Source organism: Brucella rhizosphaerae (assembly GCF_002252475.1).
Lineage (GTDB): Bacteria > Pseudomonadota > Alphaproteobacteria > Rhizobiales > Rhizobiaceae > Brucella > Brucella rhizosphaerae.
The window spans coordinates 1-56,588 of sequence record NZ_NNRK01000023.1 but is presented as its reverse complement, the minus strand read 5'-3'; the positions used below and the strand labels follow the sequence as shown (position 1 = coordinate 56,588).

Below are 56,588 nucleotides of genomic sequence, written 5' to 3'. Positions count from 1 at the left end.
AAGGGTTCGGTAATAGCGGTGGCATCTATGCTCAGCTATCTTGCGGATGCCGGGGTTCCTGCTTACACGGCCAGCAAGACTGGCATTCTCGGCCTGACGCGTGTTCTGGCGCATAAGTTTGGCCCGGATGGCGTGCGTGTCAACGCAATCGGGCCGGGCTATCACCGCACCGACATGACGCGCGCTTTGTGGGAAAATCCGGCGACAGAACAACCCATTGCGCAGCGTTCAGCGCTGAAGCGCTGGGGCGAGGCTGAAGATCTTGTAGGTGCTGCATTGTTCCTTGCTTCGCCTGCAGCCAGCTTCATCACCGGTGTTACCCTGCCAGTCGATGGTGGTTTCCACAGCGGTTGATCGTTGCTGACTGAGTAGAAAAATACGCGGTTGGATTTTCGCTGTGCGGGAACCCAATCGCGTATTCTTATAATGCGGTCGCCTCAGTTTATGAACCGCGGCAATATGCGGTCTGACGTTCAATGAGCTTGAAGCCCACATCCACCAGCGATGGAGCAAGAGATTGGGTGTCTGCATCGCCTTTATCAAAAACATTGAGCAGTAATTCGCCTGTTTTGACACCGATTCCGACGGCATCGACGCGTATGGTCGTGATTGCCGGAACCGACTGGCGTGCAATATCGAAGTCACCGAAGCCCATCAGAGACAATTGTTCAGGCACCTTGATGCCACGGCGATGACATTCCATCAGTGCGCCGAAAGCAGAAATATCTGATACGGCGAATACGGCCTCTACATCTGGTGCGCGCTCCAGCAGGGTCGATATGGTTCGTGCGCCGTGATCATGCGACACAGGTGCCGTTCCTTCCCGCACAATCAGCTGGTCACTCACGCCTGCTTCGCGCAACACAGAGGCAAAACCCATCAATCGGCTTTCGCCACGCAAGTCGATAGCGTCGGCATCTGTTCGTGAGCCGAGCGCACCAATGCGCCTGTGGCCGAGCGATAGCAGATATCGCGCGGCGGAGCGTCCCACTTCATAGTTGGAAAACCCAACCGAGTGGTCAATCGGCTTGTCAGGCTTGCCCCATATTTCAACGATAGGAATATCGGCGCGCAGCAGCATTTCCGTGGCCGCCTTTGTGTGAACCGTGCCTGCCACGACAATCGCGTCGGGGCGTCGCTCAAGCATGGCGCGAATAATGCGTTCTTCTTCCTCCAGCTTGTACATCGTGAAACCGATCAGCAGCTGATAGCCTTTGGGCCGCAGGGATTCTGCAAGTCCCTGAGCGGTATCGGCGAAGTTGGAATTCGTCAGCGTTGGCAAGATTGCGGTGATGAAGTTGGTGCGTCGTGAAGAGAGGCTGCCAGCAACCCGATCCGGAACGTAACTCAGCTGTTCGATGGCTTCCATCACCCGCTTGCGGGTGGCTTCAGACACCAGTTCCGGGTCTGCGAGAACACGCGATACAGTCATTTGCGATACGCCCGCGAGGCGGGAAACGTCTCGCATGGTTGCTTTTCTTGCGGGCGAGGTGATCATGCAAAGTCCTGTCTGATCGGTTGGTTTATCACACGGTCAGCGTCGCTTCGGCCGTTGGGATTTGCTCATAGACAACATGGTAGAAACGGCCGTCAAACATTTCCATCATTTTGTCTGTGATGACACGTCCTTCCAGCCGCACGGGCGAAGCCAAAGCTTCTTCGACCGCCGCCAACGACGGATAATCTATTTCCTGCACCATAGCGATAGACGGTGAGCCGGGGTCCACATTCAACATGCGCATGACCCGCACGGCTTGCGCATTTGGCATGCGCTTCCAGACCGGAAGCAGCTGTTCCTTCACGATGTGAAAGAACTCTTCCTCGCGTCCGGGATGAATTGTGCCTTCAAAAATTGCTGAACGTGTATGCATGGAGAGTTCCCCGTGTGCCAGTTTTTGGTATTGCAATGATATCGATAACATGCACTATTGCAAGCAGCAAGAATGGGAATGAATAACTTACGATAGGTCTTTGCGTTTCGACGATACGGTCGTGCTGATATTCAGCGCAGTCTCAATGTCACAAGCGATTTTCCCGGGGCTTGCGCGGGAGGGGAGCGTAAAATCGAATACTGTTTAAGAGCTGGAAATTCATGAACTTGCGATGTTATCGAAAACATCGAGCGACAACATAAAAGCGAATGTCAACGTATAACGATGATGTCTTGCTGTCATTCAAGGAGGGTTGAGTGAAGGCGGGAACTGGAGGAGAAATCATGCGTATTCTGAAAACAATTCGTAACTTGGCCATGGGTTTAACGATGGCTGGCATGTTTGGCATGGCTGATGCCCATGCCGTGACTATGAGTGAGATTACTGCTCGCGGCACCGTTAAAATTGGCGTGCTGACAGGCGCCCCACCGATGGGGATGGTTGATGAAAAGGGCAATCCAGCGGGCTATGACGTCGATGTCGCCAATCTACTTGGCACCTATCTCAATCTGCCTGTTGAACTTGTTCCGCTGACGCCGCCTGCACGTATTCCAGCGCTTCAAACAGGCAAGGTTGATTTCCTCGTTGCCACGCTTTCACCAACGGGTGAGCGCGCTAAAACGGTGATGTTTACTCAGCCATACAGCGCCTTCAATATGGATATTATTTCTGGTCCGGATCAGAACTTTGCCAAGCTTGAAGACCTGGCTGGCAAGCGCGTGTCGGTGAACCGCGGTTCTACTCAGGAAACAGCACTCCGGAAAGCTGCGATTCAGGGGCTCGAAATCGTTGTCTACGAAGATGACTCCACAAGCGCGCAGGCATTGATTGCCGGGCAGGTAGATGCTGTGGCGCTGCCTTCCACTGTGGGCGAAGCAATCATCAAACAGCGCCCGGAATCGGGACTCAAGGTTGGGTTCACTTTCTTCCAGCAAGGCAATTCGATGGCCACAAAGCTTGAAGATTTTGAGGTCCGTCAATGGCTGAACACGGCCATCTATCTGATGAAGATCTCAGGCGATCTGGACAAGATTGCAGTGAAGTGGACAGGCCGTCCGATGCCTGACCTGCCATCGTTCTGATTGGTTTTCCGTCGGTGCCTCGCTGCACCGACGGATTTCTTCACATCTTTACATAGAAGAATCCGCACAAGCGCTGTTATTCAGCGGGAGGCCGGACCATGTCCTACACTTTTCAGTTCGGAGTCATCGCCCAATATCAGGATGCTCTGCTGGCAGGCATATGGCTGACAATCAAACTGTCAGTCATGTCCATCGTTTTGGGTTGCGCGGGCGGCGTTTTGTTCGCTTCGCTGCGGTCGATGAATAGCGGCATAATTCGCTTTCTTATTGATGCCTATGTCGAGATCATACGCAATACGCCATTTCTGGTGCAGTTGTTCATCATCTATTTCGGTCTGCCTGCGGCAGGCTTCCGTGTGGGTGCCGAAGTCGCGGCCCTGATTGGTATGACGATCAACCTCACAGCCTATTCCACGGAAATCATCCGCTCAGGCATTGAGGCCGTTCATAAATCACAGATTGAGGCGGGTGAGGCGCTCGGTTTCACGCGGCTACAAATTTATCGGCATGTGATCATTCTGCCTGCTTTGGCAAAGGTCTATCCAGCCTTGTGTAGCCAGTTCGTATTGATGATGCTCGCATCCAGCGTTTGTTCAGTGATTTCAACTCAGGAACTCGCTGCATCTGCTGCCTTCGTTGAATCACAAACCTACCGCTCATTCGAGGTCTACATCGTCGTGACCCTGATTTATCTGGGGCTGGCATTGTGCTTGCGTGCAGTCCTTGCGCTGATCGGGCTCTGGCTGTTTGGTCGTCGTGTTGCCCGCCGCACAGTTGCAGCAATTCCGGAGGCGTCAGCATGACTTTTCGAACCTTTGGCCCCGACGAATTTCTGTTTCTGCTTACGGGTTTGCAGTGGACGATATTGCTGACTGCTATCGCATTGATTGGCGGTGGCATTGCCGGTTTCCTGATCGCGCTGGCCCGTGTTTCGACAATGAAATGGCTGCGCGTGGCCGCTGGCACCTATATCCAGATCATTCAGGGCATTCCGGTGCTGATGATCCTGTTTCTTTCTTACTACGGTTTGAGCCTCGCAGGGTTTGATCTGCACCCTCTGCTGGCTGCCGGGGCATCAATGTCCGTATATGCGTCGGGCTATCTGGCAGAGATTTGGCGCGGCTGCATTCAGTCGGTTCCAAAACAGCAATGGGAAGCATCGGAGTCTCTCGCTCTGACGCGCGTTCAGCAATATCGCTATGTGATCCTGCCACAGGCCGTTCGCATATCCTTGCCGTCAACTGTCGGCTTTGCCGTGCAGGTGGTCAAGAATACCTCGATCGCGTCGATTATCGGCTTTGTCGAACTGGCCCGCGCAGGCACGCTTATCAACAATGCAACGTTCCAGCCATTCCGCGTTTTTGTGGTGGTAGCAGCGCTTTATTTCGCAGTTTGCTACCCACTGTCATTGCTATCACGCTGGCTGGAAAGGAGGCTCAATGTCTGAAGTCATCATCAAGAATGTGCACAAGAGCTTCGGCAATGTCGAAGTGCTCAAGGGCGTTTCCCTGACGGTAGAACGTGGCGAAGTTTTTGCCCTGATCGGTCGCTCAGGATCGGGAAAAAGCACGCTGCTGCGCTGCATCAACGGGCTTGAGAAGATCAACTCCGGAGAGATCGAAATCGCCGGCCATAAAGTGACCAGTGACGCGTCCCAGCTACGCAAACTGCGCAAAGATGTTGGTATTGTTTTCCAGAGCTACAATCTGTTTCCGCATCTGACGGTTGGCGAAAACATCATGCTCGCTCCGAAGATCGTAAAGGCTGTTTCAAAAGCCGATGCCCGTAAAAAGGCTGAAGAGGTTTTGAAGCTCGTCGGGCTTTCGGAAAAATTCGATGCCTATCCCGATCAGTTGTCGGGTGGCCAGCAGCAACGCGTTGCAATTGCGCGTTCCTTGGCAATGCAGCCAAAAGTGATGCTGTTCGATGAAGTGACGTCGGCACTCGATCCGGAACTGACGGAAGAAGTGCTCAATGTGATGGAGGAGCTGGCGCGGGGCGGTATGACGATGATCCTAGTGACCCATGAAATGGCGTTTGCCAGGCGCGTGGCGACAAAGACGATTTTCATGCATCAGGGTAAAATCTGGGAGGAGGGGGCTTCAGCCGAACTCTTTGCCAATCCCCAAACTGCTGAGCTACGCCAGTTCGTCAAATCGGACGTCAAATAACCCCCGAAATAGCCAATAAAGAGAAACAGTATGTCCGTTGAAATACTCCAGCTCTGCCCATTGACCCCCGCAATGGAGCAAAGCCTGAACGAGCAGTATAAAGTCCATCGCTGGTTCGAGATCAAAGATCAGGATGCCTTCCTGAATACGCATGGCGACAAGATCAAGGGCGTTGTCACTGGCGGTCATATCGGCATTCCAAATGAACTGGCAGACCGCTTGCCCGCGCTTGAAATCGTTGCCATCAATGGCGTTGGATTTGACAAGGTGGATCTGCCGAAGGCGCGCCAGAGAGGATATCGCGTTTCAAACACGCCGGATGTTTTGACAACCGATGTGGCCGATACGGCGATTGGTCTCATCATTGCGCAGGCGCGCCACATTGCGACTGCGGATGCACATGTGCGTAAGGGAAATTGGCCAAAGGCCGAAATCGGGCTTGGTACGCGCGTCAGTGGGCAACGTTATGGGATATTTGGGCTCGGTCGTATCGGCAAGGCAATTGCCCGGCGGCTGGAAGGCTTTGATGGCCAGATCAGCTACACCGGCAGGGCAAAGCAGGATGTGCCTTACGACTATTACCCAAGTCTTCTGGAACTTGCGCAGAATTGCGACGTTCTGGTGATCGCAGCCGCTGCAAGTGCCGAAACACGTCATGCGATCAATGCTGACGTGCTTGCGGCGCTCGGATCAAATGGCGTGCTGATCAATATAGCACGCGGATCTCTGGTGGATGAAGTGGCGCTGGTTAAGGCGTTGCAGTCCGGGCAACTTGGCGGTGCTGGACTGGATGTATTTGAGAACGAGCCAACGGTTCCGGCGGAACTCTATGACATGCCGAATGTGGTGCTGACGCCGCATATCGGCAGTGGAACACATCAGACCCGAAAGGCGATGGCCGATCTTGTTCTGGCAAATCTGAGTGCGCATTTTGGCGGCAGGGAACTTGTGACCGCGGTTGTGTAGTCAGTGACGTCTGACAGAACCTGAAACGATAAAGGCGGCCAATGGCCGCCTTTCTTATGATAACCTGCCGTCAAGTAGGCGCATCATCTCGGCAGAATCTTTATCGCCTAATCCAGCTGCGCAGAGCAGACGATGAATTTCAACCACCTGACCTGTCATTGGCAGCGGGGTTTTGGTTTTCATGGCAAAGGCCTGAAGCGCGTCCAAATCTTTCAGCATATTGTCGATGCGGCCGGTGGGGCTGTAGTCGCGGGCCGCGAACTTTCCCATGAACTCCTGCATGATACGATTGTCGGCTCTGCCGCCTGCCAGTGCTTGCGGAATGATTGCCGGGTCAACGCCGCCTGCTTCTGCGAGTTTGACTGCTTCCGCCACGGCCTGAAACGCTACGGCACAGAAAAGCTGGTTGATGAGTTTGGTCGTCTGGCCAGCTCCACTGGGACCCATCAATGTGTAGTTGGCGCTAAGATGTTGCATCACGGTATAAGCGTGATCGAAGTCTTCTTTTTCGCCGCCCGCAACGATGGTCAACTCGCCAGTGAGAGCGCGGGGTGCCCCACCGGAGAGTGGACAGTCAACCCACTTCATTCCGGTTTCAGCGGCGAGTTGCTCGGCCATCTTCGCGGTTTCTGAAGGGTCGATGGACGACATGTCGATGAGGGTTTTTCCCGCCGATGCTGCTTGTGCAACGCCACCCTCTCCAAACACAACGCTGCGCACGATATTGGCATGGTTGAGGCTCAGAATGACAAAGTCGCTCTGTGCGGTCGCTTCAGCCGGAGATGCTGCGGCTGTTGCACCTTTCTCGACAAGCTTGGCTACCTTATCCGCATCAAGGTCAAAAACGTGCACCCGATTGCCTGTCTCCAGCAATCGGGTAGCGATCGCCGTGCCCATGATGCCGGCGCCAATGACTGCAATGTTTGAAGTCTTGCTCATCAATCTTCTCCCATGATTGACGTGATTCAGTAATCAAACGCTGGCGGTCATGCCGCCATCAACATGGAGCACCTGGCCATTGACGAAGGATGATGCATTGCTGCTGAGATAGACCGCAGCCCCTACCAGTTCTTCGACATTGCCCCAACGGCCCGCCGGTGTGCGCTTTTCAAGCCAGCCGGTGAACTCGGGATTATCGACCAGTGCCTGATTGAGCGGTGTTTTAAAGTAGCCCGGAGCGATAGCATTGATCTGGATTCCATACTTGGCCCAGTCCGTTGCCATGCCGCGTGTAAGGTTGCGCACTGCGCCCTTGGTTGCCGTATAAGGCGCGATAGATGGGCGCGCCAATTCACTTTGAACCGAGGCAATATTGATAATCTTGCCATGCTTACGGTTGATCATATGACGCGCTACGGCCTGCCCGACATAGAAAACGCTGGAAACATTGGTTGCAAGCAACTGCTGCCATTTGTCGTCTGGGAAGTCTTCAAGTGGCGCACGAAACTGCATGCCAGCATTGTTGATGAGAATTTCAATAGGTCCGATTTCGCGCTCAATCGCGGCTACACCTGTCTTCACCGCTTCAATGTCAGTGACATCAAAATTGGAAGCATATGCCTTATGGCCTGCAGCTCTCAGGTCTTTCACTGCTGTGTCGACTTTGGTCTGATCACGGCCGTTGATGACAACCTCGGCACCATGCTGGGCAAGCCCTTGGGCGAGTGCCAGACCAATCCCCTGGCTGGAGCCGGTTATCAGGGCCAGTTTGCCCGTCAGATCGAAGAGCGGAAATGTCATTGGTTCCTCCCGGATACTCAAATGCTTTAACAGCCATTGACAGTATTGTTCTTGCATAAATGTTATCGATAACATATGCAAGTTAGATCAGGGAGGACCGGATGAAAACTGTCGTCATTCACGCCGCTAAAGACCTCAGAATTGAGGAGCGCGAACCCGAAGCCGTAAGCGCAGGTCAGGTCGAAGTTGCCATTCAGGCAGGTGGGATTTGTGGTTCCGACCTTCATTATTATAATCACGGTGGTATCGGTGCCATTCGTCTGCGCGAGCCGATGATACTTGGTCATGAAGTGGCGGGAACCATCACGGCTCTGGGAACTGGCGTGAGTGGACTGGCTCCTGGCGATCAGGTAGCCGTCTCGCCAAGCAGGCCTTGCGAAGCCTGTCAATATTGCCTCAGGGGCATGCAAAATCACTGCCTTAATATGCGATTTTATGGCAGCGCGATGCCTATGCCGCACATTCAGGGTGCCTTTCGTCAAAGGCTGGTTGCACAAAGCTGGCAATGCCACAAAGTCGCCGATGGCATCTCTGTTCATGAGGCGGCCTTCGCCGAACCTTTGGCTGTGACACTCCATGCTGTCGCGCGTGCTGGTTCCTTACTGAATAAGCGAGTGCTCGTAACCGGCTGCGGACCAATTGGGGCTTTGATTATCATTGCTGCACGTGCCCATGGTGCGCGCGAGATCGTCGCGACCGACGTGATGGAGCCAGTGCTCAAAAAGGTTAGGGAAGTTGGCGCAGATCGGACCATTAATGTGGCCAAGCATCCCGAGCAGTTGGCGAGTTATGCGGCAAACAAAGGCTACTTCGACATTATGTTTGAAGCCTCTGGTAACGAGCGTGCGATGCGGGCGGGATTGGAAGTGCTGAAGCCACTTGGCATTCTGGTGCAGGTCGGTCTCGGTGGCGATGTCTCCATCCCACAGAATATCGTGGTTTCGAAAGAGATCGATATGCGCGGCTCTTTCCGTTTTCACGAAGAGTTCGGCCTTGCGGTCGATATGATCAACCGCAAAGCCGTCGATGTGAAGCCGCTTCTGAGTTCCGTCTATCCGCTTGAAGACGTTCTTTCAGCTTTTGAGATTGCTGGCGACCGCAACCAGTCTATGAAGGTTCAGCTGACGTTCTAGAGTATGTCTCCCAAAAGCGTAAACCGGTCTTGGGAGAAAGACATACGTAAAAACAAACAGATAGAGCATTCATAACGTTTCATCTTAAACGGGAGATGCTCTGCCGCTTCACTGGGCAGGGCCTCTCACATAGCGGTTCATGCCAATGTCTTTTGACGTTGCGCGACGATGAATTTCGGCCATGGTCGAATGAAACGCTGCGTTGCGTTGCTCCAGTTTTGCGTGTTCGGCGAGGTGTGCCGGCACAAGTTCACGGATTTCAGCAAGGATAGCCGCTTCATCAATTGAGCGCATCCGACCCTGATGAACGACGATTTCACCGGCGACCATAACAGTCTCAATTGATGAACCATTCTCTGCATAGACCAGATGCCGCGCAACATCATTGAGCGGGGTAAAGCTGAGTGTGGTGAGATCGAGGATCAATAGGTCTGCGGCCTTGCCGACTTCCAGGGAGCCGGTGACGTTTTCAAGCATGGCAGTATGCGCGCCGCCGATCGTGGCCATTTTCAGGATATCGTCGGCAAAAATCCATTCCTTGTAATCAGGGCCGGATACACTGTGAATGAGCCCCGCCACACGCATGACGTCAAAGATACGCACGGTATCGTTTGAAGAAACACCATCCGTTCCAAGCCCGACAGTTGCGCCTGCATTCATCAGCTGGCGAATGGGCGCTATACCCGCACCGAGCTTCTGATTGGAAATCGCATTATGGGCGACCGAGCATCTGGCCGCTCCCATGAGTTCAATGTCCTGCTCGCTGACCCAGACAGAATGGGCAACAGTGGTGTTACGCGTAAGAACACCCAGATCGTGCATATAGGCGATCAGGCTTTTGCCATAGAGTTCGTGACCAGTGACGGCCTGGGTTTTTGTCTCCAGAATATGGGTATGCAAAGGAACACCCATTTTTAACGCGAGTTCGTGACATGCCTGAAGTAACTCCGCTGTACAGCGCTGCGGTGCCGATGGTGCCAGCATGAAATTGATACGGCCAGCCGTGCCATGCAGTGTCGAGAAAGCCGACCGGCAATAGTCCATATAGGCGTTGGCTGACATCGGCGGTCCGAAATCGAGCTGTTTCTGTAATTCAGGCGGCATGACTTCGCGGGCATAAGGCAGTGCGTCCAGCGTATGGATATTCATCGCAGCGCTTGACACATTGGCTCGGATTCCAGCGTCTTCATAGGCTTTGAAAACCGCTGACAGCCGCGTGAGATCATGCGCAGGCGGATCGAAAAAATCGTCACAAATGGTTGTGACACCATTGCGCAATGACTCCATCGCAAGGAGGAGGCTGCGAAGATAGAGCAGCCTTTCATCGATCACCGGCCCCATCAGCAACGGGTAGGCATACAGCAGCCATATTTCGAGTGGCATGCCTTCATAGCGCCCACGAAAGAAGGTCTCGCTGGAATGCGTGTGTGCGTTGATAAGGCCCGGCATGACGAGCCGGTTTTTTCCATCAATCACAGTTGCATCGGGAGAGGCTGCGAGATTTTGCCCGATAGCCGAAATCCGACCGTTCTCAATCAGGAGGTCGCCCTCAAACGGGCGACTTCCATGCTGTGCGCACATTGTCAGGACAGTCGCGTTTTTGATTATAGTTTGCTTCTGCTTCAAGGTCATCGATCCGTCCTGAAATGTTACGTCGTACTGCTTTTACTGGTCCCGCAATTCACTGAAGCCGCTGGCAGCCTTTGTGCCTCCGCGTAACTGTGTGCTGACCCAGATGCCGACAACAGTGGCGATATAAGGAAGCGCAAGCAGGAGATCATGCGGAACACGATCGCCGAAAGCGAGCTGTGCCCTGATGCCGAGCGCACCCACGACTGCGAAGAACGTGGCAGCCAGACTTGCACCAATCGGATGGCCCGCACCGAATATTACGGCTGCAAAGCCCATGAAGCCGCGACCGGCAGTCATGTTCTGTGTAAAAATCTGAAGGCTACCGGCTGCAAGCTCTGCGCCTGCGAGTGCGCATAATATGCCGCCAATCATCAGTGCAACGAGGCGCATCACAGCTGGATTGACGCCAACGCTGCGTGCCGCAAAAGGATGCTCGCCAGCGGCTGCCAGACGCAGGCCGAAGCGCGTTCTCCGCAAGACGACCCACATGGCGAGGACGACAAATGGCATCATCAGGACGAGGATCGAAAGTGAGCCATATGCGCCAAAGGCCGGACCTAAGCGTGGCAGACCGAACGGGGCACTGACGGCTGCCTGTGTCCCGAAAATAGACTGGACAGCGAGAGCTGTTCCACCAAGCCCCAAACCTGTGAGCCCGAGACCTGCAATGATCTGGTTTGCCTTCAGTTTCTCGACGACAAACCAGAACAGGATCGATCCGATGACACAAACGACAATTGCAATCAAAAGCGCAAACCAGATCGATTGCGTGAGCACAATGCCGATGATTGTTGCGCAGGCACCGGCAATCATCAGGCCTTCAAGCCCCAGATGCCAGATACCGGTTCGCTGAGCGATGACGCCGGCAAGGGTGACATAAATCAGTGGCGTACCTGAACGCAGGATCGCGATTACGAAGTCTTCCATATCCGTCCTCCGAGTTTTGCTATCCGGTCGACGACACTGGATTTTGCTGTGATGAAAAGAGCAATGGCTGCATTGATGATGTCGATTGCCGAGGAAGGCAGGCCAGCCATGATCGGAATGTAGAGAGCTGCTGAAGCGAGGCCACCGAAAAACAGGGCGACGAAAGCGGTTCCAACAACCGAAAAGTTGGCCACAAGTGCGATAAGGATCGCCGTAAACCCATGTCCCGGCAGGAAGCCGCCGGTCAGACGACCGTTGGGGCCCATGAATTCAATTGTACCTGCAAGACCTGCAAGGGCACCACTCAAAAGGAAACTGGCAAGTCCGATACGCCATGTCCGCGCACCCTGCCATTGCACCATTGTCGGGTTGCGCCCCGCAAGTCCCGAAAGCACGCCGAAAGCCGTTCGATTGACCAGAAACCACATTGCCAGACCAACGATAACGGCGATGGCAATGATGGTGGGCGATAGTCCGAGAGAGTCGCTGATGCGGTAGACGCTCGCAAGTGGGCGGCTCGATGCCTGCTGTCCTGTCCCGGAGGGGTCTTTGAGAGGCCCCGCCGTGACATAAAGGAGAAACAGTCCCGCAATGAAATTTCCCATGAGGGTGGTGATGACTTCATCAGCGCCGGATTTCAGTCGCAGCAGTCCGGGCCAGAGAGCCCATAACGCGCCACCGGTCATGCCAGCAAGGAAACAACCGGTTATGAGGACTGGCGCAGGCGCACCATTCAGCCATTCGGCCATGAATGCGGCTGCAATGGCACCCATATAGAATTGCCCTTGCGCACCGATATTGAAGTAGCCAGCGCGAAAGGACACGGCGACACCAACCGCTGTGATGAACAGTGGCAGGCCCCATCGCAGAGCCTGTTGCAGCGCGCCGGGCCGCAGGAAGGCGCCTTCCGCAATAGACTGGAACATCAGCCCGGTTGAATAGCCCGCGGCCTGAAAGATGATGCCGCATAGTGCGAGGCCGATCAGGATGAAGATCAGCGCGCGAAAAACGGAAACGAGCCGGTCAATCATTGATGGACTCCTGTCATAGCGGCACCAACCGCTGCAAGGTCATAAGGTGGTCGGAATTCGGCGACGATGCGTCCTGAAAGCATGACGATCACGCGGTCAGAAATATCGAAGATTTCATCGAGATCAGATGAGATGAACATCAAACCGCAACCGCGCGCCCGTGCTTTGCGCATGGAATCCCAAACGAAGGAGGTCGCACCAATGTCCAGGCCACGCGTTGGCTGCGCTGCGAGAATGAGCCGCGCATCCTGATCCATTTCACGAGACAGGATAACCTTTTGGGCATTGCCGCCAGAGAGCGAACCTGCACGTTGGCCCACTTCAGAATAGCGCACATCCCATTCCTTGAGTGCTGCGTCGCATTGTTTACGGATGGCTGACGGGCTGATTGTTGACAGCAGCGACTTCTGAAGAAGGCTGCGAGCAGCCCAGTTTTCCCAAAGCGAGCTGGTCAGGCTCAGGCCTTCCACATTACGTTCGAAAGGAATGATGCGCAGGCCGGCAGCTCTCCTGGTAGCAAGAGGTGCGCTGGTCAGATCGGTGTTGTCGATAGCAATGTGGCCGTCTGTCACATCAGCCATCGCTGCAATTGCGCGGACCAGCGTTCGCTGTCCATTGCCTTCAACGCCAGCCACACCGATGATCTCACCGGGGTGAATGTTCAGGTTGATCTGATCAAGTGCCGGACCTTCCGGATCGGGCCGCGTTGAAACTCTGGTCATACGCAGAATTGGAGTGAGCATTGCCGCGCTGCCCTGAGCGTCCATATCCTCATGAGGGTGCGTGACGATTGTTGTGCCTGTCAGTGCGGCTTTATCGTCTGCATTGAGGTTTTTTGCAGCAGCAGCTCCAATGATCAGCTCGGCCAATTTATCGGCATTGATATCTTCACAGGGTAGCGGCCCGTCAACGAGTTTTCCACCGCGCAGAACCGTAACGGTGTCGGCAATCGCCAGAACTTCCCTGATCTTGTGCAGGATAAGGATCACGGTCACGCCGCGTTCTTTAAGCCGACGCACACGTTCAAACAACTTGTCTGCCCCTTCAGGGGACAGAACAGCGGTTGGTTCATCAAGGATGAGAAGCTTGGCGTCCGAAACAAGGGCGCGTGCGATTTCAACGCCTTGCTGGGTTTCCACCGGCAGATCACGGATACGCTGTTTGGCTTTCACCTTCACATCAAGCGCGTGGAGATGCGGTTGCCAGCGCTTTTCCAGACCAGTTCTTGAAAAGAGACCTCCACCTTCTGCACCGAATTGCATCGCCTCTGCAACGGTGAAGGATGGTGGAAGCGCAAAACTCTGATGCACAAGCTCGACACCCGCACGGCGGGCGTCCTTCACATTGCCGCCCAAAAGTGGGCGGCCATCGATTTTCAGTTCGCCCGATGCTGGACGAACGAGGCCAGCCAGAACTCTGGCGAAGGTCGTTTTTCCGGCACCGTTCTGGCCAACGACGGCGTGGATCTTGCCACGTTCGAAGACGGCTCCGACATCGGAGAGCGCAACAACGGAACCATATCGTACGGTCACATCATGGCATTCAAATATGGGGGGGCTGGCCTTGTTCATAGCAGCATGATCCAGTCGGAAATCAGAGCGTTGTATTGAACGGAACTTTCAGTGATCCGTTTAGGATCGCTGTGCGCGCCGCTGCTATTTCCGGTTCAACTTCTTTTGCCTTGGCGACAAGATCTGCCGGTCCCTGTTCCGCGAAAAGCGGTGATGGGATGAAGTCGATCACACCCGTTCCAAGGCCGGTATGCTCATGTATGCCGCCAGCAAAATCATTACCGAGAGCCTTTGTGACTTCATTATAAAGTGAGTTGCCGAAATCGAGGCCGACGATCGAAATCACGTTCTTCGGGCCTTGTGGGAACTGTGCAGGGTCGAGCACGCTGACGAGGCGTCCTTCGCCTTCTTTCGCTGCAGCAATAATGCCGAAATCGGTTGCCGCCGCGTCCGTCTGAATGAAGTCGATGCCGCTTGAATACATCTGCGTCGCAATTTCCTGACCCTTTGCCGGGTCTTGGAATGAGCCTGCAAAAGCAACCGTCACGGATGCATCCGGGCGCACAGACAAGGCACCAGCCTTGAATGCATTATAATCGGCATTGATTGGTGGAATGGATACGCCGCCGATGAAGCCAAGCTTGCCGGATTTGCTTAAGCGCGCTGCAAAAATTCCCGACAGATAGCAGCCGAGATAATAGTCGTAGGAGACTGTTACGACATTCGGAATTGCTGGCTCAAAAGGATCGGCGAAGAGCTGGACCCATTTCGTATTTGGATAGGATGGGGCCAAAGCCTTGTAGGGTTCCGCAACTTCGTTGAACGTTGAAACGATCACGGAAGCGCCTGCATCGCCCAGGGTGCGGAAGATCGTTTCGTAGGTTGCCGGGTCCTGCGCATAGACGGCGCGTGATTGAAAGCCATGTTCATCAGCAAGCTGCTTGAGCTTGGCGATCATGGAATCCACAGCACTCGCGTCACCTGCCGCCTGCGTATGCACAAGGGCAACGAGACCGCCCGCGGCATAGGATGCTGCTGTCAGCAGGCCATTGGTCATGCTGAAAGCCGCCAGACCTGCCGTCGTTTTCAGAAAGCTTCTGCGGTCGATGGAATGGCGCAGCAGATTGATTTGATTTGAATCTTTGTTCGTCATGTTCCCATTTCCTTGCTCTGGAAGTTCGGTACCCGAATTTTTATTGGGGCGGCTCATGCGCCGCCCTTGGTTTTACGGATGCACTGTTGCATCCGGCTGCTTTATGCGCCGGGCGAAAATGATGCCGGGTTCATAATCATCACGTCCTGCGTCTGGATTGCATCGAGTGCCCACACACCGGAGATAAAAGTCTGCCATTCCGGATCGGCATACATGGCAGTACGCCGTGTTTCACGATCTGCGAGACTGTCATAGCGCCACATCAGAACGGTCCGGTGCAGATGCCCGATTTCGCTGACATAGAGGCCGAGAAACGTGTTGAGGTGCCGCTTCTGGATCGGCAAGCCCTCGGTTTCATATTTTTTGAGCCAGCCGTCGACCGTGCCGGGCTTGAAAGTATAAGTGCGATGCTCGACGATCATTATGAGGCCTCCTTGAGAATGAATTCAGCAGCGCGCTCCCCGATCATGATCGCCGGAGCATTTGTGTTGCCGCTGGAAATGATTGGCATGATTGAAGCGTCTGCAACGCGCAGGCCTTCAATGCCATGAACTTTAAGCTGCGCATCGACGACTGCCATCGGGTCGTTGCCCATCTTGCAGGTGCCAACCGGATGGAACGTTGTCATGGCATTGGCGCGCAGCCATTTGGTCAGTTCCGCATCGGTCTCGACCGCCGGGCCGGGAGCGAGCTCCTTGCCACGATATTTGTCGAAAGCTTTCTGCTTGATGACATCCCGCGTCATACGGATTGCGTTGATCATCGTGCGAATATCGAACTCAGTTTGCAGATAATTGGCATTGATGCGCGGGCGGTCCATCGGATCGGCTGAACGCAGACTGATCTGGCCACGACTTTCCGGGTTGACCGGGCCAACACGCAACGAGAAACCATGATTGGCTTCTACGCGTTCTTTCTTGAACGGATTCGGGAAATGCAGGTTTGCGGTCTTTTCAAGCGCAGGCATGAAATGCAGCTGGATATCGGGTGCTGCAAGATCAGCGCGTGACTTGACAAAAGCCCCTGCCTCATAAGGGAAGGTCGTGGTGATACCTTCCCCAAACAACATTCCCTGAATGACTGATAATGTCAGTTTGTCGGCGCGCAGATCGGAATAGAGAGTGACCGGTTCGCGGCATTCATAAGCCATGACACAATCGACATGGTCCTGAAGGTTCTTGCCAACGCCGGGCAGGTCCTGCACGACCTTGATGTTGTGTTCGGCCAGTTCGTTGGCTGCGCCAATGCCCGAAAGCATGAGGATTTGCGGGGAGTTGACCACGCCTGCTGACAGGATGACCTCACGATTTGCGTGGACTTTGGTGACATTGCCTTTTCGGCTGTACTCGACGCCGATGGCGCGGCCATTCTTGATCAGCACACGTCTCGTGTGGGCGCGGGTGATGATCGTCAGGTTAGGGCGTTTTTTTGCCGGGCGCAGGAACGCATAGGCTGCTGAACAGCGCTTGCCCTTAGTGATGGTAAAGTCGTACCGACCGAAGCCTTCCTGTTCTCCACCGTTGAAATCGTCGTTTAATGGATAACCGGCCTGTTCGCCTGCTTTGTTGAAAACGTCGAGCAAACCATTCCAGCCCCGGGCACGGCAGACGGTCAGCTCGCCTTCGGTGTTGTGGAAATCATCCTTGCGCTGCACATGGGTTTCAGAGCGCAGGAAGGCAGGAAGCACCTCATCATATGACCATCCGGTTGCACCCATTTGCGCCCAGCGATCATAGTCGTGACGGTTTCCGCGCACATAAATCATGCCGTTGATGGTGGAGGTGCCGCCAAGCACTTTTCCACGTGGCCAATAAAGTGAGCGATCATTAAGATGAGGTTCCGGCTCTGTGTGATAGTGCCAGTTGTAAATGCCCGAATGAAACAGCTTTCCCATCAGCATGGGGAGCCGGAACAACGGGTTGAGGTCCTGTCCTCCGGCCTCCAGCAACAGCACTTTGTTGGCTGGATCGGCGGAAAGGCGGTTGGCGAGAACACAGCCAGCTGAACCTGCACCGATGATGATGTAATCGAATGTCTTCGTTGCGGCCATGTTACCAAGCGATGGGTTGAGCGCCCATCTCCTCCAGAAAATCGTTACAAAGTATGAATGGATTGGGACGGGCGAGTACTTCGTCAGCGCGTGCAGGATGATCGCGCAGAACGCAGCGCAGATGTCCGCCAACCGTTTCGTCAATACCTGCCAGTGCGAGTGCCTGTGCGGCTGCATCGCCAAACCCCAGAAACACCAGCGGCTTTCCGCGTGATGCAAGGGTTCGCAATGTTTCCACGATCAAAGGCCTCCAAAGAACGAGGTGACCTTGCGATTGATGAGGGTCGATGTCGACTTTGAAGCGCGTGAGTGTGAGTGAAGCATTGAGGAGCAGGGCTCCTTCGGACACCCAGCGATCGGCTATATCGGATGGATGTTCGAGCGCTACCGCGCCATTTTCTATCGCAGCCAGTGTTTTTGGCCAGTCGCTGAAATCACGCGCATAAGACAGATCACCCGTGCGTGCGGCGACGATCTGCTGCGTGTAGGCGCGAATGCTTTTGGAAAACATCTTGTTGAGTTCGTTCCAACCCGCAAGGTTTCCCGCTTCAAAAGCGCGTCCGGTAGCAAAGCCCGGCTCAGGATAGGGGTCCTGACCAAGAACCACGCAAGTCACGTCGTCTGGAGAAATCCCGTCGAAAGCGCGCAAGCAATGGGTTCCGACAGGCATGCCGGGGAAATGTTTTCCACGACGAACGGGAAAGATCGGTTCCCAGACTTCGAGTTCCAGTTCCGACGCGATTCCTTCGAAATCGAGCGCAACATGTCCGAGCAGATCGCGCCATGGCTCCTTCAGATCGGCTGACCAATCTGACAGAAACTCCTCCATTGCAGCCCGTAACAGCATAGCCATTTGCACCCTCCCCAAGGTGGCGGTCATCAGGTGGTTTTCAGGAACCTGACCGTTTTGTCAGCTTTTTATGAAAAGAAGTTGACCATATTGTCAACTTCTTTTTTATTGGTGTTTCGATTCTCAAGGCCTCATACAGTTGTTTTGGCAGGCCTGTAGATGAATGCGCATTGATGTCCGGAACAAATGATCCGGGAAAAGATGTTTAAAAATAATGGGATAACCAATGGCAGAGCAAAGCAGATCGGTTGAAATGGAGCCTGCAAACCAGGCCGCCTCGGATGAGCCGATCAGAGCACGCAACATACTCAAGATCCTAACCGCTGCTGTTGAGATTTTTTCTCGCAAGGGTCTTGATGGAGCACGCATCGTTGAAATTGCGAAAGCTTCGGGTCTACCGAAAGGCAATGTCTATTATTATTTTTCGTCTAAGGAAGAGATTTACAACGCTGCAATCGACAGGCTGATTCACAGTTGGGACGATGCGTTTCGGCATATCTCGGTTGATCGTGAGCCTGCTGATGCAATAGCGGCCTATGTTCGTGCAAAGCTTAGTCATGCATGGCAGAATGCGGCTGAGACGCGCCTCTTTGCCAACGAGATTTTACAGGGTGCCGAGCATCTCTCGGTTGAAGCCCGGGAACACATGCGACGAGTTACTTCCGAAAAGGCGGGCGTCATTGAAATATGGGCTGCTGCAGGCAAAATCGAGCCTGTGGATGCGCGTCATTTGTTCATTCTTCTTTGGTCTGCAACGCAGTTTTATGTCGAATTTGAAGCGCTGGCGTGTGACGCGCTGGATATCAGTCAGCTCAAAGAATCCGATTATGATCTGGCTGCAAAGACGATTACTGATACGATCCTGCGTGGATTATTGGTGCGATGAAAGCACATGACACTGGCTTTGGCAGGATCAGGTGCTTTCAATGCTGTTCAAGATTCAGCAGCTTTGTAGGCTGAGTGTATCGCGCAATTTCAGCATATCCGCGCAAACTTCCTCCAGATCAGCGATATCGAAGCCATTCGCATAGCGGAAGCCATGCCGTGCAAGGGCTGCTTTCAGAGCGCCGGTATATTCTGCACGACCACCCTTGATAATCAGCCCTTTTTCCTCTTCAAAAGACGAGTTCCAGTCAATTGCTTCCTGCTCACTGACACTTTCGGGCAGGTTGAGATGCAGTGCTCTGTTTTCCAGTTTAACAGGATATCCACCCGGTAAACCATTTGGTCCCGGGACATGGCCTGTCCATGATTTGTTGGCCGCATAAGCAGCCATCAGCGTGACGCCGCTTGCACCTGAAATTTCGATTGCCGGTTCGGTTGTCAGCTTCACATCTTCAAACTCCTTGAAGACCTCTGCGATTTCCTTGCCATCTATAAACACCCTGCAAGCGCGCATGCCGGCACGTTCTGACGCTGGTCTGCGCCACGCGGCCAGGTTTTGATAATGCGCAATGACCTGCATGCGTTTTTGATCTGTGATGCCTTTAGCGCCAGCAAAGACATTGGAGAGAATGGCGACATTGCCGGTACCGCTCAGCACTTTATAACCCATCGCCGTAATCATGCCGTTCACAACGTCTGGAAAGCCACAATTGATGAGCGCAGTTTCAGGCGAAAGCTTGCTGATCGATCGCGCCATACGGCTTGAAATAAGCGCTTGAAACACCGCGGTGGCTGAAAGGCCACCTTCAGCGACCAAGGCAGTCCATTGGTTGCCGGTATCCGAAATGACGCTGGAAGTTTGTATCGATGCGCCCTGCACAGCTATGGTTGGCTTTGTGTCTGCAATCAGCTGATCGGTTGCGCCTGCTTTCACCAGATCGATTTCATAGGTGTCGAAAGTGATTGGTTTGCTGAACATGGAAGCACGCGCATTACACGCAGTTTTCAGCCAGCTGAGACGATCGCGGTTGCGGCCAGCAATCACCACATGCAAAGCCTCATCAGAGGTGGCTGCAAGATCAAGCGCAATGCGACCGGAAAAGGCACCTGTACCGGAAATAAGAATGTCAGTCTTCGGGTTGTTTTCGACTGAAGTCATGGGCTTGTTCCTCCTTATTCTTGATTAAGCCGGTCCCAGCAATCATCATGGGACTTGGGCAGCTTGTGCTTCATGATGCGCTGGCTTGGTGTGCGTTCAAACGTATCGACAAACGCGATGTAACGCGGCAGCTGATAGTGGGCGAGACGGCTTTTCAGCCAGTCGTTCAGGGCACCAGCTTTGGGTGCACTGCCGATTTTGGGTTGTACGAAAAGCTTGATGTCCTGCTCGCCAATCTCGGCTGCAACACCGATCATTGCGCAATCCTCCACATCGGGATGATCCGCAGCGACATGCTCAACTTCCCAGGCCGAAACATTTTCGCCTTTGCAGCGTACGCTGTCCGTCATGCGGCCATGGAAGAAGAGATTGCTGTCTTCGCCCCATGACCCCAGATCGCCTGTGAAAAAACCATCTGCACGTAAAGCTTTGGAAGTGGCTTCCGGATTGCGATAATAACCGGGGAAAATAGCGCCTTCGATTGAGGTGGTTACGACGATCTCGCCTTTTCCCTCTGTAACGACAGCGCCATGTTCATCGACGAGTTTGACGGTGAACCAAGGCACAGGGCGGCCTACAGATCCGACGATACCGCTATCATTGAAGGTGGTGAGGCTTGATGCCTCCGTCATGCCGTAACATTCGCGGATTTGAATGCCGAAACGTTCTTCAAAAGCCCGCCAGACTTCCGTCGCGCAACCACCGCCCCATGCAATGCGCACGTTGTGATCATGATCTTTTTCCGACGGTGGTTGCTTTAGGAGAATCTGGATGATGCCGCCGAGATGGTGGATATGGGTTGAGCCTGCCTGTCGCAGTTCATCCCAGAAGCGACTGGCGCTGAAACGATCAGAAATGGTGAGGGTGACGTTGCGTACAAGCGGCAGAAGCAACACCTGCGCGCCGCCAATATGGAAGAATGGCTCCCACATATAAAAGTCGTCATCGTCCTTGGCATCCGAACAAACTGCAACGGCTTCTGCCGCGAGACGCAACATCCGATGTGTCACCAGTACGCCTTTTGCCGGACCGGTTGTGCCGGATGTATACATGATCGCTGCAATATCGTCGGCAGTGGGGAGAACCGCTTCAAACTGCACGCTTGCTTCATATGCTGGCATTGCCGGGCTGTCGATTTCGATAATGGCGGGCAATTGTGCTGCGCCGCAATCGGCAATGACCGAGCAATATTCGTTGTCCGCAACAATCAGTGCCGGTTGGCTATGGCTTATTATATATTCAAGCCCCGCACCTTTGAGCGCAGTGTTGACAGGAATCCATGTCGCGCCGGAACGCGTAACCGCATAAATGACTGCCAGCGCTGCGGGGCTGTTGCGCATCATGACAGCAACGCGATCTTTTGGGCCGATGCCGTTTTCGCGTAGCTTTTGCGCGTGTATCGCAGATGCGTTCTCCAATCTCGCAAAGCTGATATCGCCTGTGGGGTGCCGGGCAAACAGCTTATCAGGTGTGTTTGCAGCCTTTTCCAGCAATAGATCGATGAAGGTGTGGGAGGTCGGCATGGTGTTTAAACCTGTAAATTTGGATGAGCCTATCTCACATTGCTGGCCTGTCAGTCAGGCCAGCAATCGGGAGGAAATGGTGAGTGTCTGGTCAGAAGCTTGCCTGGATCAGCTCCGCTTGAACTTGTCTGCCAATAGCAGGACGACGGTCACGATGGTCAGCACCACAACGGAAACGGCTGCCAGCGTCGGGTTGAGTTGCAGGATCATATCGTCCCACATCTGTTTCGGCAGCGTTGATTTCAGTCCACCACTTACGAAGATCGCAATGGTCAGTTCGTCAAATGATGTGACGAAGGCGAACAGAAATGCTGAGACGATGCCACCGCTGATCAGTGGGACGGTGATAAGCCGCAATGTCTGGAAGCGACCGGCTCCCAGGGACAAGGCCGCCTGATCAAGCCGCCAGTCATAGCTCTTCAATACGGCTGCAATCGCAACGAAAGTGAAAGGAATTGACAGAACCGTGTGACCAATCACCAGACCTGTGTTGGTCGCGACCAAACCAATCTGCGCGAAAAGATAGAACAGGCCCACGGCGATGACGATGCGAGGAACGATCATCGGTGCCAGCATGAAAGCGAAGATCAGCCCACTCCAGCGCGAGCGGGAACGAGCAACTGCAAGCGCTGCAAATCCACCGATAAGCGTTGCGAGAATGGCTGTGACGAAGGCGACACCGAAGGATCGCACAGTGGCTGACGTCCAGATCGGTGAGTTGAAATAGGTCTCAAACCAGCGGAGGCTGTAGCCCGGAGGTGGGAATTCAAGGAAGTTGGAGCTCGTGAATGCAATCGGGATAACCAGCAATGTCGGTGCAATCAGAAACACCACCACTGCCGTGACATAGGCCGGAAGTATACGCATGCGCGATGGCAGATGATCGCTGAAAATTGCCGTTACGCTTGCAAGCTTTTCGAGAAACACAAGACCCCAGCGGCGGAGAATGCCGTCTGACGAGGCGTCACGTGTGCCTGCACCCGACGAGAGCGAGGACAGGCCGAAGAGGTGATTATAAATCCAGCAGGCAAGCAGGGCTGTGACCAAAAGCATCGTAGCGAGAACGCCCGCAAAGGCCCAGTTCACCAGTTCCTGCACCTGAACGATGATCAGCTGAGCCAGCATTGTTTGCTGACGTCCGCCGAGAAATGCCGGTACGATAAAAAAGCCGAGCGAGGTGATGAAGGTGAGCAATCCACCAGCCGCCATGCCCGGAATTGACAGAGGGAAATAGACCATCCAGAACCGATGTGAGTTGCCGGCACCAAGAGTGCCTGCCGCCTGACCGAGCCTGCGGTCGATACCAGCCATCACTGGCATCATGGTGAGGACAGCCAGCGGCATCATGGCATGAACCATACCGACGATCACGCCGAACTCGTTATACATCAATGGTAGTGGCGTATCGATGATGCCGGCACCGCTGAGGAGCCGGTTCAGAATACCATCATTGCCCAGCAGCAGCATCCACGAGAATGTCTTGACGAGATAGCTTGTCCAGAAGGGAACGAGCACCAGCAGAAGCATCTGGTTGCGACGGCTTTCTTTCAGGCCCGACAGCCAATAAGCGAGCGGATATCCCAGCAATAGAGAAAACAGGGCCGTCAGTGCAGCAATACGAAATGTGATGCTCAGAATGCGCCAATACACTTCCGTGTCGATCAGACGTGCATAATGAGCTGTTGTCAGGGTTCCGCTGGTGTCCTGAACACTCAGCGCGAGAAGCCGGAACACGGGCACGAGAAAGAAGATGCATAGAAAGGCGATAGCCGGAAGCGCCAGCCATAAAGGACCGAATTTGAATGGGCCTGATTTCATAAAGGCGGGCAGGCGGGACGGGTTTGTTGCTGTATTCATGCCACCAACACCGCTTGCTGATTGTGCCAGTGATAGGTGATCGGATCACCTGCAGAGGGCATGGTGCTTACGCCATCATGAAGGACGATTATTGTCTCGCCGTCCTTCAGCGTGACTAGAAGGCGCGTATCGGAACCGACATAGATGACTTCGGAAACAGTTCCGGTGATGGTGCTGACATTCGCGCTTTCGTTGAGGCCCTGTTTCATCTGTTCAGGGCGCAGTACGATATGCGCATCGCTGCCCACTGGAAGCTTGTGCTTGTTGAGAACCGGGAATTGGCCTTGTTGAGTATCAACAAGGGCGTGATCGCCGGACAGTCCAGCAATTTTACCGCCAAGAATATTGGACATCCCGATAAACTTTGCCGCAAACACGGTGTCCGGCTCGCTGTAAATCTGTCTAGGTGTACCAAGCTGTTCGATCCTGGCATGGTTCATCAGGCAGATGCGATCAGACAGAACGAGCGCCTCTTCCTGGTCGTGGGTTACGTAGATGACAGTGGTGCCAAACTCGCGATGCAGGCGCTTGATTTCAAACTGCATATGCTCGCGCAGGTTCTTGTCCAATGCACCAAGCGGTTCGTCCATCAAAATGATTTGCGGGCGATAGACAAAGCAACGGGCGAGAGCCACGCGCTGCTGTTGTCCACCTGAAAGCTCACGTGGAAAGCGTGACGCAAATTTTTCGAGCTGCACCTTGGCCAGTGTTTCCGAAACACGAGCGCTGACTTCCTTTGAGTTCGTACCACGCATTTTCAGCGGAAAGGCAATGTTCTCACTGACCGTCATGTGTGGAAACAGCGCATAATGCTGAAACACCAAACCCATGTCGCGTTTGTTCACCGCCGTGTGGGTGTAGTTTTTCCCATCAACCCACAGCTGGCCGTGGGTAGGTTCCACCAGCCCGGAGATCATCTGCAAAAGTGTCGTTTTCCCCGAACCGGAAGGCCCGAGAAGGGTGACGAACTCACCAGTGTGGACGGTCAGGTTGCTGGGTTCGAGAGCAGTGACACTGCCATACTCTTTGCCCAGTCCCTTAATCAGCATCTTCGGGTTTTCTTGTGGTGTTTCTGCATTCATGTGGGAACCCTGATACGCTGATAGCAGCGCAAATTAGTGTAATGGTCGTCGGGGAGGATGCAGACAAACATTTTGCGGGCTGCTTCCACGTTTGGCGTGAAAGCAGGGCAGTGTGTTTGTCTGGAAGCGTATGTAAGCCAGTCTTAAAACAGCAGCCAGCTATTGAACCGCTCGGTCATTTCGGCGCGGTTGGCGCTCCACCAGTCTTCATCCGCAAGGCGCATTTTGCTGATGTTCTGTGGAGCAGTAGGCAGAATTCTCGCGCGCTCAGCCGGGATGAAGTCGTAAGCCTTCTTGTTGGTGGGTCCGTAAGCGAGCTCTTCGGTAAACAGAGCCTGCTGTTCTGCGCGGGAACAGAACCTGATGAACTCGCGGGCCTGATCCGCGCGCGGATTTCCTTTTGGAATGGCCCATCCTTCGATCGAGTAAAGCCCCTGATCCCAGTGAATTTCTGCTGGTACATTGCCGTCGATCGCCGATTGCAGACGAGCGTTCCAGCCGCTGATCATTGCAACTTCGCCACTCTGCAGCAGCTGTGTAGACTGTGCGCCGCCTGTCCACCAGACCGAGATGTGATCCTTGATCTTGTCAAGGCTGGCAAAGGCGCGATCAACGTCCAGCGGATAAAGCTCTGCGAGCGGAACCCCATCGGCAAGCAGTGCCTGCTCAAGTGTGTCAATTGGGTTCTTGCGCAAGGAACGGCGTCCGGGGAATTTTTCAACATTCCAGTAGTCGGTCCAGCTTTGCGGAATATTATCTTTCAACAGGTCCGTGCGGGTCGCAAAGATGTGGCAATAGATCGTGATGCCCAGAAAATCGTCGAAGACGGCTTCTGGCATAATGTCCGGCACCTGATCCTTGGTAATGCCAGTCGGTTCCAGCAGGCCGGATTCCGATAGGATTTTACGCGCTGAAAGCGTCAGTGTGCTCAAATCCCAGATGTAGCTCTGCGTTTCAACGATGGACTTGAATTGTGCCGTTGGCTCGGCTTCACGAGCAACATTAACGATCTTGATGCCAGTTTCTTTTTCAAACGGATCATAAAATGCTTTGCGGAAAGCGCTGTTAAACGGGCCGCCCGGATCAGCCAGCGTCAGTGTTGTCTGAGCGTAAGCAGGGCGGAGAATAGCGGGTGTTGCAAGTACTGCGGTGGCGCCTGCAAGCAAAGTGCGGCGGGTCAGCGTGAATGGTGATTTCGTAGTCATGATGCTCCCTTTATTATTCTTTCAAAACGTTCTGGTGTTCTGAAGGGGTTCCCCTGCCTAAGCAGTTTTAATTCTGATCGGTGTGCCGATCTTATAAGTGCGGGATATAGCCTTCGCCACATCCCGCAGCCTTTGATACAGTTAAAAATCAGGATGCCTTGCGGGCCTGACGGGCAGCAAAAAATGCTTCCATCATGCGGGCAGGTTCGCCTGTTGCGTAAGCTTCGCGCTGAATACGTACGCCTGCGGAAAGCGCATCCTGCAGGCTCGGTTCGGTCATTTCATAGAAACGCTGACGGTTAAGACGCATTGCGACAGGCGGCTTGCCGGCTAGTTCTTCGCCCAGTGCCTGCGCAGCAGCATGAACCTGATCCTGTGGAACGATGGTGTTGATGAGGCCAATCTGATGCGCTTCGTTTGAATCGAGCAAACGACCCGTGAGAACCAGATCCACCGTACGGGCGAACCCGATCATTTCACGCATGATCCACGAACCAGTGGTTGTCGGAATGCCGGAATTGATTTCCGGCTGGCCGATGCGAACGTCCGCATGAGCAATGCGGATATCGCAAAGAAGAGCGACCTGAAATGCAGAACCGGCGGCAACACCGTTGAGTGCTGCGATGATCGGCTTGGATAGAGTTCTGATCCGTGTGTAGAGCTTTTCCCACTCTCCGATCCACACTTCAGCGCGGTCGGCATCGAATGTCTTGGTTTCGTTCAGATCCTGGCCAGCACCGAAGGCGCGATCTCCAGCTCCGGTCAGAATTACAGCCTTCACAGCCGTATTTTCTTCTGCGGCCTGAAAGGCTTCGATCAGCTGATTGCGCATCGCAGCGTTCCACGCATTCATCACTTCTGGTCGGTTCAACGTAATCGTGAGTACCGAATTTTTAAGTGAGGTGAGGATGAACTCAGACATCTATGTGTTCCCATTGACTATTGTAATGCAATAACTGTTATTGTATTTTGAATTTTGTAATTGCAGTTTGTCAAGGCTGTTTTAGTAATTTATGGAAATGGCATCACGAAGCGGGGACAAGGCGCAGCAGTTTCAAGGCTAGTGGTCTGATTCCGACATTTGCATCACTCGGATACAAGCGTCGGCAAATGTCGGAATCAAAAGACCACTAGCAACAGTATGAATTTAGTGGATTTTGCGAATTTGACGTTTGAAGCAGCAGGTGTTTCCGTCGGGATTCAAACGTCAAATTCAATCCACTAGTTTGTTTGTGTATAGATAGGCGGGAAATCGCTCTCGGATCAGGGCGTGGCAATGAAAGAACCAGTGGATTTGACAAAAGAAAAGCAATCGAAATCGCCGGAAGATTCAGCAGATGTGAGCGGCGAGAACTCTGGTCGTGGTGACGCGCTTATGGTGCGGTCTGTGGAAAAGGCTTTCCGCGTTCTGGGGGCTTTCAACTCGGATCAGTCGACGCTCAGCCTCTCCCAGATCGTTAGCCTGACCGACCTCGATATGAGTGCGGCGCAGCGCTTTACGCATACGCTGATGAAGCTCGGATTCCTCGCGAAAGACCCAGTTACGCGCCAGTTCGAGTTGACGGCAAAGACGCTGGATCTGGGCTTTCACTATGTTCGGGCGAACAAGTTGATTGATCGTGCGATGCCCTATTTGCAGCATCTGAGCAAGGAAACTGAAGAAACGATCAATCTTACAGTACCCGACGGGACCGAGATTGTATTTGTGTCGCGGTTTCTGAGCCGTCATGTGCTGAATACCGACGTTATCATCGGCACACGAATGCCTTCCTATTGCACAGCTCCAGGACTGGCGATTCTCTCGCGCTTACCCGAAGACGAAGCGCAGGCGATTCTCGATCAGACGCATTTCCGTAGCTTCAACGCCAATACGATAATCGATCCGAAAGTGATCATGGATAATATTCGTCGCTTTCGCGAAGACGGTTATGCCACGGCTTTCGAGCAGGTCTATCACGGCGACGGGTCGATTGCCTCCGCGATTGCCGGACCGAACGGGCGGCCCATTGCTGCAATCAACATCGCAGCATCGCTGGCGCGGTATTCACGAGAGGATATTGTTTCGCGTTTCAGTCCTTACGTGATTGCGGCGTCACGAACCATTTCAAAGGCGTGAATCATCACCGCAGCTGAAGTCGTAGCACCAGACGATAGCCCACTCTGTCGCAGTTTTTAAAAACACCGTTGACAGGATTGTTGCCATACGGAATGTTTGTATAAAAATAACAAATATTGCATTGCAATAATCAAGTGGGAAAATCTGATGAATGCCACGCCTGCAAAAGGGCAGCTCGTTGCCGCGGTAGCGCCGACGGGTAAACCTCTGACTTTTACTTTTGACGGCGTTGAATTTCAGGGATTTGAGGGGCAGTCGGTTCTTGCGGCTCTTCTGCACAGCGGCCATGTGTTGCGCTATTCGGAATTTGACGGAATGCCGCGTGCGGGATTTTGCTTTATGGCCGCCTGTCAGGATTGCTGGGTGTGGACCTCAGAGGGAAAACGTCTTCGTTCGTGCTCAACCGCCTTACATCAGGGCATGAACTTGCTGAGCCGTTTTGAAGCCTGGGGCCAGTCATGATCCATCCACTTATCATCGGATCAGGTCCTGCGGGCGTCAGCGCGGCCCAAACGATTGTCGATAATGCGAAGTTGATTGAACACCTGACAGGGCAGGTTGTGAAGCCTGTTATGCTCAGTGAGGCTGCGTTTCCTGGCGGACAGGGCCTGCGCCGGCTCAACCCGCAGATGGGTTTTGAACCTCGAAAATTATACAGGAATGAAGAAGCGAAGTATCGGAATTTTCATGGGAATGCCGATGCGCTGATCGGCCAAATTGATTACCGCCCGCGGACAACCGTCTGGTCGCTTTATGAAGGTACGGCCTTCGTAGAAAGCGCTGGCGAAGTGGATGAGCTACCTTATTCGCACGTCATTATTGCGACTGGTGCAACTGACAAGATCATGCCGTTTAAGGGCTGGACCCTGCCGGGAGTTTATTCGCTCGGTGGGTCGCAGGTTGCCTTAAAAGATCAGGGCAGTTTCATCGGCCGAAAGGTGGTGTTTGCAGGCAGCTCGCCGCTTTTGCTGCTGGCCGCGTTACAGTATCATCGGCTGGGCGCAAAAAACATTGTGGTGCTGGATACGACACCGTTTCGCGCGAAACTCAGCGCCTTGCCCGGCCTGCGACACAGCTTCAGAACGGCGTGGCAAGGTGCGCGCTATATGGCCGAGTTGAAGAGTGCGGGAATTCCAATTCATAGTGGTGTGGTGCTCGAAGAGGTTCAAGGCGAAACTCACGTTGAAAGCCTTGTCTTCCGTGATCGGAAAGGTCGCATCCAGACGCTCGATTGTGATGCAGTTGCTCTGGGATATGGGCTCCGTGCCGAAACCCAGCTTGCAGAACTCGCTGGTTGCCAATTTCAGTTTGATAGTGATTTCCGTCAGTGGTTGCCTGTGACTGATCGGGATGGTCGCGGCGCTGAAGGGGTTTATCTGGCGGGCGATGGCGCTTCAATCGGTGGGGCCGATTGTGCAATTCAAAGCGGAAAGCTGGCAGCGCTTGCGATGATTGAAGACATTGCCGTTGATGCAAGCGTGATGATGCCGCAAGTCGCGAGGGCCGAATTGCAACAAGCAAAATGCCGAACCAGTGATGCCGTGGGCCAGTATCGGGCTTTCCAGCGCAATCTTGCCAGGATATTCCGCTGGCCCGTCGATAATGTGTCTGCAATCAGCGATGAGACCATCGTTTGCCGCTGCGAAGGCGTTTCAGCTGGCGAAATCAGGCAGAGCATAGCCAAAGAAGTTGGCCCTGTTGAAGTGAACCGGGTGAAAGCCATTACACGCTGCGGCATGGGGCGTTGTCAGGGACGCTTCTGCGCTCTCGCACTTGCAGAAATTACGTCGCACGCAAGTGGACGTTCGATTGAGGATGTCGGACGGTTGCGTGCGCAAGCTCCGGTCAAACCGCTGAATGTTGGTGCTGTGCGGGTTGTTTATTCATGACATCGGTAAGAGAAACACAAACGCTGATCATAGGCGGCGGATTGAATGGCGCGTTTACAGCCCTTTTTCTGGCGCGAGCCGGACATCGTGTGACGGTTCTCGAAAAGGGGTATGTGGGAGCGCAGTCGAGCGGTGCCAATTTCGGCAATTTGCGTTTGCAGGGGCGCGATGTGCGGCAATATCCACTGTCCATGCGTTCGCAGGAATTATGGGAACAACTCGATCAGCTCGTCGGTGATCGGTGTGAGTTTGATCGCTCCGGTCACATTTATCTCGCTTATAATGATGAGGAGACGGCCAAACTTGAAGCGTACGCCAGCACTTCCCGTCAGTTTGGCCTGGAGATAGAGGACCTGGACGGCGCAGAAATACGCAGGCGTTACCCTTATCTGAGCGCTAAGATTGTCGCAGGCACTTATTCAGCCCGCGATGCAACGGCCAATCCCCGCCTTGCTACACCAGCAGTTATGCGTGCGGCAAAAGCACATGGAGCCGAACTCATTGAGAATTGCGAAGTCTTGAGCGCAAAGACAACGCATAACGGGTTTGTTGCTGAAACTCGATCGCACGGCACGTTCAGATCAGCCCAGATTGTCAATGCAGCCGGTGCCTGGGGCGGTGCCTTTGCGCAGCAATTTGATGAGGAGACACCGCTTTTTTCCGCCGGACCTCCGCAGTTTGTGACCGAGCCTCTGCCTTATTTTATTCGACCATCGATACAGGCTGTGGCTGGAAATGTGATTTTTCGGCAGATTGCACGCGGCAATGTCATTGTTGCCGGTTATCCGCGCACGGCCAGTGATCTCAGGCATCAACGCACTGTGGTGCCGCCACTGAAAACTCTTGCTGGAATGCGGAGCCTCGCAGAAGTTGCACCAGTGCTGAGCGATGCGCAGGTCATCCGGGTATGGTCAGGCATGGAAGGCTATCTGCCGGACATGATCCCGATCATCGGTCCAAGCGCTACAACGCAAGGGCTGTTTCATGCCTTTGGCTGTTGTGGGCATGGGTTCCAGATTGCGCCGGGTGTGGGTGCAGTTCTGGCCGAGATGATCCTGCATGGAGGTTCAGAGACACCAGTCGGCGATTTCTCTATTGGCCGCTTTCGTGATGCCGTTATGGCTCACGATAAAATCAAAAAAGAGTTCGATTGACTTGCAATGTTGCGCCGATAGCGGAATTCTCATGTATCGGCGCATAGCCCCCAGCATGGCTTATGAGAGCGCCAAAAGCGCATCGGCAGCATCGCCATCTATAATGAGACCGTTGACGATGCCACTTTTTAACAGCGCTTTTGCTGCCGCTGCCTTTTCCTGACCGGCGATGAGCAGGACAACCTGAACTTTCTGTAATTCTTCAAAACCTAGTGCTATGGTGCGCTGGTTCATTTCATGATCGATCTGGCGTCCTTCCCGGTCAAAGAAGATACCGTTAGTGTCACCAATCGCGCCGGCCGCGCGCAGGCTTTCAAGTTCGGATTTGCTGAGCATGTTCTGACGGCGCAGCAGTGAATCTTCGGTCAACTCACCTGCACTGATGAAACACACAGACACGGTACGAGCGATTTCCAATGCCCGGGCAACGGAACGTTGGGAGATCAGCACTTTTCGATCTTCCGCAGAATCGGCGATGAAGGGAACTGGCAGGAAAAAGCCTTGCCCACCTGTGCGGCGGGCTAACATGTGCACAACCTCAAATGGATTGTAAGCCGAGTTTGCCGTCAGTGACCCCATGACCGAAATGAACCGCGCTTGTGGCGCGCGCACACCTGCTAGTTGCAGTGTCATCTGTTCAATGGTTCGTCCCCAACCTGTGCCGACGGTCGCCTCCTGATTGTCTGCCAGAAAATTTTTAAGGTAAGTAGCAGCTGCAACACCAACAGCTCTGAACGAAACCTGTTTGCGGATTTCCGACGCTGTGTCGTCTGCAGCGTCGAAGCCAAATGGCGGCGTAGACACACAAAAATTCAATCCATAGCGCTGCATCAGTTCGTTTTCGACTGGCAATGTACCCGCATTCTGGTGATCGATTGAAATGCTGACAAGGCCACTTTCGCGGGCTTCACCCAGTATCTTGTTCACGCGTGCCCGTGTTAGCCCCAGTCTGGATGCGGTCGCCTCCTGGTTGAATCCTCCAACGTAATAGAGCCACGCCACGCGCACCATCAGGCCGTCTTCAGATTCACTCATTGGTCCCTCACTCAAATAGCCGCTTCGAAATTACAAATGTATTTCTATTTGACATTTGTAATTTGTCGACGCTTAATATCAAATATTCCGAGGGACAAGAGCGCGAAAGAGCGACCGGGTCAATTGGAATGCGGGACTGAAGTGATCGCGGGATGAGGACGTCTTTCTCTGGAGGAGCAGAGTCTGACGACTGCGTTGCGACAGTTTTGGAGGAGCAGGAGGGCAACGCGGGGCGTGCGTGGCTTTCGCTGAAAGCGTCTGGGTCAGATGCGACATCAAACATGATGACATTGTTGACCCTTGGTGCGGAAGTTTAACAATTTGAAGCTGGATAGTGGAGCCAACCACGCCGCTTCTGGGAGGAAAAAATGGGATCGGGATTTTTCAAGAAATCTATCGCAGTTGCAGCTTTAGCCGTGCTGATGGGTACGGCAAGTGCATCAGCGACGAATGTTGCCTGGGTTCATTCCAATGCTGCTGCGCAATCTGAACAGCGTGCGAAGGCGGGCTTTGATGCATGGCTCAAGGAAACAGCCAAGGATTGGAACATCAGTGTTCTTGACAGTGGTGGCTCTGGCGAGCGCACGGCCTCCAATATTCAGGACGCTGCATCGCGTGGTGTGGATGCCATCATCGTCAGCATGTCGGATCTGCGTGCATCACGCGCAGCTATTGACGCTGCCGTTGCCGCTAAAATTCCGGTTTTTGCAATCGATAGCGGTCAGGTAGATGGCGTGCTTGTTGATGTGACAACCAACAACTGGGCCATGTCCGCCTCAGTGTCTCCTTATCTGCTCAACGAGATGAGCGGAAAAGGCAATCTTATTTTCCTGCGTATGGCAGAGCATCACGGCACCCGCAAACGGGGCGATGTTATGGCGACGGTGCTGAAGGAATATCCTGAAATTAAGGTCATCGCCGAACACAATATCGACTACACGGCCTTCTTCGAAGATACCACCAGCACCATGCAGGACTATGCTTCGCGCTTTGGTGAAGAGATCAACGCCGTATGGGCGCCGTGGGATGAACCGGCACAGGCCGCTATCAATTCGCTTACAGCGGCCGGCCTTAAGAATGTGAAAGTCATCGGTATTGACGGTCATCCGCAGGCAATCGAGGAAGTCTGCAAGCCAGACAGCCTGATGATTGCAACGGTTTCCCAGCCTTTTGAAAAGATGGGTGCTCAAACCGGAGAATGGATCGAAAGCATTGTGGTCAAGAAGGAAGATGCCGCAACGGTCATTCCTTCTAAAACCGTCTATCTCGATGCGCCGCTCGTAACAAAGCAGAACTGCAAGGACTTCCTCCCGAAGAAATAGGCACCCATGCCTGCAACTGGCCGGGACGTGTTCGTTCCGCGTTCCGGCCTCTTTTTCTTAAACTCGAAATTTAATCCACGGGAGTTCTTCGATGGCCGTGAGCCTTTCGCAGATCGTCATGTCCTATCCCGGTACGCTGGCACTCGATCAGGTCAGCGCAGAATTCCGGTTTGATGAGGTGCATGGCTTGATCGGAGAAAATGGCGCCGGGAAGACCACGTTGGTCAGCATCCTTGGCGGCAGCAAAAGCCCGACTTCTGGCAATATCACCATCGATGGGGCAGAGGTGAAGCTTAGCAGTGCCGGTGACGCGCTACGCAAAGGCATTGCGCATGTCTCTCAGGAAGGCAGCCTCGTTCCCGGCCTGACGGGCGCACAGAACATTCTGCTTGGCGATGAACCACGCATGGGACTTGGCGTCATCGACAAGAAAAAGCTTGTCGCCCGCGCAGAAGCACTTCTGAAGCGCTGGTTTCCTCAAGTTTCCATCGACCTTGATGAGCAGGTCGATATGCTGCCGATGGCAGATCAGAAAATTATCGAAATTATCCGCGCACTGCGCGGCAATGTGCGGCTGCTCATTCTCGACGAACCGACGGCAACATTGCCTGCTCGCGAAAAAGAGAGCCTTTGGCAGATCATCAAAACCTTGCCACAACAAGGCATTGGTATTGTCCTGATCAGCCACTTCCTGTCTGAAATCAAAGCGCTGAGCGACCGTATTACCGTTCTGCGGGATGGCAGGCATATCGCAACGCTTCAGGCTGACGATTCAAGTGAAGCGCAATTGATCGACCTGATGCTTCAGCGCTCAGGCGGCAAGGATGCAGCTGAACAGGATACTCAAAATACCCGCAACCTCGGACCGGTGGTTCTGGAGGTCAGTGACTGGCAGGCCGGTGGTGTCAGTGCCGATCATTTTATCATCCGTGCGGGGGAGATCGTCGGACTTATCGGTCTGACGGGGGCAGGGCATTTCGGTTTCGCCCGTTCACTTTATGCTGCGAGCGGTCTGACTTCCGGAACATGCCGCTTTCAAGGCGAAGTGCTCAGCAAAGTCGATGCGCGAACCATGCAGAAAAAAGGTGTGGCACTTGTGCCGGATCACCGCATGGAGAACTCGTTGATCGGCGATTGGGACGTTCGCGAAAACCTCGCAATGGTGCATCCGTCTCACGCGGCGTTTGGTGGCACAGGCATATTGTCCATGCGTCGCGAGGCAAATGAAGCCGACCGAACAATGCAGCTTATGAACGTCAAAGCACATTCACGCAGCCAGTTCGTGAAGGACCTGAGCGGCGGCAACAAACAAAAAGTTTCAATCGGTAAGTGGCTTTATGGCGCTGATGATCACTACCGTCTGATGATCTTCATCGAGCCAACCGAAGGTGTCGATATCGGCGCCAAGCGCGAAATTCATGCACAGATGCGCAGGCTTGCCGACAAGGGTGTCGCTATCCTCGTCACATCGTCCGATCTTCTGGAAATCGCTGACGTGGCAGACCGCGTCATCCCCTTCGTGAATGGCAGTCCCGGGCCTCAGATTGGTCGCGGAGCATTTTCCGAAGCGAAGTTTATTGCCGCAATGGCAGGAGTTACCCCATGAATGCCCGATCTTCAGCGGTTTCGCCGCAATCATCCCGCCATGCCCAAAGCTTTGGTAAAAAGCTCAAAGGCGAATGGCTGCTTAAATATAGTACGCTTTTCGTGCTTTTTCTTTTGTTTGCGGGCTTTTCGCTGACTGTTGACCGCTTTCTGACGACAAACAATCTGCTCAATATCATCCAGCAGATATCGATGCTGACGATTGTTGGAGCCGGACTGACTTTCGGTTTTGCAGCTCGTGAAATGGATCTATCGGTTGGCTACATGGTCGGCATGGCAGGCATTCTGGTTCCGCTCATGCTGGTCGCTGGATTTCCGTTGCCTGTGGCTTTGCTTGCTGGTCTTGGTGCTGGTCTGGTGGTGGGGTCCGTTAACGCAATTCTGGTCACGTTTGTCGGCGTGCCGTCGCTAATTGCAACACTTGCCATCGGCTCCATCCTCTATGGTATCAACTTTCTGATGACTGGCGGGCGGGCAATCTATGGTGGTCTTCCGGCAAATTATCTCTGGCTCGGTCAGGGACAATTGTTCGGAATTCCGGTGCTCGCTTACGCCATGGTGATTGTGGTCCTCTTCGCCTGGTTCCTGATGGAACGCACCGTGTTCGGCCGATACATTTATGCAGTTGGCGGTAACCTCAAAGCAGCAGAGCTTTCGGGCGTTAATGGTCGCTTCTATCGTGCTGCCGCCCTTGTCGTCTGCTCGATTTTTGCAGCGGTTGCCGGTGCACTTCTTGCGGCTCGTCTTGGCTCAGGGCAACCCAATGCGGGCGAGCGTTATCTGCTCGACGGCCTTGCCACGGTGTTCATCGGAATGACCATGTTTCGTCCGGGCACGGCAACAATCGCAGGCACATTCTTCGGCGCACTCTTTATCGGTGTCATTAATAACGGCCTCAACCTCATCGGCATGGACACATACATCCAGAGCATCGTGAAGGGCCTTATCATTCTCGTAGCGGTCGCGGTCGTTTCGCGCACCACCAAACTGAAGCTCCTTTGAGAGCACACGTGAGGCATTGAACTAAACATCATGAAACAAAAGCAACAGACAAGTCTGTCGGAGGCGCACGTGCAAAATCCGAGTAACTCTAATCTTCTCGAACTCTACCGGACGATGCGGCGCATCCGCACCTTTGAAGAACGCGTGGGCGAATTGTTTGTGCGCGGTCAGACGGCTGGTTCTATGCTTCACCTTTCCATTGGTGAAGAAGCAGCCGCAGCTGGTGTTTGCGCTGCGATGCAGCCGCAGGACACGTTCACCACGCATCATCGCGGTCATGGTATCTTTCTGGCACGCGGTGCCGATCCCCGGCAGATGATGGCGGAAATCGGCGGTAAGGAAACCGGCTATTGCCACGGCAAGGGCGGCTCCATGCATATTGCCGATATGGCGCTTGGGCATCTTGGTGCCAATGCGATTGTCGGCGGCGGTATTCCTTCGGTCGTTGGCGCTGGTCTTTCCAGCAAATATCTCAAGAAGAATTCTGTTTCGCTCGCATTCTTCGGCGATGGCGCAATGCAACAGGGCATTCTTTATGAGAGCATGAATATGGCGGCTCTCTGGGGCCTGCCAGTCGTGTTTGTCTGCATCAACAATCAGTATGGCATGGGAACACGTGTCGATCAGGCGACAGCCAATACGGCATTTGATCAGCGCGCACATGCTTTCGGCCTTAATGGCGCGATTGTCGATGGTATCGATGTGGAAGAAGTTAAGGCCGCAGCGCAAGGCTTGATCGATGATGCGCGCCTCGGCAAGCCGGGCTTCCTGTCTGTTACTTGCTATCGCTTCTTTGGTCATGCCCGCATGGACAAGAGCCCGTATCGCGCGGAAGCGGAAGAGGCGGAAGGTCGCAAGAAAGATCCGGTGAAATTCACACGTGACCGGCTGGTCACGGAAGGCTTGGCCGAGGAAACAGCACTCGACGCAATGGATAGCGGCATCACTGCCGAAATGGACGCGACCATTGATTTCACGGTCGAGTCCAAGGCACCGCCACTCACCTCCATGTTCAAGGACGTTTATGCGGTGGGCGAGCCAGAGCCGGAACCCGTCCGCACCCGTATCGACCGCGTACTTTCCAGGGATGAAGCATAATGGTTGCCATGACTTACCGCGATGCGCTGCGTAAAGCGCTGGATGATGCCATGGCTGAAGACAACACCATTGTCGTCATTGGCGAAGAAGTGGGTCGCTATGGTGGCGCTTATGGCGTCACGAAAGATCTGATCGGAAAATATGGGGCTGAACGGCTTATCGATACCCCGATCTCCGAGCCTGCCATTATTGGCGCTGCCGTTGGGGCTGCGATGACCGGTCTGCGTCCGGTTGCGGAGCTGATGTATATCGACTTTCTCGGTATGACCATGGATCAGTTAGCCAATCAGGCAGCCAAAATCCGCTATATGTTTGGTGGCCAGATCGGCGTGCCGATGGTGCTGCGCACGCAAGGCGGCACAGGCCGTTCGGCGGGTGCGCAGCATTCGCAGAGCCTTGAAGCATGGATCATGCATACGCCGGGCTTGCGGCTTGTCATGCCTGCCACCGTGCAGGACGCCTATCATTTGTTGCGCCAGAGCCTGACAAAACCTGATCCGGTCGTCTTTATCGAGCACAAGGCGCTCTATACCCGCAAGGAAGAGGTCGATCTTGATGCCGAACCGCTTGAATGGGGTAAGGCTGCGGTGCGCCGTACTGGCAAAGATCTGGTTATCGTAACCTATTCGCGCCAGCTTCATTATGCGCTGGATGCTGCCGAAAAGCTGTCTGCCAAGGGTATTGAAGCGACGGTTATTGATCTTCGCACACTCAACCCGCTCGATTTCGATACGATACGGGAACATGTCGAGCGCGTCGGCAAGGCAATGGTTGTTTCCGAAGGCGTGATGACGGCAGGCGTTGCAGCCGAGCTTTCTGCCCGTATCGCAGAAGAATGCTTCGACTATCTGGAACAGCCTGTCGTGCGCGTTGCCGGTGAGGATATTCCGATTTCGGTTTCGCAGGATCTGGAAGCTGGCAGCGTACCAACATCGGACCTTATCCGGTCGGTCGCGGAGAGAATGCTGTCATGACAGAACGTATTCTAAAAATGCCGCGTCTTGGCGAAACGATGGAAGAAGGAAAGATCGTCGGCTTCCTCGTCAATCCGGGCGACAATTTCAAGCGCGGTGATTCAATCATCGAGATTGAGACCGACAAGACGGTCGCCGAGTTCCCCGCGCTGGGTGACGGCACGCTTAATGAATGGATCGGATCAATTGGGGATCATGTCGTTGTCGGTGCGCCGCTTGCGCGCATCGATATTGGCACAGGTCCCGACTGGACCGACGAAGGCGGCGAAAGCACGCCTTCATCGGTGGAGCCGGCTGCGTCGCACCCCGCGCCCGCAGCCGGCTCGCACCAAGCAAATGTTGTCATCGATCTTGATATGCCTCGTCTTGGTGAGACGATGGAGGAGGGCCGTATTGTTCGCTGGTTGAAAGCTGCGGGCGACAGTTTTGAGCGTGGCGAAGCCGTTCTTGAAATTGAAACCGACAAGACGGTTGCTGAGTTTCCGGCGCTGGTCAGTGGTAAGCTCGTTGAAATCCTGCGCCATGAAGGCGACATGGTAACTGTTGGCGATGCCATAGCTCGTATTGAAGTAGCGGCAGATCGAGCCACGCAGAAGGCTGAAGCTGTCACTCCGGCAGAAACGCCGGTTCAGACCGCTCAGCAGTCCGAAGTGGTGAGGCCAGCAAGGGTAGCCAGCCATGATCAGCGCACTCGTGCGACCCCGCTTGCACGCAGACTTGCGCGCCAGAAGGGCATCGACATTAACACGCTTTCAGGCTCGGGCCGCAGAGGTCGGGTTGAGAAAGAAGACGTTCTGGAGGCTTCAGGAAATCCGCAGGCAGGCGCTGATGTGAACTTTGTTGAACTTGCAGGCGGTCGGGTTGCTTATACTGATATCGGCCCCAAAGATGCGCAGGTTTTCGTGCTGCTTCATGGATTTTCGGGTGACCGGACCACATGGAGTAACGTCGCATCCGGACTGCGTAGGGCAGGCTTCCGTGTGATCGCCCCTGATCTCCCTGCCCATGGATTGACAACGATCCATGCGGCGAATGCTGACCAGCTTAGTCAGTTCCTACCCGCATTCCTTGATGCTCTGTCGATCAAAAAGGCGGATGTTGTCGCGCACTCTCTTGGTGCGGTCGCAGCAACTGCATTTACCTCGGCTTATCCCGCCCGCGTTACCAGCCTGACACTCGTCGCACCTGCGGGTCTTGGCTCCGAGATTGATGCTGGATTTATTTCTGGCATGGCACAGGCAACATCAGCGGGCGAGATAACGCATCTTCTGCGGCGTATAGCGGCCAAACCTGTCGAACTTTCGCCAGTGCTGGTGTCCGAGTTTGCTGCAACTATGGCTAAAGGACGTCTGAAAGATCTGGCAGAAGCCGTGGTTGGACCATCAGGGCAACGAACTGACATTATCGCGTCACTGGAAAAGCTTTCGCGCTTAATGCCTGTCCGTGTGCTGGTGGGACTACAGGATCGTATTATCCCGTGGCAGCAAGTGACGGCATTGCCGCCGTCAATCGGCGTTCATTTCCTCGCTCAGTCGGGTCATATGCCGCAATGGGATCAGGCGAAGGACGTGACCGATCTGGTTTTGAATTTTGCAGGAGATTCGAATGACTGATGTGAAGCTGCGTCTGAAAGAAGCCCAGTCACGACTGGGCGCATTCGCCAAAGCGACGCCGGAACTCATGTCCGGCTTCGCTAAGGTCAGCAAATCTGCAACGGCTGCGGGTGCGTTTTCATCTGCCCAGCGAGAGTTGATTGCGGTCAGCATTGCTGTTGCTAAAGGTTGCGAAGATTGCATCCTCTATCACGTGGATGCAGCTATCCGTCATGGTGCGACCGAGAAGGAGTTGATCGAGGCGCTTGAAGTTGCTGTCGAGATGGGCGGCGGTCCGGCTGTGATGTATGCGGGCAAGGCACTGGAAGCATTTCGCGGACTAAATTGAACGGTTGCACGGTGATGCATTCCGAGAGCTGGAGGCGCTTTCGGAATGGCATTTGGGAGGATGTGAATGGCTTATTTTCTGACCGCCGATGGAGGAACGGAAAGTATCCGCGCGCGGGTCTATGATCTTTCAGGCACGTGTCTGGCGAGTGCCGCTGTGCCTTATGAAACGAAATTTTCAAGTGGAGCGCGGGCGGAACAGAACCCTGAAGACTGGTGGTCGTCCTTCGTTCTGGCTGCGCGCAAAGCAATATCAGATTCCGCGATCAATCCGGCGTCAATCGAGGCAATCACACTGGCTACAACAAGTTGCACAGTGGTCGCGCTTGATGCAGATGGTAAGCCTCTGCGCCCATCAATCATCTGGATGGATGTGCGCGCGAGTGCTGAAGCTGAAGCCGTACTCGCAACCGGTGATGAAGCGCTTCTGGCGAATGGCGGCGGGCAGGGACCTGTTTCAGCGGAATGGATGATCCCGAAGGCGCTGTGGATCGCGCGCAACGAGCCGGAGATATTCGAGAAAGCAGAAACCATCTGCGAATATCAGGATTTCATGACGCTGCGACTGACAGGAGAGAAGGCTGCCAGCCTCAATAATGTTTCGTTGCGCTGGCATTATTCGACAGATCGCGGCGGATTTCCAAAGACGCTGCTGGAGACACTTGGCCTTCAAGAGCTGTTGCAGAAATGGCCGTCACGGGTGGTCGCGCCCGGTGAAGTGATTGCTAATCTGAGTGCAGGCGCTGCATCTGAACTCGGTCTTTCGCAGAAGGTGAAAGTCGTACAGGGCGGTGCCGACGCGCTGATTGGTATGATCGGTCTTGGCGTTGCCAAGCCGGGACAGCTTGCCTTGATAACCGGCTCATCTCATTTGCAGTTCGGCGTTTCAGACAAGCCGCTTCATGCGCCCGGTATATGGGGCAGTTATCCTGATATGGTCTATCCTAAACGTTATATCATTGAAGGTGGCCAGACATCGACGGGTTCAGTTATTGCCTGGCTGGGTCGCATGATGAACGGCACCATGGATATGGAAGAACTGAACCGCAAGGCCGCCACTCTTGAGCCGGGTGCAGATGGGCTTCTGGTGCAAGACCATTTTCAGGGCAATCGCACACCCTATACCGATGCCTTGTCACGTGGGGCAATTGTCGGTCTGACACTTGCGCACGAGCCACACCATGTTTTCCGGGCTATCATGGAAGGCATCAGTTTCGGTACACGTGCCATCCTTGATGCCATGGCAGATGCTGGTTATCGCGGGCAGGAAATCACTGTTGGCGGTGGGGCAAGTGCGTCACCCCTTTGGCTGCAAATCCATGCCGACACGGCTGGATTACCAGTTTGTGTGCCAGAGTCACGCGATGCGCCTTCGGTTGGTGCCGCTGTTTTGGCGGCTCACGGTGCGGGCCATTTTGCCAGCATTGATGACGGCATCGCAGCCATGGTCAAGCCGGGCACCCGCATTGAACCACGTCCGCGTGAGACGGCGATCTATAACGAGATTTATCAACAGTATCGCGCGCTCTACCCGGCTTTAAAATCGGTTCGTGGCAGTTGAGTAAGATATTCGGGAGAAGAGAATGCTCAAGGATTTTCAGCTGACGGGTAAAAGTGCTGTCATTACCGGCGGTGCGAAAGGTATTGGACGCGCTATCGCCGAACTTTTCGTCGAGGCCGGTGCGAATGTTATCATTACCGACCGCGATGAGGCTGCAGGCACGGCGACTGTTGCCGAACTCAACGCACTACGAGCCGCGTCAGCGCGATTATATGTGCTCGATGTAACAGACAAGAATGCTGCTGAACGGGTGGCGGAGGCAGTTGCCAACGAGATTGGTGTGCCGGATATTCTGGTCAACAATGCCGGTATTGTCAGAAATGCCGCCGCCAGCGATGTCACAGAAGATGACTGGCGGGCGGTGATCGACGTCAATCTCAATGGCGTTTTCTACTGCGCGCAAGCATTTGGCAAACGTATGGCTGCGGCTGGTCGGGGTGCTATTGTCAATATCTCATCCATGTGCGGTGAGATTGTCGTCTATCCTCAACCGCAGGTGGCCTACAATGCCGCAAAAGCGGGCGTTAATCTGATTACCCGGTCGCTGGCTGTTGAATGGGCAAAGCAAGGCGTGCGCGTAAATGCGGTGGCTCCCGGCTACACCGCAACAGAATTGACGCTTGCAGGCCGCAGCAACGAGGTATGGTTTTCGACATGGCTCGCCATGACGCCGCAGGGACGGCTCGGTGAACCGCGTGAGATCGCCAATGCAGTTTTGTTTCTCGCGTCGGACGCGGCAAGCTTTGTGACGGGCACAGTGCTGACCGTCGATGGCGGCTATACCGCCCTTTGATTTCTGGAGGATGAAATGACCGAACAGGCAAAAATAGCTCTCGTCACAGGTGCCAGCCGTGGAATAGGGCGTGCCATCGCTGTTGGTATGGCTAAGCGCGGTTTTGATGTAGCCATCAACGATATCGAACGCCAGAAAGACGCGTTGGAAGAGGTTGCGGCGGAAATCGAAGCAGCCGGTCGTCGTGTATTGAGCGTTTATGCAGATGTCAGCCGCAAGGCCGATGTTGAGGCCATGGTACTGAAGACCATCGACACGTTTGGCCGTATCGATGCTGTGGTCAACAATGCGGGTATCCTGATTGCCAGCGACGTTGAGCATCTCAAGGAAGAACATTGGGACAGCGTTCTTGATGTGAATGCCAAGGGCACATTTCTGGTGGTTCAGGCAGTTTTGCCTCATATGAAAAAGCAGAAGTACGGTCGTATTGTGAATATTGCCTCCATCGGCGGCAAGCATGGCGCGCCGGAACAGGCGCATTATTCAGCCTCAAAAGCCGCGGTCATGGGGTTCACGCGTGTCTTGGCGCAGGAAGTGGGAACCTTCGGCATTACCGCCAACTGCGTCTGCCCCGGTATCATTCTGACTGACATGGGTCGCGTCAATCTTGAGGACGTCGCAATACGTGAAGCATGGCAGGAGAAGACGGCCATGCGACGCATTGGTGACCCCGAAGATGTGGTTGGTCCGGTCGCATTCCTTGCATCTGATGACGCAGCCTTCGTGACCGGCCAGAGTCTCAATGTCGATGGCGGTATCGTATTGAGCTGAACATAGTAGTTTTACAACCACGACAAAGCGGCCCGCAGTGATACTGGCGGGCCGCTTTTATTTGTGATGTGTGTCACAAAACATCGAATAATCTCTGCTGTCTCGCATTAGCCACTTCAAATCTCGTTCACCGCGAGATAAATTGTCATGGGGTGCACTCCTGTTAAATTAGGACAATCGATGTCTTGTAATGATCTTGTAACCTTCGATGTGTGGCAACCTGCGCTGGAGATGCGCAAAGGAACCACAAAACATCGGCTTCTGACCGAAAAGATCGTTGAGGATATCGAGAAGGGTGTTCTTAAACCCGAGACGCGGATGCCAACGCATCGTGATCTCGCACACAAACTGGGGCTATCCGTGCAGACGGTGAGTATCAGTTATAAGGAAGCGGAGCGGCGTGGTTATTTGCGCGGAGAGGTGGGGCGCGGTACCTATGTATGCAATCGCGTGACCGAACGCGCAGATCGTTTCATGCTCGATCGTGATCCCAGTGGTATCGCTGATCTTTCCATTATCCGCGCAGTTTACATGGGCGCGCATGAGAGTGCATCGCGGCGACTGTTTGAGGAAATGAGCCAGTCGGACAATGCGAGCTTCATGCGTCCGTGTCGTCCGATTGCAGGGCTGGATCGTCACCGCAATATCGCGCGTGACTGGTTGCGCGGTTTGTCAGTGGATGTCGATCCGGGTCGGATCATCATCACAAATGGCGCAGCACACGGGCTGTTTCTCGCAGTCGCAGCGGTTGTGCAACCGGGCGAAGTGGTGCTGACGGAAAGCCTGACCGACCATGGTATCATCGGCCTTGCCAATGTGCTTGGTTTCACGCTGCGCGCGCTACCGACGGATAGAGAAGGCATATTGCCTGATGCATTTGAAACGGCGTGTAAGGCAGGAGATATAAGGGCGCTTGTCCTCATCCCGACGCTTGGCAATCCGACCAGTCATCTGATGGGTGCTGCAAGGCGTATTGCAGTCGCAGACATTGCACGGCGATATGGCGTTTGTGTCATTGAAGATGAAGTTTATAAGTCGATCCTCGAAGAGCCTCTGCCGTCAATGCCGGAATTGCTACCGGAGTTGGGCTTCTTTGTAACCAGCTTCACCAAAACCGTTATGACGGGTTTGCGTACAGGCTATCTCGTTGTGCCAGCGCATTATTCCATTCGAGTGACGTCGATCTTACGGGTGACGAGCTGGAGTGGCGTTAATCTTGTTGCAGAGATGGCCAGTCGCTGGATCGAAGATGGAACGGTTGCTGAACTTCTGGATATTCAACGTGACGAATTGCGCTCAAGGCAGACATTGGTTGCTGACATTCTGGGGCCTCACATTGCAGGCAGCAATCCGCTGTCACTTTGTGCCTGGTTGAAAATACCGCGTAATTGGTCTGAGGATGGTCTGGTCCGCGCGCTGGCAAGCAAGGGTGTTGCTGTCACACCTTCTGATCCGTTTGTGGCGGGTGGTGAGCGGGGGGATGGCGGTATTCGCATCTGCCTCGGCGGAAGACTTTCGCAATCCGCCTTGCAGACAGCACTTGAGACTATTCGCGAAACCTTCGCGCAGCTGCCGCCTGTCTATGACGTCAGTTCTATAGCCTGAGCGCTATAGAACTGATTGCAGAAACTCTTTCGTCCGATCTTCGGTCGGCGACTGGAATATTTGTTCCGGCGTGCCCTGTTCGCAGATGCGTCCCTTGTCGAAGAAACAGACACGATCAGAGACTTCACGTGCAAAGCGCATCTCATGGGTTACGAGCAGCATGGTCAGATCATGTTCCTGTGCGAGACTACGAATGACCGCAAGAACTTCGCCGACAAGCTGCGGATCAAGTGCTGACGTCGGTTCATCAAAGAGCAGAACACGCGGACGCATAGCCAAAGAACGCGCAATTGCAACGCGCTGCTGTTGACCGCCCGAAAGTTGTGAGGGGAAATGATCCTTCTTGTCTGTCAGACCAACAAGAGAGAGAAGATCGAGTGCGCGTGCCTCGGCTTCGTCCCGCTTCAGCCCAAGAACATGAACAGGCGCTTCGATGATGTTGCGCAATACAGACATGTGCGGAAACAGATTGAAGCTTTGGAACACCATGCCGACATGCGATCTGATTTTACGTAAATGGGCTTCGCTTGCCTGAAACGGTCCCTTGCCATTCGGCTCATGATAGGACGTTCCGGCAAGCTCCAGCGTGCCTTCCTGAAATGGTTCCAGCGTCATGAGAATGCGAAGCACTGTAGACTTGCCTGATCCTGATGGGCCGATCAGCGTCACTTTCTCACCCGTCTTGACCGAGAAATTGAATTGATCCAGCACAGTCAGTGCGCCGAAGCGCTTGGTTACGTCCTGAAAGCGGATAATTTCCTGGGTCATTTGAGAGCGATCCCGTTCTTTGGAAGTGTGCGTTCGAGCAGTCGGATGCCTGCCGAGCAGATAAGTGTCAGGATGAGGAAGATCAGGCCGACCATCGAGAGTGGCACGAGATATTCAAAGGTACGATCGCCGATCAGATTGGCAAGGTTGAGCATGTCGACGATGCTGACGACAGACAGAACAGGCGTCTCCTTGAGCATAGACACAAGATAGTTGCCCATGGCCGGTGTGATACGCGGCACAGCCTGAGGAATGACGATGTCGCGATAGGTGCGCCAGGGCGTGAGGTTCAACGCGCGTGCAGCCTCCCACTGTCCACGCGGTATGGCCTCGATGCCCCCACGATAGACTTCCGATGTATAGGCCGAATATTGCAGGCCGAGAGCCAACGCGCCGGTCAGGAATGCGGGCAATACGATGCCGTAGACGGGAAGCACGTAATAGAGGAAAAACAGCTGAACCAGCAGCGGCGTATCGCGCAAAAATTCCACAACAACAACTGTTGGCCACGAAATGATCTTGTAAGGGCTTCGACGCAAAAGGGCGAAGACAAGACCAAGTACCAGCGCAATCGCGAAACCTGTGGCTGCTGCCTTGAGGGTTACGGTGAGGCCGATCCCCAGAATTGGCAGAATGGAAATCGCAAAGGATAGCGTGGACGAGGTGTCCCAGGCATAACCATAAATCATGCGAAACCTCCTGCCATTGTCTGGCGCTTCAGTCGCCGCTCAAGCCAGCGGATGGCGGAGGCGAGCACCAGGGCCATTGCGAAATAGCCGAGTAGTGTCAGCGAATAGATCGTCACATTGTCGAGCGTCAGATTGCGCAAACGCTGGGCCTGAAAAGTCAAATCGCTGATCGCGATAAGCGAGGCGAGTGCTGTATCTTTCAGATTATGAATGGCCAGATTGCCGAAAGCCGGCATCATCTCGACAATCGCCTGCGGCAGAATGACATGAAACAATGTATGGCCTTTGCTGAAGTTGAGGGCTCTGGCGGCTTCGTGCTGTGCCTCTGGAACAGACTTCAGTGCGCCGCGCACCACCTCCGCACCATAGGCACCAATATTAAGGCCGAGCCCCATGATGCCGGTCGTGAGCGGATCGAACGAAATGCCGATCAGTGGCAGGGCGTAATAAAGCCAGAACAATTGCACGAGCAGCGAGGTGCCACGGAATATCTCGATATAAACCACCGCAATCGTTGATAATATCTGCCCACCTGCAAAACGGGCGATGCCAGCAGCGAATGCCAGCAGGGTGCCGATAGCCAACGAACTCAGTGCAAGAACGACGGTGATTTGTGCGCCTTTGAAAAGGGCAGGAAGATACTCCGTCCAGTGCATATGGTCTTCTCCCGATAGAGATGAGACAGGGCCCGCCGAGCCATTCATCATGGTTCGGCGGGCGAAAATGGTGTTACTTTGCGTTGCAGAGGCTCGCCGTATCAACTGTACGTGCCGCTTTGACACTCTCTTCGCTCAACCCGTATGTCATCAGGATTTTGGCGTAGTCATCGGTTTTCTTGAATTCGATGAGTTCCTTGTTAAAGGCCTCAAAGAAGTCCTTATCTTCGGGACGGAAGCTGAAAGCGCCGAAACTGCGTGCAGCTTTGCCATCCACAACCGGATCGACAAACGGATGCGCCTGCTCCAGTTCCGGGGAATTCGCAACAAGGTTAGCCACCGTCAATTCGGTTGCCGCATAAGCATCGGCACGACCGGCCTGTACTGTGGATGGCGCGTCAGCATTGCCCTGAATCATGATGATTTGTGACTCATCAATACCCATGCCATGCAGGAAGTCGATCTGATCTGCGCCCGAAACAATCGCAATTTTCAGAGACGGATCTTTCTTGATGTCTTCATAGGAATGGATTTTCTTTGGGTTGCCTTTGGGCACCAGAAGACCTTCACCATAGCTGGAATTGGCAACAGTGAACTGCACCTGCTTGCAGCGATCCGGCAGAATGTTCTGCTCGGCGGCGACAAACTCAAAGCGCTTGGCCTTCAATCCGGGAATGAGCGAGCCGAATGGTGTGACGGTCCAGTCAACTTCCTCAATTCCGAGCTTTTTAAAGATTGCTGCAGCAACATCCGGGCCAATGCCTTTGGCGGCACCGCTTGCGTCCATGTAACCGTAAGGCACTTCGTTGGCGGTTGCTCCACGTACAAAACCAGCGCTTTTCAGGTCGTCAATCGTGACGGCTTGTGATGGGATGGTAAGGGCTACGAATGCCACTGCGGAAAGCAGGGCAGAGATGGTATGAAGTTTGATGCGCATGGTGTTCACTCCTCTTTATGGATGCCGGTTGTTTGGATGTCCGGCTTTTCAGTTGGTCTATATGAACTGGTTTTAAGACGAGGTTGGTTCCTCACTGATTGTTGCGATCACTGAAAGGCAATCGCCCATCTTGATCAGACCCGGAAAATGACGAGCGGCAAGAATGCCGTCGAGAGCAGCGCGATATTCCTGCGGTGCGCCACCGGTACGGGTAACAGAATGAACGCGGGCGATAACATCGCCCTTGCGCACCTCTGCACCAAGATCGACAAGTGGTTCCAGAAGCCCTTCTGTATCTGCGAAGCCGAAGCATTCCTGCGACGGCATATCGAGCCATATGGTGGGAGACAGTTCGACTTCACCTTTCAGAATGCCTGCATGACGCAAAAGGTTGCGAATTCCGCGTTTGGCGATTGTTGCTGTGCGCGCCGAGATCGTGCCGCCGCCGGAAAGCTCTGTCGTCACAAAGACTTTGCCTGCTTCTTCTGCAGTTGTATCGTACATGCCTACAGCATCGATCTCGATCATCCGCATCGAAAAGGGTGCGGAGAATGCTTTGACGGCAGCGAAGCAATGCGCCTCCTGAGCCGTATCGGGCAGGGCATGGGCAGCCGCATAGGGTAGGAAATCAAGTGTGCGACCGCCTGAGTGAAAGTCCATGACGATATCGGCTGTGGGCAGCAGATAGCGCGTAAAATAATCGGCGATCTTTTCCGTAACCGTTCCATCCGGGCGTCCGGGAAAGCTGCGGTTGAGATTACCTTTGTCTATCGGTGATGTGCGTGTTCCGGCCATGAAGGCTGGAAAGTTCATAGCAGGCACAATGATAACGCGCCCATTGATCTCAGCCGGTTTCAGATTGGCGGCGAGATCGTAGAGTGCAACCGGCCCTTCATATTCATCACCGTGATTGCCGCCCGTTAGAAGGGCTGTGGGGCCGTCGCCATTGCGAATGACGCAAATGGGCAACATGAGCGAACCCCACGCGGAATCGTCTCGTGACCAGGGTAGCCGCAAGTGGCCGTGCTGCACGCCATCGCGATTAAGATCGACGGTCGCCGTGATCGGAGAAGGACGGAAAGGCGGCGAAGTATGCATCATCGCGACACCTTAATCCTTGACCAGAAGCTTGCGTGGCACATTCGACAAGCACTCGACACCTGTTTCGGTAATGACGATACTCTCGGTGATTTCCAGCCCCATGGTTTCAAGCCAAAGGCCCGTCATGAAATGGAAGGTCATGCCCGGTTGCAGTTCTGTGCGATCACCCGGACGAAGGCTCATGGTGCGTTCGCCCCAATCCGGCGGATAGGACAGACCGATCGAATAACCGGTACGGTTATCTTTGATGATGCCGTATTTCTTCAAGACCGCAAAAAAGCCATTGGCGATATCTTCGCAGGTATTGCCGGGACGAGCCGCCGCCAGACCGGCCTCCATGCCCTCTAGCGTCGCCTTTTCAGCATCAAGGAAAGCCTGTGTTGGCTTGCCGAGAAAGACTGTGCGCGAAAGCGGGCAATGATAGCGCTTGTAGCAACCGGCAATCTCGAAGAACGTGCCTTCGCCGGTTTTCATGGGCAGATCGTTCCATGTAAGATGCGGTGCGGATGCATCCGGGCCAGATGGCAGCAAGGGTACGATTGCCGGATAATCGCCACCAAAACCATCGACGCCACGAGTGCCTGCGTCATAAATCTCCGCCACGAGATCGCATTTGCGCATACCCGGTTCGATCTTTTCAGCGATGCGTTGGTGCATGGCTTCGACGATGCGGCCAGCCTTGCGCATATAGTCGATTTCGGTCGCACTTTTGATTGCACGTTGCCAGTTGACGAGGCCCTGCGCATCTTTGAACCGGGCATTTGGGAGGTGCTTCTGCAAGGCGTGATGTGCAGCAGCCGTATACCAGTAATTATCGAACTCGACGGCTATCGTCTTGTTGCCCCAACCCTTTTCCTCAAGGATCGAAGCCAGAAGATCCATCGGATGACGTTCCAGCGATTGGACGTAATGATCCGGATAGCCGATAATATTGTCGTGTGAGATCCAAGCCGTGCGCTTTGCGCCATTGCCATCCTGACCGCGACCGTACCAGATCGGTTCGCCGTCCATCGCCAGCACCACGCATTGGTGGACATAGAAGGACCAGCCGTCATAACCGGTGAGCCAGTGCATGTTCGATGGGTCGGTGACGATGATAAGATCGACACCTGCCTTCTCCATTGCACGGCGGGTTTTTGCAACGCGCTGGTCGTATTCCGCGCGGGTGAAGTTGAGTTCCGCACTCATCGGCTGGCTCCTGCTTTTTTGTTTGAATCGATTTTGGCGCCCGCGTCGTGAGCGCTTGCACGCTGTGTTGCGAGACGGGCAATGGCTGTGTCCTGAATACCTGTTCCGGTCAGATCGCAGACCGTGATGGCGTCGGGCTCACGGTGAAACGTTTCGGCTTCAAGAATAATCTGGCCGAGTTCCGGGAAGGTTGCATCCGATGCGACAGTCCCTGCGGTGATTGCATGATGCAATTCGCCGAGCCTGCGTGTCTGTTTCAGACTATCCGCGACATAGATGATCGGGCGTTTGAAGATTGACGGATCAAGCTCGTTCTTGTGTTCTGCATCAGAGCCCATGGCGGTGATATGTTGGCCGGGTTCCAGCCATTCAGCCTTGAGGAGCGGCGTTTCTGAAGGGGTCGTCGTGACAATGATATCCGCATCGCGGCAGGCCTCGCGCGCATCGGCCATGGCTTTGACTGGAATGCCAAGCGCATCGGTGATGTCTTTGGCCGTCTGCTCTGCTTTCAGATGATCGCGAGCCCAAATACGCGCTTCCTTAATCGGGCGAACAAGCGTGAGCGCTTGCAATTGCAGCCTGGCTTGCATGCCTGCACCAAAGATAGTGGCTATATTTGCGTCGGCACGCGACAGATATTTTGCGGCTACTGCGCCAGCCGCAGCTGTACGCACGTCGGTCAGATATCCATTGTCCAACAGCAGCGCTTCGATCAGTCCGGTCTTGGCTGAAAACTGGATCATCAGCCCATTGGTAGATGGCAGGCCGATGGAAGGATTATTGAAAAAGCCGGGGCTGATTTTGATAGCAAAGCTGTCCAGTCCGGGAATGTAGGCGGTTTTCACATCGACTTCGCCGCGTTCGGTCGGAATATCGAGGCGCAGGATGGGGGGCATACTAACACCTCCGCTTGCGAGCGCACGAAAAGCGTCCTCCACACAAGTCACACTTTCAAGATCCAGCGATATAATCTGACGCAAATCAGTTTCGGTGAGAATTCGCATTTCGGCCATCAGCCAGCCCTCCGATAGCTATCTTCCATGATTGCGCGATGCTGTTCGGGATCAATATTTCCGCCCGAAATAATGATCGCGATTGGACTGGAAGCTTTGATTTTTCCGGCAAGCAAGGCGGCAATGCCGACAGCCGCAGCTCCTTCAATGGTCTCGCCTTCCTGCAACGCTGCATGGCGGATGCCTGCGGCAATCTCTTCCTCGTCGAGCAGGATCACATCATCAAGCAGGGCGCGACACATGGTGAAGGTCCAGCGGTTGTCGAGACCAATTCCGCCGCCAAGAGAATCCGCCAGCGTATCCAGTTCCTCAACATTGACCGGCTTACCCGCTTCAAGGCTCGCCTGCATGGCAGCACCGCGTTGCATTGAAATTCCAATTACCCGCACTTGCGGGCGTTTTGCTTTCACGGCAGCAGCCACTCCGGCGGCAAGTCCTCCGCCCGAAAGTGGAATAAGCACTGTGTCCAGCTCGGGGAGGTCTTCTATAATTTCCAGCCCTATGGTTCCCTGACCAGCGATAATGCGGGGATCATCAAAGGGCGGGATGGCATTCATGTCTTCATCACGCGCAAGACGCACGACTTCTTCCATCGCATCGTCCTGAGATTTACCGATGACGCGCACATCAGCGCCCAGCTCGCGGATAGCTTCGACCTTGTTGCGCGGCACGAGCGATGAAAGACAGATTGTGGCCGTCAATCCCAGTGTAGATGCAGTATGCGCTAATGCGCGTCCGTGATTGCCGGTGGAGGCGGTGACAAGTCCGCGCTTACGTTCGCTCTCAGACAGGCTGAGAACTGCATTTGTTGCACCGCGCAGTTTGAAGCTGCCTGTTGGCTGACGGTTTTCAAGTTTGAGAAAAACCGGTACGCCTGAGTGTTTGCTGAGGCTTTCGGAGCGGATCAGCGGCGTTCGTTTGACGTGGCCGTTCAGCCTGTCTTGTGCTTGCTCTATTTCGTTGAGATTGATCATTTGCGACACATTTCCCGACATTCACACCACCGTTCCAGGCGGTGTTGAAATGGGGAGAGCTGCACTGAACAAAGCGCTTCTTCGCATCAGACAAGCAAATTGAGGGCGCAATAAAGCACCATATGCGAAACCGTCAGGTCGCATTCTCGTTCCCCATATATTTGATTTTTGTTCTTGCCTATATGTGTGAAAGACCAATTACATCGTGTCAATGATTATATTGGATCATTACAATATTGATCGAAGCCGACTTTTTATTGGCGTGGTCTTGCCTGCGATATGCGACCATGCCAATGAGAATGGCCTTGAAATGCAAATGCTCACTTATATTGGACCGATATAATGAAATCCGCCATCAAGCTTGATGCTGTCGATCTTCGCATTCTGGAAGCGGTGCAACAGAACGCGCGGATCACCAAGCTTGCACTTGCCGAGCAGGTGGGATTGTCACCGACCCCGTGCTGGCTGCGGCTGCGCAAGCTGGAAGAGGCGGGCGTTGTTACGGGCTATCATGCGCGAATTGCCTATCGCAAAATTGCTCCTATCGCGCATGTGATGGTGCAGATAACGCTTGGCAATCACCGCCAGAGCGATTTCGACCGCTTCGAGCGCGCGATTGCAGTCATTCCCGAGATTGTCTCGTGCTGGTCGGTTGGCGGGGGCATAGATTATTTTCTGATGATAATGGCCCGCGATATTGACGGCTATCAGCGTCTTATTGATCGGTTGTTGGATCAGAATATCGGCATCGAGCGCTATTTCACTTACATCGTGACCAAGCTTGTCAAAGATGAGAAGACCGGTGTGCCGCTGTCACTGCTGTCCGACATTGTTGAATAGTCCAAACGAGCTGTTTGACTAGCAAGTTTAGTCCAATTCCTCTGTTCGCTGTCACGCCTTTGGTCCGAATGCAATCTCATCCTGTGAGATGTTTCTTCCAGAATTGGGAGAAGCACAATGAATGCCGTTTTGGATCATCCGATACAACATGACGGGCTTAGCAGGCTTCGGGACAAACATCTTTTTCGCGAGCTCGCTTATATCGACGGGCGCTGGGTTGCGGGAGAACAGGCTGAGACTTTTGCCGTTCTCGACCCGGCAACCGGGCAACGGCTGGCGCGCGTCGCAAGCCTGAGTGACGCACAAACAATACTGGCCATCAATGCCGCAGAAAAGGCCTTTCCTCAATGGCGCAATAAGCTGCCACAGGAACGGGCTGCGATTTTGCGTCGTTGGTATGAGCTCATTCTGGCAAACCGCGAAGATCTGGCATTGCTGATGACGCTTGAGCAGGGCAAGCCGCTGGATGAATCGCGTGGTGAAATCGATTATGGCGCGGCTTTCATCGAATGGTTTGCAGAAGAAGGTAAGCGCCTTAACGGTGAAACCATCGCAAGCCATCTGCCCAACGCGGAAATGCTGGTGCGGCGCGAAGCACTGGGCGTTGTGGGTCTTGTGACACCCTGGAATTTTCCAAACGCCATGATCACCCGAAAGGCGGCGGCGGCAATAGCCGCAGGCTGTCCAGTTGTCGTGCACCCATCGTCGGAAACACCACTTTCAGCGCTCGCATTGGCCGAGCTTGCAGAACGTGCCGGACTTCCGTCCGGTATTTTCAATGTCGTGACTGGCAAGGCCGCTCCAATCGTCGATGTGCTATGCCGCGATGACCGCGTGCGGGCATTGAGCTTCACGGGCTCCACTGAAATTGGAAAGCTGATTGCCACCAAATGTGCAGCAACTGTCAAACGGCTTGTGATGGAGCTTGGCGGGCACGCGCCTCTGATCATTTTCAATGATGCCGATGTCGGCCGTGCGGTTGATGTGGCCATGGCCGCGAAGTTTGCAACTTCGGGACAGGATTGTCTTGCTGCCAACCGTATCTTTGTTCAGCGCGATATTCTTCCGGCTTTCACGAAAGCTTTTGCAGCGCGTATATGCAGCTTGAAAACAGGTAATGGCCTTGATGCGGATGTCGAAATCGGACCGATGATGCATAGTCGTGCGGTTGATAAAATCGAGGAACAGGTTCGCGATGCGGAACAACGCGGCGCCAACATCGAAGTGGGCGGCAAGCGGATTGGTGACCATACGCTATTCTTCGAGCCTACATTGCTGACCAATGTGTCTGACGACGCGACGATCATGCACGAAGAGACATTTGGTCCAGTCGCTGCAATCTCGGTCTTTGATGACGAAGAAGAAGTCATCATCCGCGCCAATGCTACGCAATATGGCCTCGTCGCGTATGTGGTGACATCGAACGGTGCGCGGCAGCTGCGAATGGGGCGCGCGCTGGAATACGGAATGGTGGCCATCAATCGCGCAAAAATAACCGGTGCGCCGATCCCTTTTGGTGGCTGGAAACAATCCGGGCTTGGCCGAGAAGGCTCACATCAGGGCATCGAAGCCTTCACCGAACTCAAATATCTCTGCATTGATACTGCTGCGTGAAAGCGTAGCGACAGGAAAGGAACATAACCATGTTGAACACTAGCAACGAACTCACCGCCTGGGATCGCGATCATTTCTTTCATCCGTCCACGCATATGGGAATGCATGCACGTGGTGAAACGCCAACGCGCGTGATTGAAGGCGGCGAGGGTGTTTATATTGCCGATGTGAACGGTCGCAAGAGTCTGGATGCTTTCGCTGGCCTTTATTGCGTCAATGTTGGTTATGGCCGTACAGAAATAGCTGATGCGATTGCCGAACAGGCACGCAAGCTTGCCTATTATCACGCCTATGTCGGCCACGGCACCGAAGTATCGATTACGCTCGCCAAGATGATCATTGATCGCGCACCTGAACATATGAGCCGCGTATATTTCGGCCTTTCGGGTTCTGATGCCAATGAAACCAACATCAAGCTGATCTGGTACTACAATAATATTCTTGGCCGCCCGGAAAAGAAGAAGATCATTTCGCGCTGGCGCGGCTATCATGGCTCCGGCGTCATGACGGGAAGCATGACCGGTCTTGCAACATTCCATAACGCGTTTGATCTGCCTCGTGCGCCGATACTGCACACGGAATCTCCTTATTATTTCCGTCGTGCGGATCGCTCGATGAGCGAAGAGCAGTTTGCGCAACATTGTGCGGACAAGCTCGAAGAAATGATCCTCGCTGAGGGGCCGGATACAATTGCTGCGTTTATTGGTGAGCCGGTTCTTGGTACGGGCGGTATCGTGCCACCGCCTGCGGGTTACTGGCAGAAAATTCAGGCGGTTCTTGACCGTTATGACATTCTGCTGGTCGCTGATGAAGTGGTCACCGGCTTTGGACGTCTTGGCACTATGTTCGGCTCAGATCATTATGGAATGAGGCCTGATCTGATCACCATCGCCAAGGGGCTGACATCGGCCTACGCACCGCTTTCCGGTTCGATCGTTTCTGACCGCATGTGGCAGGTGCTGGTACAGGGTTCCGATCAGATGGGGCCGATCGGTCACGGTTGGACTTATTCGGCGCATCCGATTTGTGCCGCGGCTGGCGTTGCCAATCTCAAGCTCATCGATGAAATGAACCTCGTGGAAAATGCGGGTTCGACCGGCGCTTATTTCCGCAAGGCGTTGCAAGATGCCGTTGGCGGTCATAAGCACGTTGGTGAAGTGCGCGGTGAAGGGTTGATGGCTGCTATCGAGTTTGTTGAAGATCGTGACGACCGCAAGTTTTTCGATCCATCGTTGAAAATTGGCCCGCAGGTTTCTACAGCACTTCTTGCCAACGGCGTTATCGCTCGCGCCATGCCTGAAGGCGATATTCTCGGATTTGCACCACCTCTGTGTCTGACACGCGAAGAGGCCGATAAAATTGTCGATGCCACCCGAAAGGCAATTGCGACTGTATTTGCTTAATCTGATCTTTTAGGCCCGCAATGCTTGCCTTCACCATCTTACCGGGTGGTGAAGGCTTTCTTTTAAGGTTCAGAATTGTTGATTCATTGAACCTGTATGTCGATTGGTCCTAAAGCTATTGCTGATTTAAGGAAACACACCAGAAACTACTCGCTGATTTGAATATATTTCGGGGCGGCGAGGAATGATTGATTTTGATTCAGGACAAGGCAAAGCTTATGTCCTTACTCGATACCATCGCGGACAGACAGGTTCTGTCGAGCAGATAAGCCTCAATATTCAAATCCGAAGACAATTGCTCAGAGCATCGACAGCGATGTCTTGCGTTCTTGCTGCTGTCGCAACCATGGCTACTTTGTCAGGCCTTGTTGTATTGTCTACCGCTCCTGTTCTGGCGCAGCAGGTGTCAGGTCATGGCGGGTCTGGCGGGCAACATGCAATCAGTCGCCCTCGGGCGGGGGGCGCCGGTGCCGCTGCCATCTCCTATTCAGGCGGTGGTGGCGGTGGCGGTGGGGGTAAAAATTCGACCTCAGCCTCGGAGGGTACTGGGGGGCAAGGCGGCAGCGGTCCGCATGCTCGAGGTGGAGGATGGGGCGGCCGATCGAACCAGCCCGGTAATGACGGCACCAAAGGGGCCAATGGTGTCGCAAAG

Annotated in this window: 53 protein-coding genes and 1 pseudogene (1 of these 54 running past the window's edge); 27 read left to right on the top strand and 27 right to left on the bottom strand. The window is 54.1% G+C overall.

All coding sequences use genetic code 11. The features are described 5' to 3' along the window. A protein-coding gene (locus CEV32_RS06930) for an SDR family NAD(P)-dependent oxidoreductase (RefSeq protein ID WP_094575563.1) crosses the window boundary here: on the top strand, positions 1-354 show its end. Its footprint begins 399 nt before the window's first position; the window shows 354 of its 753 coding nt (coding positions 400-753); its start codon lies beyond the left edge, outside the window; it ends in the stop codon at positions 352-354. An 88-nt stretch (positions 355-442) separates the two neighbouring features. On the opposite strand, the gene CEV32_RS06925 is transcribed toward CEV32_RS06930, so the two are convergent. Beyond that, the gene (locus CEV32_RS06925) at positions 443-1,468 is read right to left on the bottom strand and encodes a LacI family DNA-binding transcriptional regulator (RefSeq protein ID WP_094575675.1); all 1,026 of its coding nucleotides are present in this window, start codon (positions 1,466-1,468) and stop codon (positions 443-445) included. A 58-nt stretch (positions 1,469-1,526) separates the two neighbouring features. Then, complete coding sequence (locus CEV32_RS06920) at positions 1,527-1,871, bottom strand: EthD domain-containing protein (RefSeq protein ID WP_094575561.1); 345 nt, start codon at positions 1,869-1,871, stop codon at positions 1,527-1,529. A gap of 377 nt (positions 1,872-2,248) precedes the next feature. Between CEV32_RS06920 and CEV32_RS06915 the strand changes: the two genes are divergently transcribed. From CEV32_RS06915 to CEV32_RS06895, 5 genes are all read left to right on the top strand, one after another. Next, positions 2,249-3,013 (top strand): transporter substrate-binding domain-containing protein, encoded by a 765-nt coding sequence (locus CEV32_RS06915; protein WP_374882749.1) that lies wholly within the window; start codon positions 2,249-2,251, stop codon positions 3,011-3,013. A 98-nt stretch (positions 3,014-3,111) separates the two neighbouring features. Then, positions 3,112-3,816, top strand: a complete 705-nt coding sequence (locus CEV32_RS06910) for an amino acid ABC transporter permease (protein ID WP_094575557.1) — start codon at positions 3,112-3,114, stop codon at positions 3,814-3,816. After that, on the top strand, positions 3,813-4,460 hold the full coding sequence (locus CEV32_RS06905; RefSeq protein ID WP_094575555.1) for an amino acid ABC transporter permease: 648 nt from the start codon (positions 3,813-3,815) through the stop codon (positions 4,458-4,460). The genes CEV32_RS06910 and CEV32_RS06905 overlap by 4 nt, the downstream gene beginning before the upstream one ends. Next, entirely contained in the window at positions 4,453-5,184 is a 732-nt protein-coding gene (locus tag CEV32_RS06900; RefSeq protein WP_094575553.1) for an amino acid ABC transporter ATP-binding protein, read from the top strand. Before CEV32_RS06905 ends, CEV32_RS06900 begins: the two co-directional genes overlap by 8 nt. A gap of 30 nt (positions 5,185-5,214) precedes the next feature. Then, complete coding sequence (locus CEV32_RS06895) at positions 5,215-6,150, top strand: 2-hydroxyacid dehydrogenase (RefSeq protein WP_094575551.1); 936 nt, start codon at positions 5,215-5,217, stop codon at positions 6,148-6,150. 54 nt (positions 6,151-6,204) lie between these two features. Here CEV32_RS06895 and CEV32_RS06890 read toward each other — a convergent pair whose 3' ends face one another. After that, positions 6,205-7,089 carry an NAD(P)-dependent oxidoreductase gene (locus tag CEV32_RS06890; protein ID WP_094575549.1) on the bottom strand — a complete coding sequence of 295 codons (885 nt, stop codon included), beginning with the start codon at positions 7,087-7,089 and terminating at the stop codon, positions 6,205-6,207. A 33-nt stretch (positions 7,090-7,122) separates the two neighbouring features. Continuing rightward, positions 7,123-7,890 (bottom strand): SDR family oxidoreductase, encoded by a 768-nt coding sequence (locus CEV32_RS06885; protein WP_094575547.1) that lies wholly within the window; start codon positions 7,888-7,890, stop codon positions 7,123-7,125. Between the two features lie 101 nt (positions 7,891-7,991). On the opposite strand from CEV32_RS06885, the gene CEV32_RS06880 reads away from it, so the two are divergent. Then, positions 7,992-9,023, top strand: a complete 1,032-nt coding sequence (locus CEV32_RS06880; protein ID WP_094575545.1) for an L-idonate 5-dehydrogenase — start codon at positions 7,992-7,994, stop codon at positions 9,021-9,023. Positions 9,024-9,131: 108 nt separating this feature from the next. On the opposite strand, the gene CEV32_RS06875 is transcribed toward CEV32_RS06880, so the two are convergent. The 8 genes from CEV32_RS06875 to CEV32_RS06840 form a co-directional block, all read right to left on the bottom strand. Next, positions 9,132-10,655, bottom strand: a complete 1,524-nt coding sequence (locus CEV32_RS06875) for an amidohydrolase family protein (RefSeq protein ID WP_094575543.1) — start codon at positions 10,653-10,655, stop codon at positions 9,132-9,134. 33 nt (positions 10,656-10,688) lie between these two features. Further along, positions 10,689-11,582 (bottom strand): ABC transporter permease, encoded by an 894-nt coding sequence (locus CEV32_RS06870; protein WP_094575541.1) that lies wholly within the window; start codon positions 11,580-11,582, stop codon positions 10,689-10,691. Next, entirely contained in the window at positions 11,567-12,613 is a 1,047-nt protein-coding gene (locus CEV32_RS06865) for an ABC transporter permease (RefSeq protein WP_094575539.1), read from the bottom strand. Before CEV32_RS06865 ends, CEV32_RS06870 begins: the two co-directional genes overlap by 16 nt. Further along, positions 12,610-14,184 (bottom strand): ABC transporter ATP-binding protein, encoded by a 1,575-nt coding sequence (locus CEV32_RS06860; protein ID WP_094575537.1) that lies wholly within the window; start codon positions 14,182-14,184, stop codon positions 12,610-12,612. Before CEV32_RS06860 ends, CEV32_RS06865 begins: the two co-directional genes overlap by 4 nt. Positions 14,185-14,206: 22 nt before the next feature. Then, positions 14,207-15,277: a BMP family ABC transporter substrate-binding protein gene (locus tag CEV32_RS06855; protein ID WP_235818753.1), complete on the bottom strand. Its 1,071-nt coding sequence runs from the start codon at positions 15,275-15,277 to the stop codon at positions 14,207-14,209. A 101-nt stretch (positions 15,278-15,378) separates the two neighbouring features. Next, complete coding sequence (locus CEV32_RS06850; RefSeq protein ID WP_094575535.1) at positions 15,379-15,699, bottom strand: NIPSNAP family protein; 321 nt, start codon at positions 15,697-15,699, stop codon at positions 15,379-15,381. Then, positions 15,699-17,327 (bottom strand): GMC family oxidoreductase, encoded by a 1,629-nt coding sequence (locus tag CEV32_RS06845; RefSeq protein ID WP_094575533.1) that lies wholly within the window; start codon positions 17,325-17,327, stop codon positions 15,699-15,701. Before CEV32_RS06845 ends, CEV32_RS06850 begins: the two co-directional genes overlap by 1 nt. Position 17,328: 1 nt before the next feature. After that, positions 17,329-18,180 carry a uracil-DNA glycosylase family protein gene (locus CEV32_RS06840; RefSeq protein ID WP_235818752.1) on the bottom strand — a complete coding sequence of 284 codons (852 nt, stop codon included), beginning with the start codon at positions 18,178-18,180 and terminating at the stop codon, positions 17,329-17,331. Positions 18,181-18,403: 223 nt separating this feature from the next. Here CEV32_RS06840 and CEV32_RS06835 point away from each other — a divergent pair, with 223 nt between their 5' ends. Continuing rightward, positions 18,404-19,063 carry a TetR/AcrR family transcriptional regulator gene (locus CEV32_RS06835; RefSeq protein ID WP_235818751.1) on the top strand — a complete coding sequence of 220 codons (660 nt, stop codon included), beginning with the start codon at positions 18,404-18,406 and terminating at the stop codon, positions 19,061-19,063. Positions 19,064-19,117: 54 nt separating this feature from the next. Here CEV32_RS06835 and CEV32_RS06830 read toward each other — a convergent pair whose 3' ends face one another. From CEV32_RS06830 to CEV32_RS06805, 6 genes are all read right to left on the bottom strand, one after another. Beyond that, positions 19,118-20,221: a hypothetical protein gene (locus tag CEV32_RS06830; RefSeq protein WP_094575531.1), complete on the bottom strand. Its 1,104-nt coding sequence runs from the start codon at positions 20,219-20,221 to the stop codon at positions 19,118-19,120. 14 nt (positions 20,222-20,235) lie between these two features. Then, positions 20,236-21,744, bottom strand: coding sequence for a class I adenylate-forming enzyme family protein (locus tag CEV32_RS06825; RefSeq protein ID WP_094575529.1), 1,509 nt, complete (start codon positions 21,742-21,744; stop codon positions 20,236-20,238). Between the two features lie 108 nt (positions 21,745-21,852). Continuing rightward, positions 21,853-23,601, bottom strand: a complete 1,749-nt coding sequence (locus tag CEV32_RS06820; protein WP_094575527.1) for an ABC transporter permease subunit — start codon at positions 23,599-23,601, stop codon at positions 21,853-21,855. Continuing rightward, positions 23,598-24,683: an ABC transporter ATP-binding protein gene (locus CEV32_RS06815; RefSeq protein WP_094575525.1), complete on the bottom strand. Its 1,086-nt coding sequence runs from the start codon at positions 24,681-24,683 to the stop codon at positions 23,598-23,600. Before CEV32_RS06815 ends, CEV32_RS06820 begins: the two co-directional genes overlap by 4 nt. A 143-nt stretch (positions 24,684-24,826) precedes the next feature. Continuing rightward, positions 24,827-25,888, bottom strand: coding sequence for an ABC transporter substrate-binding protein (locus CEV32_RS06810; RefSeq protein WP_094575523.1), 1,062 nt, complete (start codon positions 25,886-25,888; stop codon positions 24,827-24,829). A gap of 148 nt (positions 25,889-26,036) precedes the next feature. Continuing rightward, positions 26,037-26,810, bottom strand: a complete 774-nt coding sequence (locus tag CEV32_RS06805; protein ID WP_094575521.1) for an enoyl-CoA hydratase/isomerase family protein — start codon at positions 26,808-26,810, stop codon at positions 26,037-26,039. A gap of 354 nt (positions 26,811-27,164) precedes the next feature. Between CEV32_RS06805 and CEV32_RS06800 the strand changes: the two genes are divergently transcribed. The 4 genes from CEV32_RS06800 (at position 27,165) to CEV32_RS06785 (ending at position 31,047) form a co-directional block, all read left to right on the top strand. Further along, complete coding sequence (locus tag CEV32_RS06800) at positions 27,165-28,004, top strand: IclR family transcriptional regulator (RefSeq protein ID WP_235818750.1); 840 nt, start codon at positions 27,165-27,167, stop codon at positions 28,002-28,004. Between the two features lie 147 nt (positions 28,005-28,151). Then, positions 28,152-28,466 (top strand): (2Fe-2S)-binding protein, encoded by a 315-nt coding sequence (locus tag CEV32_RS06795; protein WP_094575519.1) that lies wholly within the window; start codon positions 28,152-28,154, stop codon positions 28,464-28,466. Beyond that, complete coding sequence (locus tag CEV32_RS06790) at positions 28,463-29,893, top strand: FAD/NAD(P)-dependent oxidoreductase (RefSeq protein ID WP_094575517.1); 1,431 nt, start codon at positions 28,463-28,465, stop codon at positions 29,891-29,893. The genes CEV32_RS06795 and CEV32_RS06790 overlap by 4 nt, the downstream gene beginning before the upstream one ends. Next, positions 29,890-31,047 carry an NAD(P)/FAD-dependent oxidoreductase gene (locus tag CEV32_RS06785; RefSeq protein ID WP_094575515.1) on the top strand — a complete coding sequence of 386 codons (1,158 nt, stop codon included), beginning with the start codon at positions 29,890-29,892 and terminating at the stop codon, positions 31,045-31,047. The genes CEV32_RS06790 and CEV32_RS06785 overlap by 4 nt, the downstream gene beginning before the upstream one ends. Before the next feature lie 60 nt (positions 31,048-31,107). Here the strand turns inward: CEV32_RS06785 and CEV32_RS06780 are convergent, their stop codons facing one another. Continuing rightward, a complete protein-coding gene (locus tag CEV32_RS06780; protein ID WP_094575513.1) occupies positions 31,108-32,082 on the bottom strand; it encodes a sugar-binding transcriptional regulator in 975 nt (324 codons plus the stop codon). Between the two features lie 368 nt (positions 32,083-32,450). Between CEV32_RS06780 and CEV32_RS06775 the strand changes: the two genes are divergently transcribed. From CEV32_RS06775 to ehuR, 11 genes are all read left to right on the top strand, one after another. Next, a complete protein-coding gene (locus CEV32_RS06775) occupies positions 32,451-33,404 on the top strand; it encodes a sugar ABC transporter substrate-binding protein (RefSeq protein WP_094575511.1) in 954 nt (317 codons plus the stop codon). Between the two features lie 91 nt (positions 33,405-33,495). Next, entirely contained in the window at positions 33,496-35,010 is a 1,515-nt protein-coding gene (locus tag CEV32_RS06770) for a sugar ABC transporter ATP-binding protein (RefSeq protein ID WP_094575509.1), read from the top strand. Continuing rightward, positions 35,007-36,011 (top strand): ABC transporter permease, encoded by a 1,005-nt coding sequence (locus CEV32_RS06765; protein WP_094575507.1) that lies wholly within the window; start codon positions 35,007-35,009, stop codon positions 36,009-36,011. Before CEV32_RS06770 ends, CEV32_RS06765 begins: the two co-directional genes overlap by 4 nt. Before the next feature lie 69 nt (positions 36,012-36,080). After that, positions 36,081-37,109 (top strand): thiamine pyrophosphate-dependent dehydrogenase E1 component subunit alpha, encoded by a 1,029-nt coding sequence (locus CEV32_RS06760; RefSeq protein WP_094575665.1) that lies wholly within the window; start codon positions 36,081-36,083, stop codon positions 37,107-37,109. After that, complete coding sequence (locus tag CEV32_RS06755; RefSeq protein ID WP_167382757.1) at positions 37,109-38,083, top strand: alpha-ketoacid dehydrogenase subunit beta; 975 nt, start codon at positions 37,109-37,111, stop codon at positions 38,081-38,083. Before CEV32_RS06760 ends, CEV32_RS06755 begins: the two co-directional genes overlap by 1 nt. Then, positions 38,080-39,696, top strand: coding sequence for an acetoin dehydrogenase dihydrolipoyllysine-residue acetyltransferase subunit (locus CEV32_RS06750; protein ID WP_094575503.1), 1,617 nt, complete (start codon positions 38,080-38,082; stop codon positions 39,694-39,696). The genes CEV32_RS06755 and CEV32_RS06750 overlap by 4 nt, the downstream gene beginning before the upstream one ends. Then, entirely contained in the window at positions 39,689-40,024 is a 336-nt protein-coding gene (locus tag CEV32_RS06745; protein WP_094575501.1) for a carboxymuconolactone decarboxylase family protein, read from the top strand. The genes CEV32_RS06750 and CEV32_RS06745 overlap by 8 nt, the downstream gene beginning before the upstream one ends. 66 nt (positions 40,025-40,090) lie before the next feature. Then, the gene (locus CEV32_RS06740; protein ID WP_094575499.1) at positions 40,091-41,584 is read left to right on the top strand and encodes an FGGY-family carbohydrate kinase; all 1,494 of its coding nucleotides are present in this window, start codon (positions 40,091-40,093) and stop codon (positions 41,582-41,584) included. Positions 41,585-41,606: 22 nt separating this feature from the next. Next, on the top strand, positions 41,607-42,377 hold the full coding sequence (locus tag CEV32_RS06735; protein WP_094575497.1) for an SDR family NAD(P)-dependent oxidoreductase: 771 nt from the start codon (positions 41,607-41,609) through the stop codon (positions 42,375-42,377). Positions 42,378-42,392: 15 nt separating this feature from the next. After that, positions 42,393-43,148, top strand: a complete 756-nt coding sequence (locus CEV32_RS06730; protein ID WP_094575495.1) for an SDR family NAD(P)-dependent oxidoreductase — start codon at positions 42,393-42,395, stop codon at positions 43,146-43,148. A gap of 180 nt (positions 43,149-43,328) precedes the next feature. Next, a complete protein-coding gene (gene ehuR / locus CEV32_RS06725) occupies positions 43,329-44,753 on the top strand; it encodes a MocR-like ectoine utilization transcription factor EhuR (protein WP_167382756.1) in 1,425 nt (474 codons plus the stop codon). A 3-nt stretch (positions 44,754-44,756) separates the two neighbouring features. Here ehuR and ehuA read toward each other — a convergent pair whose 3' ends face one another. The 8 genes from ehuA to eutB form a co-directional block, all read right to left on the bottom strand. Next, entirely contained in the window at positions 44,757-45,521 is a 765-nt protein-coding gene (ehuA, locus tag CEV32_RS06720; RefSeq protein ID WP_094575493.1) for an ectoine/hydroxyectoine ABC transporter ATP-binding protein EhuA, read from the bottom strand. Then, entirely contained in the window at positions 45,518-46,210 is a 693-nt protein-coding gene (ehuD, locus tag CEV32_RS06715; RefSeq protein WP_094575491.1) for an ectoine/hydroxyectoine ABC transporter permease subunit EhuD, read from the bottom strand. Before ehuD ends, ehuA begins: the two co-directional genes overlap by 4 nt. Beyond that, positions 46,207-46,866, bottom strand: coding sequence for an ectoine/hydroxyectoine ABC transporter permease subunit EhuC (ehuC, locus tag CEV32_RS06710; protein ID WP_094575489.1), 660 nt, complete (start codon positions 46,864-46,866; stop codon positions 46,207-46,209). The genes ehuD and ehuC overlap by 4 nt, the downstream gene beginning before the upstream one ends. A 73-nt stretch (positions 46,867-46,939) precedes the next feature. Then, positions 46,940-47,803, bottom strand: coding sequence for an ectoine/hydroxyectoine ABC transporter substrate-binding protein EhuB (ehuB, locus tag CEV32_RS06705; protein ID WP_094575487.1), 864 nt, complete (start codon positions 47,801-47,803; stop codon positions 46,940-46,942). A 72-nt stretch (positions 47,804-47,875) separates the two neighbouring features. Continuing rightward, complete coding sequence (gene doeB / locus CEV32_RS06700; RefSeq protein WP_094575485.1) at positions 47,876-48,904, bottom strand: N(2)-acetyl-L-2,4-diaminobutanoate deacetylase DoeB; 1,029 nt, start codon at positions 48,902-48,904, stop codon at positions 47,876-47,878. A 9-nt stretch (positions 48,905-48,913) separates the two neighbouring features. Next, positions 48,914-50,092, bottom strand: coding sequence for an ectoine hydrolase DoeA (gene doeA / locus CEV32_RS06695; protein ID WP_094575483.1), 1,179 nt, complete (start codon positions 50,090-50,092; stop codon positions 48,914-48,916). Further along, a complete protein-coding gene (locus CEV32_RS06690) occupies positions 50,089-51,105 on the bottom strand; it encodes a cyclodeaminase (RefSeq protein ID WP_094575481.1) in 1,017 nt (338 codons plus the stop codon). The genes doeA and CEV32_RS06690 overlap by 4 nt, the downstream gene beginning before the upstream one ends. Beyond that, positions 51,105-52,079 (bottom strand): hydroxyectoine utilization dehydratase EutB, encoded by a 975-nt coding sequence (gene eutB / locus CEV32_RS06685; RefSeq protein ID WP_094575479.1) that lies wholly within the window; start codon positions 52,077-52,079, stop codon positions 51,105-51,107. Before eutB ends, CEV32_RS06690 begins: the two co-directional genes overlap by 1 nt. Before the next feature lie 354 nt (positions 52,080-52,433). Between eutB and CEV32_RS06680 the strand changes: the two genes are divergently transcribed. The 4 genes and pseudogenes from CEV32_RS06680 to CEV32_RS23905 form a co-directional block, all read left to right on the top strand. Then, positions 52,434-52,919, top strand: a complete 486-nt coding sequence (locus tag CEV32_RS06680; protein WP_208620813.1) for an Lrp/AsnC family transcriptional regulator — start codon at positions 52,434-52,436, stop codon at positions 52,917-52,919. Positions 52,920-53,036: 117 nt separating this feature from the next. Further along, positions 53,037-54,533 carry an NAD-dependent succinate-semialdehyde dehydrogenase gene (locus CEV32_RS06675; RefSeq protein WP_094575470.1) on the top strand — a complete coding sequence of 499 codons (1,497 nt, stop codon included), beginning with the start codon at positions 53,037-53,039 and terminating at the stop codon, positions 54,531-54,533. Between the two features lie 29 nt (positions 54,534-54,562). Next, positions 54,563-55,936, top strand: a complete 1,374-nt coding sequence (locus CEV32_RS06670) for an aspartate aminotransferase family protein (RefSeq protein WP_094575465.1) — start codon at positions 54,563-54,565, stop codon at positions 55,934-55,936. Positions 55,937-56,120: 184 nt separating this feature from the next. Then, a pseudogene (locus CEV32_RS23905) lies at positions 56,121-56,588 on the top strand (hypothetical protein); the annotation flags it as partial.

What these genes read in the sequence shown, in the direction of transcription:
- CEV32_RS06925 (WP_094575675.1), bottom strand. Translation starts at nt 1,468, where the DNA reads ATGCGAGACGTTTCCCGCCTCGCGGGCGTATCGCAAATGACTGTATCG.
- CEV32_RS06920 (WP_094575561.1), bottom strand. Translation starts at nt 1,871, where the DNA reads ATGCATACACGTTCAGCAATTTTTGAAGGCACAATTCATCCCGGACGC.
- CEV32_RS06915 (WP_374882749.1), top strand. Translation starts at nt 2,249, where the DNA reads ATGGGTTTAACGATGGCTGGCATGTTTGGCATGGCTGATGCCCATGCC.
- CEV32_RS06910 (WP_094575557.1), top strand. Translation starts at nt 3,112, where the DNA reads ATGTCCTACACTTTTCAGTTCGGAGTCATCGCCCAATATCAGGATGCT.
- CEV32_RS06905 (WP_094575555.1), top strand. Translation starts at nt 3,813, where the DNA reads ATGACTTTTCGAACCTTTGGCCCCGACGAATTTCTGTTTCTGCTTACG.
- CEV32_RS06900 (WP_094575553.1), top strand. Translation starts at nt 4,453, where the DNA reads ATGTCTGAAGTCATCATCAAGAATGTGCACAAGAGCTTCGGCAATGTC.
- CEV32_RS06895 (WP_094575551.1), top strand. Translation starts at nt 5,215, where the DNA reads ATGTCCGTTGAAATACTCCAGCTCTGCCCATTGACCCCCGCAATGGAG.
- CEV32_RS06890 (WP_094575549.1), bottom strand. Translation starts at nt 7,089, where the DNA reads ATGAGCAAGACTTCAAACATTGCAGTCATTGGCGCCGGCATCATGGGC.
- CEV32_RS06885 (WP_094575547.1), bottom strand. Translation starts at nt 7,890, where the DNA reads ATGACATTTCCGCTCTTCGATCTGACGGGCAAACTGGCCCTGATAACC.
- CEV32_RS06880 (WP_094575545.1), top strand. Translation starts at nt 7,992, where the DNA reads ATGAAAACTGTCGTCATTCACGCCGCTAAAGACCTCAGAATTGAGGAG.
- CEV32_RS06875 (WP_094575543.1), bottom strand. Translation starts at nt 10,655, where the DNA reads ATGACCTTGAAGCAGAAGCAAACTATAATCAAAAACGCGACTGTCCTG.
- CEV32_RS06870 (WP_094575541.1), bottom strand. Translation starts at nt 11,582, where the DNA reads ATGGAAGACTTCGTAATCGCGATCCTGCGTTCAGGTACGCCACTGATT.
- CEV32_RS06865 (WP_094575539.1), bottom strand. Translation starts at nt 12,613, where the DNA reads ATGATTGACCGGCTCGTTTCCGTTTTTCGCGCGCTGATCTTCATCCTG.
- CEV32_RS06860 (WP_094575537.1), bottom strand. Translation starts at nt 14,184, where the DNA reads ATGAACAAGGCCAGCCCCCCCATATTTGAATGCCATGATGTGACCGTA.
- CEV32_RS06855 (WP_235818753.1), bottom strand. Translation starts at nt 15,277, where the DNA reads ATGACGAACAAAGATTCAAATCAAATCAATCTGCTGCGCCATTCCATC.
- CEV32_RS06850 (WP_094575535.1), bottom strand. Translation starts at nt 15,699, where the DNA reads ATGATCGTCGAGCATCGCACTTATACTTTCAAGCCCGGCACGGTCGAC.
- CEV32_RS06845 (WP_094575533.1), bottom strand. Translation starts at nt 17,327, where the DNA reads ATGGCCGCAACGAAGACATTCGATTACATCATCATCGGTGCAGGTTCA.
- CEV32_RS06840 (WP_235818752.1), bottom strand. Translation starts at nt 18,180, where the DNA reads ATGGCTATGCTGTTACGGGCTGCAATGGAGGAGTTTCTGTCAGATTGG.
- CEV32_RS06835 (WP_235818751.1), top strand. Translation starts at nt 18,404, where the DNA reads ATGGCAGAGCAAAGCAGATCGGTTGAAATGGAGCCTGCAAACCAGGCC.
- CEV32_RS06830 (WP_094575531.1), bottom strand. Translation starts at nt 20,221, where the DNA reads ATGACTTCAGTCGAAAACAACCCGAAGACTGACATTCTTATTTCCGGT.
- CEV32_RS06825 (WP_094575529.1), bottom strand. Translation starts at nt 21,744, where the DNA reads ATGCCGACCTCCCACACCTTCATCGATCTATTGCTGGAAAAGGCTGCA.
- CEV32_RS06820 (WP_094575527.1), bottom strand. Translation starts at nt 23,601, where the DNA reads ATGAATACAGCAACAAACCCGTCCCGCCTGCCCGCCTTTATGAAATCA.
- CEV32_RS06815 (WP_094575525.1), bottom strand. Translation starts at nt 24,683, where the DNA reads ATGAATGCAGAAACACCACAAGAAAACCCGAAGATGCTGATTAAGGGA.
- CEV32_RS06810 (WP_094575523.1), bottom strand. Translation starts at nt 25,888, where the DNA reads ATGACTACGAAATCACCATTCACGCTGACCCGCCGCACTTTGCTTGCA.
- CEV32_RS06805 (WP_094575521.1), bottom strand. Translation starts at nt 26,810, where the DNA reads ATGTCTGAGTTCATCCTCACCTCACTTAAAAATTCGGTACTCACGATT.
- CEV32_RS06800 (WP_235818750.1), top strand. Translation starts at nt 27,165, where the DNA reads ATGAAAGAACCAGTGGATTTGACAAAAGAAAAGCAATCGAAATCGCCG.
- CEV32_RS06795 (WP_094575519.1), top strand. Translation starts at nt 28,152, where the DNA reads ATGAATGCCACGCCTGCAAAAGGGCAGCTCGTTGCCGCGGTAGCGCCG.
- CEV32_RS06790 (WP_094575517.1), top strand. Translation starts at nt 28,463, where the DNA reads ATGATCCATCCACTTATCATCGGATCAGGTCCTGCGGGCGTCAGCGCG.
- CEV32_RS06785 (WP_094575515.1), top strand. Translation starts at nt 29,890, where the DNA reads ATGACATCGGTAAGAGAAACACAAACGCTGATCATAGGCGGCGGATTG.
- CEV32_RS06780 (WP_094575513.1), bottom strand. Translation starts at nt 32,082, where the DNA reads ATGAGTGAATCTGAAGACGGCCTGATGGTGCGCGTGGCGTGGCTCTAT.
- CEV32_RS06775 (WP_094575511.1), top strand. Translation starts at nt 32,451, where the DNA reads ATGGGATCGGGATTTTTCAAGAAATCTATCGCAGTTGCAGCTTTAGCC.
- CEV32_RS06770 (WP_094575509.1), top strand. Translation starts at nt 33,496, where the DNA reads ATGGCCGTGAGCCTTTCGCAGATCGTCATGTCCTATCCCGGTACGCTG.
- CEV32_RS06765 (WP_094575507.1), top strand. Translation starts at nt 35,007, where the DNA reads ATGAATGCCCGATCTTCAGCGGTTTCGCCGCAATCATCCCGCCATGCC.
- CEV32_RS06755 (WP_167382757.1), top strand. Translation starts at nt 37,109, where the DNA reads ATGGTTGCCATGACTTACCGCGATGCGCTGCGTAAAGCGCTGGATGAT.
- CEV32_RS06750 (WP_094575503.1), top strand. Translation starts at nt 38,080, where the DNA reads ATGACAGAACGTATTCTAAAAATGCCGCGTCTTGGCGAAACGATGGAA.
- CEV32_RS06745 (WP_094575501.1), top strand. Translation starts at nt 39,689, where the DNA reads ATGACTGATGTGAAGCTGCGTCTGAAAGAAGCCCAGTCACGACTGGGC.
- CEV32_RS06740 (WP_094575499.1), top strand. Translation starts at nt 40,091, where the DNA reads ATGGCTTATTTTCTGACCGCCGATGGAGGAACGGAAAGTATCCGCGCG.
- CEV32_RS06735 (WP_094575497.1), top strand. Translation starts at nt 41,607, where the DNA reads ATGCTCAAGGATTTTCAGCTGACGGGTAAAAGTGCTGTCATTACCGGC.
- CEV32_RS06730 (WP_094575495.1), top strand. Translation starts at nt 42,393, where the DNA reads ATGACCGAACAGGCAAAAATAGCTCTCGTCACAGGTGCCAGCCGTGGA.
- ehuR (WP_167382756.1), top strand. Translation starts at nt 43,329, where the DNA reads ATGTCTTGTAATGATCTTGTAACCTTCGATGTGTGGCAACCTGCGCTG.
- ehuA (WP_094575493.1), bottom strand. Translation starts at nt 45,521, where the DNA reads ATGACCCAGGAAATTATCCGCTTTCAGGACGTAACCAAGCGCTTCGGC.
- ehuD (WP_094575491.1), bottom strand. Translation starts at nt 46,210, where the DNA reads ATGATTTATGGTTATGCCTGGGACACCTCGTCCACGCTATCCTTTGCG.
- ehuC (WP_094575489.1), bottom strand. Translation starts at nt 46,866, where the DNA reads ATGCACTGGACGGAGTATCTTCCTGCCCTTTTCAAAGGCGCACAAATC.
- ehuB (WP_094575487.1), bottom strand. Translation starts at nt 47,803, where the DNA reads ATGCGCATCAAACTTCATACCATCTCTGCCCTGCTTTCCGCAGTGGCA.
- doeB (WP_094575485.1), bottom strand. Translation starts at nt 48,904, where the DNA reads ATGATGCATACTTCGCCGCCTTTCCGTCCTTCTCCGATCACGGCGACC.
- doeA (WP_094575483.1), bottom strand. Translation starts at nt 50,092, where the DNA reads ATGAGTGCGGAACTCAACTTCACCCGCGCGGAATACGACCAGCGCGTT.
- CEV32_RS06690 (WP_094575481.1), bottom strand. Translation starts at nt 51,105, where the DNA reads ATGGCCGAAATGCGAATTCTCACCGAAACTGATTTGCGTCAGATTATA.
- eutB (WP_094575479.1), bottom strand. Translation starts at nt 52,079, where the DNA reads ATGATCAATCTCAACGAAATAGAGCAAGCACAAGACAGGCTGAACGGC.
- CEV32_RS06675 (WP_094575470.1), top strand. Translation starts at nt 53,037, where the DNA reads ATGAATGCCGTTTTGGATCATCCGATACAACATGACGGGCTTAGCAGG.
- CEV32_RS06670 (WP_094575465.1), top strand. Translation starts at nt 54,563, where the DNA reads ATGTTGAACACTAGCAACGAACTCACCGCCTGGGATCGCGATCATTTC.